Raw genomic sequence first — 57671 nt, forward strand, 5'->3', positions numbered from 1 at the left:
TGTTAGTGGATATAACAAAGATATAAATATTTCATCAAGAAACTTAAGCGTAAAAAACCATGGTGATGACTCTGCAGTTATTAATATATTCGGCGACTCTGGAAATATTGCCATTAAAGGTAATTTTTCACCAATTATTGATAACAGCAAATCTCTTGGTGCACCATCATTTAGATGGGCACAGGTTTATTCTGCGAACGGTTCGATAAACACATCAGATGGTAGAGAAAAAAGTGAACCGATTAGTACAAGTGAGCTCAGCTTGTATATGTCTCGTGGTTATGAAGGTGATGCAATTCTGGATGCATGGGGAGATATCAGGATTGTAGCTTTTCGCTGGCTTGATGCCGTCAGGGAAAAGGGAGATGGTGCCCGCTGGCATTTTGGTGTTATAGCACAACAAGTGAGAGACACTTTCCTCGCGCATGGGATTGATGGAACCAGATTTGGCCTTCTCTGTTACGATGAATGGGATGATAAATACGCGCCAGTGATGGCGGTAAGGATGATCACTAAAGTTGTGGATGGCGTCGAAATTGAGATGGAAGAAGAATACGAAACAGAAGAGCGAACTCTGGTTTGCAAGGCTGGAAATAGGTGGGGTATCCGTACTGACCAGTGTTTATGGCTTGAGTCAGCTTATTTGCGTAGAAGAATCGAAAAAATAGAATCACGTCTTGCAATGCTTGAAAGTAGCTAAATATTGAGGATTAATCTTAGTAGCCGGCTTGCTTATTACGAAGTAAGTTCGGCTTCTTTCTTCTTTAATTGTGACTGAGAGGTACACTAGACCATTTTCTGAACGAAATTTTCATTGCCGTAGAAGGTAGAAATACAGCGTTTTGAGGTAACTATTATCCTTAAATGGTTTATTATGTGTGAATCTTCAATAGTAAGGAGATTGTTATGCGTAATAAACGGTGTTCATTATGTCAGCCCATCTAACTACTGATTCTTTAAATCAATGGCTTAGTGTGAGCTCTCTTGCTGCAGTTATCGTAGGCGTTCCGCCAGAGGTGGCGCTCGGTGCTCTTGCTGGTGCGGTAATTTTTGTTACCTCTGCGGTAGAGTACCCAATTCATCGTCGCGTACTCTTATCGATGCTTAGCTTTCTCTGTGGACTTCTTTTCTACAAACCAGCAGCATCAATTCTTATCGGCATAGCCAGCCTGATCCCTACCATCACGCAGGACTCTTTTGAAAAAGGGATTGTTTTCTCTGCTGGCGCATTCGTGTCAGCAATTGTCGCTGTGCGTATTGGTATATGGCTCTACCACCGTTCAGACAATCCACGCGATTTAATTCCGGGGAGAAAAGACGATGGTAACGCATGAGTTTTTTTTGCTTATCACCAATGCAGTTATTTGTACTGGCATAGCAATTCGCGTTGTCACATTCCGGCGTAACGGCTCTCAACATCGAAGATGGGGAGGGTGGCTTGCTTATTTCCTTATTGTTGCTGCGGCCAGTATTCCTGTTCGTGTCGTCTATTCAATCTGGTTACGCACGCCAATGGCTGTGGATTTATCTGAGGTCATTATCAACGCTGTCATGCTTGCCGCGGTTATTAAAACACGCGGTAACGTTGTTCAGATTTTCAAAATATCGAGGTCTAAACATGGAGATTAAACAATTCCAGCGAGCTGCTGGTATTAGCGAGGCGCTGGCCGCACGCTGGTTCTCGCATATAACTTCTGCGATGAAAGAGTTTGGTATCAGCAAAGCAGAAGATCAGGCAATGTTTATTGCTCAAGTCGGGCATGAGTCTGGGGGCTTCACCAGGTTGCAGGAGAATTTCAACTACAGTGTCAGCGGACTGGCTAACTTCGTTCGGGCTGGGCGTCTCACTCAGGGGCAGGCTAATGCACTGGGTCGCCATGCTGGTGAACCACCATTGCCACTCGAGCGCCAGCGAGCGATTGCCAATCTGGTGTACAGCAAACGCATGGGGAACAATGCCCCCGGCGATGGCTGGAATTACCGTGGCCGCGGACTTATCCAGATTACCGGTTTGAATAACTATCGTGATTGCGGAAACGGCCTGAAAGTGGACCTGCTGGAGAATCCTGAACTGTTGGCGCAGGACGAATACGCGGCTCGTAGCGCGGCGTGGTTCTTCTCCAGCAAAGGTTGCATGAAGTATACCGGCGATATTGCACGTGTAACTCTGATTATCAATGGTGGCAGGAATGGCATCGACGACCGGCGCGCGCGGTACGTCACTGCCAGTAAGGTGCTGGCGGTATGATCTGGGCATTCGTAAAAGCATACTGGAAACAGTTGATTATCGTGGCAGTGCTTGCTGTTCTGGTCATATCAGGAGTTGTTGCCTGGAATGTACACGGTAGCCGTCAGTACGACGCCGGGTATGCGCAGGCGAAAGAAGACTGCAAAGCCGAAGAAGAAAAAGTTCGTCAGTACTACGAACAGGAGAAAGTGACCAATGAACGTGAAGCTCAGCAGAGGATCGACCAGGCGCGCAATGATGCTCTTGATGCTGCCGCTCGCGCTGGCCGGTTGCAGCAACAGCTCGTTGCCATCCGTGAGCAGCTCAGGCACTATAACGCCATTGTCGGCGCTGGGTCGTCAGCCGCAGACACCGGAGTTTTGCTTGCCGACGTGTTCAGCAAATCTCTCGAGAGAAATAGACAACTGGCAGAGTATGCTGACCGGGCAGCCGAAGCCGGAAGAGTCTGCGAAAAACAGTACGACACCCTGACCAGATAGCATGGCATTTTTCATGGTACTGATTTCCGGTGACGGTATATAAAACGGTACGAGAAAAATTCATCTTTGGAAAAATGTTATCACTCAATTGGTTATGGTATCCGTAAATAATTGAGTGGGAATGATTTGACCCTGCACTATGAATGAACAAAACCCTCTGTTACTACAGAGGGTTTTTTATCCTAAAGAATTATAGGTTTGAAGTTACTAACATCGTTTAGTTAAACCAGCTATCTGATTTATTCTCTTCTGCTTTACCCACGCTTTTCATCAGATCGCGACCGCCTTCAGTCATATTTCTGTTTGCGTCAGCTTCAGATTGCACCACATCGGTTTGCGCAGCTTTGTGCTTCAGTTCCTGATCGATAAATTCGTTTTCGCGCTTAACGCGGGCTTCTTCTTTCGCCAGCGCCAGTTTTTGTTTCTGAATCTCTAAGCTACGTAGCTCATCTTCATAACTTTGATCGCGTTTTTTGTCCGCAGTGGCTTCGGCGTCCAGTTTATCCTGACGAGCTTTCTTATTCGCTGCTGCCGTTGCCGCTCTTTTATTAGCCGCGGCCTGGGCGTTTGCGCGACGTTGCTTCTCTTGCTGGATTTCCCTGTTGCGCTCCGCGACCCATTCGTCATGCTGCCTTTGCTCTTCATTTTTACCTTGCTGTTCCGCTTCTGCGACAGCCGAGAGTTGATCCTGCAATGATGAGGCGATAGCCGGATAGCTTAAGGAGGCTAAGATGGCGCAAAGAAAAACTTTCTTCATGACTCCTCCTGATTATTAGCTCTTTTCAGGACATTTGGTATTTGGCTGAATACGCGTTTCGTTATACGTCGTGGTAATAACAACGGCTAAACCTGTCGTAAACTGGCACTCTTTACCCACTTGGGTGGAGGTATACACTTTGGTGCCTTCCTTATATGTTAAAGAAACACCTTCCACTAAGGTTTTATCATTCACCATAGAACCCGCTGCCGCGCCTACAGCTCCGCCGCCAACTGCACCTGCCGTCGTTCCGGAATTGCTGCCAGACCCGACGTTGTGGCCGATAACACCGCCAGCGACAGCGCCAATAAGCGCGCCGAAGGCTTGTGCGTTCCGTTTATTTTGGGCGTTGTCTACGGCAACTTTTGCGGGAAGAATGGAAATAATATTAACGGTTTTAGTTTCTTGTTTGGTATTCAGTTGATCGGTTTGATAAACATCGGCGGCATGATCATCAGCATTTGACTGGCATCCTGCCAGAGTGAATGACGCTAACATTGCCACAGGCAGAAGACATTTTTTAAATTTCATCACTATTCCTTGTTATACACATTACGAAAAATAAGACATTTAAGATCATCAAAAGAGGAAAGTAAATGTATTGCGTATAAAGGAATAGATTAAATTTATTAAAATTCATGTGGGGAATAATTTATAAAAATACATCATCACAACATATGTATTAATGATGTATTTATTTCGCAGCCGAACTGCAGTCAGAACAAAGACGTAAAATTTAAGATGAAAGAATATCTGCCGCTTTGATAATCTCAAAGAGCAAAAGCATCCGACAGCGAGGTGCCGTTATGTTCTGTGAGAGTGGAGAAGGTAACCGCTAACGTTGTACCGGTGATTCGACGGAGAGTGTGGATTGCTGAGCTTCTTTTTTGCTCTGATGGTGCTGCCAGGCACCGACGGACGAGTAGATAAAACGGCCAAAGAAGAAGATAAAGCTGATGAGCAGTACGATACGGGTCATGCGACTGTTAAATCGGTGTCGTTTTCGCATACTGGTTGCCTGACTCACAAAAGGTTCCTTGAAGTATGTCCCACGCCGTGGACGGTACTTACATTAAGGCACAACAGGACAAAATGGTCAATTCTTCGTTATGTAAAGAAGCGTCAGTGAATACATATTTTAATGTTATGGAAGTTAATTTAATTATTTACAATGATGATGTAATAATGATGAGTTAACATGATAAACGTAATAATTCATTAATCAGGGTTATTTTGTTTGATATATATCAATTGGAACTTTCATATGACACTTAGAATCATTGCTCTCTATAGTGATGAATAATCATCATTCGAAGTCAGGTGGGATGCCTGTCTGAATACACCTCCTTCAGGATGTGGGGGATTCTGCTGAGCATCTATGAAACTGAATGCAACTTATATAAAAATACGTGATAAATGGTGGGGGCTTCCGCTGTTCCTGCCTTCTTTAATCTTGCCCATTTTCGCCCACATTAATACTTTCGCGCATATTTCTTCCGGTGAAGTTTTTCTCTTTTATCTGCCACTGGCACTGATGATCAGCATGATGATGTTTTTCAGCTGGGCGGCATTGCCAGGGATCGCCTTAGGGATTTTTGTCCGCAAATATGCAGAGCTGGGTTTTTACGAAACGCTCTCATTAACGGCTAATTTTATTATCATTATCATTCTCTGTTGGGGCGGTTACAGGGTTTTTACCCCCCGGCGTAACAACGTTTCACATGGTGATAGCCGTTTAATTTCCCAGCGACTATTCTGGCAGATTGTGTTTCCTGCAACGCTGTTTCTGATACTTTTCCAGTTTGCTGCGTTTGTAGGGTTACTGGCGAGCAGAGAAAATCTGGTCGGCGTCATGCCCTTTAACCTCGGGACCTTAATCAATTATCAGGCCTTGCTGGTGGGTAATCTGATTGGTGTCCCGCTGTGCTACTTTATCATTCGGGTGGTGCGAAATCCGTTTTATTTACGTAGCTATTATTCGCAATTAAAACAGCAGGTTGATGCCAAAGTTACCAAAAAAGAGTTCGCAATCTGGCTACTGGCATTAGGTGCCTTATTGTTGCTGTTATGCATGCCGTTAAATGAAAAAAGCACGATTTTTAGCACCAATTACACCTTGTCATTATTGCTGCCCCTGATGATGTGGGGAGCGATGCGCTATGGTTATAAGTTGATTTCATTGCTCTGGGCGGTCGTGTTGATGATCAGCATCCATAGCTATCAAAATTACATTCCCATTTATCCTGGCTATACCACGCAGCTGACCATAACCTCCTCCAGTTATCTGGTATTCTCTTTTATTGTCAATTATATGGCTGTACTGGCAACCCGTCAGCGAGCTGTAGTCAGACGCATTCAGCGGCTTGCGTATGTGGACCCGGTGGTTCATCTGCCAAATGTTCGCGCCCTGAATCGCGCGTTGCGTGATGCCCCCTGGTCTGCGCTATGCTATTTACACATCCCTGGCATGGAAATGCTGGTTAAGAACTATGGCATCATGCTGCGGATTCAATACAAGCAAAAACTTTCTCACTGGCTGTCACCATTGCTGGAACCGGGTGAAGATGTTTATCAGCTTTCGGGTAACGATCTCGCGCTGCGGCTGAATACAGAATCGCACCAGGAGCGCATTACCGCACTGGATAGCCATCTCAAGCAATTTCGTTTCTTTTGGGATGGAATGCCGATGCAACCGCAGATTGGCGTCAGTTACTGCTATGTGCGCTCGCCAGTGAATCATATCTACCTGCTGCTGGGAGAGCTAAATACGGTGGCCGAACTTTCCATCGTGACCAACGTCCCGGAAAATATGCAGCGTCGCGGAGCAATGTATTTGCAACGCGAATTGAAAGATAAAGTCGCGATGATGAATCGACTACAGCAGGCGCTGGAACACAACCATTTTTTCCTGATGGCCCAGCCGATTACCGGTATGCGTGGTGATGTTTACCATGAAATTCTTCTGCGCATGAAGGGTGAGAATGATGAGCTGATCAGCCCCGATAGCTTCTTACCGGTCGCGCACGAATTTGGTTTATCGTCGAGTATCGACATGTGGGTCATTGAGCATACGCTGCAATTTATGGCTGAAAACAGAGCGAAGATGCCCGCTCACCGTTTTGCTATTAATCTGTCTCCAACCTCGGTATGTCAGGCTCGTTTTCCTGTTGAAGTCAGTCAGCTGCTGGCTAAATATCAGATTGAAGCGTGGCAACTTATTTTTGAAGTCACCGAAAGTAATGCTCTGACCAATGTTAAGCAGGCGCAAATCACCTTGCAGCATCTTCAGGAATTAGGCTGCCAGATTGCGATTGATGATTTCGGCACCGGCTACGCCAGCTATGCGCGGCTTAAAAATGTGAATGCCGATCTGCTTAAAATTGACGGCAGTTTTATCCGCAATATTGTGTCAAATAGTCTGGATTATCAGATAGTGGCGTCGATTTGCCACCTGGCGCGAATGAAGAAAATGCGGGTAGTGGCAGAGTACGTTGAAAACGAAGAGATCCGCGAGGCGGTGCTCTCTTTGGGGATCGATTATATGCAGGGTTATCTTATTGGTAAGCCGCAACCGTTAATTGATACGCTGAATGAAATCGAACCCATTCGCGAAAGTGCCTGAATAATGCGGGCCGACATTTCTCGTCGGCCCGCAAAGCATTAAGCGGCGATTTCTGGTGTACTTTCTTCTTCAATTTTCAACCGCCAGCCAGCCACGCCTTCCCAGTATTCTTGCTCCTTTTCCAGATCAAGCAGTACCAGCGCATTCTGACTAAACCAGTCATGCGGGAAACGCAGTGTCCAGTGACTGTCATCAGTAATCAGCGTCAATGTTGGCGGTGTGGTGGTTGCCTGACGTTGATTATTGAGTAATACGCCAAGGCGCAATAGCTGAATCAGTGGCAGGAACTGTTTCTTCTTAAACAAGGTAAAGCGCGGCAGATCGTCGAGTTTAATCGCTTTACGGTGATAGCGCACCAGTGTCGCCATCATCAGCTGCTGTTCCTGATTAAAACCCGGCAAGTCGCTGTTTTGCAGAATATAAGCGGAGTGGCGATGCAAACCGCTGTGGTTGATATTCAACCCGACCTCATGCAGCATGGCGGCCCATCGCAGTAGCGCCTCCAGTTGTGGATGCGCCAGCTTCGGTTGCTGTTCCCGCCACTGTTCGTACATTTGCATAGTGGTATCCAGCACCCGTCGGGCCTGTTCGCTGTCGATGTGATACTGGTTGGCGAGGCTGCTGGCAGTGCGACTACGCACATCCTGATGACGGAAACGTCCTTCCATTTCATACAGTACGCCTTCGCGTAACGCCCCGTCAGAAAGGCGCAGTTCACGGATGGCTAAAGCATCAAACACACCGCATAAAATCGCCAGTCCCGGAACGAAGACTGTTTTCCGTTCTTCGGAAAGACCCGGTAAACTCAGCGATGCGAAATTACGGTGACGTAAAACTTCTTTTACCAGTTTTTCCAGACGTTCCGGGGTAATTATCCCGTCTTTCTCGCCCATTTCCATTAACACTTCATGGGCGGCTTTTATGGTACCGGAAGCGCCCATTGCCACGTTCCAGCCCTGAATTCGAAATTGCCAGGTTAACGTTTCCAGTTTTTGTGCTGCCGCCATGCGAGCGCGCTGAAAATTCTCTTTATTGATGACCCCGCCAGGGAAATAAAGCTGGGCAAAGCTGACACAACCCATCCGGCGGCTTTCAACGAGAATCGGTTCGAAATTTTCACCAATCACCAGTTCTGTAGAACCGCCGCCAATATCAATAACCAGTTTGCGACCTTTTTCCGGTTGGGTATGTTCCACGCCCATAAAAATCAGACGGGCTTCTTCATTACCGGAAATAATTTCGATCGGGTAGGGAATGACTTTTTCCGCGCGTTTCAGAAAGTCAGTGGCGTTCAGCGCCTGACGCAGCGTATGGGTACCAACTATACAGACGCTGGCAGGGGAAAACCCTTGTAGCCTTTCGGCAAATAGCGACAGACAGTTCAAACCGCGCGTCATTGCCTCTTCACTCAACATATTATCTGGCCCCAGGCCGTCCGCCAGATGCACCCGCTGTTTCAGGCGGCCAATAATCTGCATGGCACCATCTACCACACGGGCTATGACCATGTGAAAACTGTTTGAACCAAGATCGACCGCAGCAAACTCCTGCGGACGAGGGGATTTATCGTGTATTGGCATAGGGTTATTCAGATTGTTCGAGTGATTTGATGTAGTCGTAAATCGCCAACTGCGCCCGTACTTTGCGGCGATTGCCGCGGGGAACGTAGCGATTACTGAGTTCTTTATCGATATAACGTGCTTTGACCGTATCGCTGAACAATATGTCGATGATGTCCAGCACCCGCTGCTTCAGGCGCGGATCGAGCAGCGGCGTTGCCACTTCAATACGATAATCAATATTGCGCGTCATCCAGTCGGCGGAAGAAAGGTAGACCTTTTTATCGCCGCCATTTTCAAAAATATAAACCCGGTCATGTTCAAGGTAACGGTCAACAATACTGATGGCACGAATGTTGTCGCTAATGCCTTCCAGATTGGGGATCAGAGAACACATTCCGCGCACCAGCAGATTAACCGGTACGCCGGAGCTGGAGGCCGCATACAGACGATCAACCAGACCTTTATCGACAAGGTTATTTAGCTTCAGGGTGATACCACTGGGCAGCCCTTGCTGCGCGTTGGCGATCTCGCGGTCCACCATTTCATACAACAGACGGCGAGAGTTTTGCGGCGACACCATTAAATAATCAAATGTCACCGGACGGTATGGGTTTTCAATAAAGTTGAACACCCGCCGTACTTCGTTAGTGATGCGCGCATCGGCGGTCAGCAACGAATAGTCAGTATAAAGACGCGCGGTTTTTTCGTTAAAGTTCCCGGTCCCGATGTGTGCGTAACGCACCACTTCACCGTTTTCTTTACGTGAAATCAGGAACAGTTTGGCGTGAATTTTCAGCCCCGGCGCAGAGAAGATAACGTGCACGCCTGCTTCGGTCAGGCGCTTCGCCCAGTGAATGTTGGCTTCTTCGTCGAAACGTGCCTGTAACTCAACCACCACGGTGACTTTCTTACCGTTGTGTGCGGCGTGGATCATCGAGTCGATGATGCGTGAATCTTTCGCCACGCGGTAAATGTTAATTTTAATCGCCAGTACGCTCGGGTCGAACGAAGCCTGACGCAGCAGTTCCAGTACATGCTCAAAGGTATGATAAGGATAATAGAGCAGCACATCGCGCTCACGAATGGCATCAAAACCGTTGCGGAACTGGGCTTTATCAAACCAAATGTGGCGTAAACGTGGCAGTGGTTTGTTCACCAGATTGGCTTTGCCGACATTGGGGAAATTAATAAAGTCTTTAAAATTATGATAACGACCGCCGGGGACGATGGAGTCGTAGCGGGAAATAGTCAGTTTTTCGCGTAACACTTCAACCAGCGCATTGGGCATATCGCGCTGATAAACAAAACGCACCGGCTCAGCAGTTAAACGCTGCTTGAGACTGGAAGACATCAACTCCATCAGGCTGGCTTCCATCTCATGCACTAAATCGTATTCGGCATCGCGGGTCATCTTCATTGAATAGGCATTCAGCGCGTCATAATCAAAGAAGCCTTTGAAAATATCATCAAGGCAGTAACGCAGAATGTTATCCAGAAGAATCATCGGCTTGCGTCGACGCGGCGCTTCTGGCGGTAAATTCACAAAGCGCGGCACTTTATCTGATGGGATCTCCAGCAGCGCGTAACGGATGGTATCGCCACGGATAATTTCCACCGCCAGATAGGTGTAATCATCTTTCAGGAACTGCACTAAATCAGTGTCAGGATTGATTAAAATCGGCGTAATGTGCTGACGCAGATACTGCTTAAAATAATGACGCAGCCAGTTTTGTTGATTGACGGAGAGCTGGCGTTCATTAATCAGGAAGATCTGGTTGCGCGCCATCTCTAGCAACAACTCGTTGTAGAGGCCGTCGAATTCCTGATCGGCTTTCAGCACCCGGGACTGAATTTTGCCCAGTAAATGGCGGGAATGAGAGTTGGAACCTTGTTCTTCGCTAATAATGATGCGTCGCTTCAGTTCAGCGAAGCGGACTTTATAGAACTCATCAAGGTTATTGGAATAGATCCCCAGGAAACGCATCCTTTCAATCAGCGGGTTAGATTTGTCCGCCGCTTCCTGAAGCACGCGTTCATTGAACGATAACCAACTGAGCTCTTTTTCGATGTATAGCTTTTCCTGACCCATTACCACTTTTACTCCGTTTTATTCACGGGACACTGCCTGGATATTATGGCGAGCAATATTGGCAGATGTCCAACTATGCCAGAAAAGGGGGAAAAAAACTGCTGGAGCTTGCGATTTACAGGTGAATTGAAAAACGCCAGCGGCAGAGCTGGCGCTTTAACTACGGGGGCATTACTCGTCGGCAGCGTAGCCCTGCGGCGGCAGACGTTGACCATCCAGCCACGCGGCGTTTTCGTGCATTTTCAGACGACCATCGGCAAACCAGCTAATCACCAGTGGATAAATAGCGTGTTCCTGGGTTTGCACGCGGGCGGTGATGTCATCTTCCGTATCACCAGCAAATACCGGGACTTTCGCCTGTAAAATAACCGGGCCACCGTCCAGTTCATCGGTGACGAAATGCACCGATGTACCGTGCTCTTCATCGCCATTTTCCAGCGCCTGACGATGGGTGTGTAATCCGGGATATTTCGGCAGCAGAGAAGGGTGAATGTTCAGCAAACGCCCAGCATAGTGGGAGACAAACGCCGGGCTGAGAATGCGCATAAAACCAGCCAGCACGACCACATCGGGTGCGTACATGTCGATTTCATGAATCAACTCCCGGTCATAGGCTTCACGACTGTCAAACGCGCTGGTGATGAGCGTATGCGTTGCAATACCCGCCTGGCGGGCGCGTTCAAGGCCGAACGCGTCGGCCTTATTGCTGAAAACTGCCCGTACGGTGCCTTTAATTTTGTTGGTTTTGCAGGCGTCAATAATTGCCTGCAAATTACTTCCGTTGCCGGAAATAAGCACCACAATATTCATTATTCGATAACCACGCGTTGTTCGGAATCAGAGGCTTTGATGATACCGATTTTCCACGCGTTTTCACCGTTGGCATTGAGCAGGGCGAGGGCTTTGTCCACTTCCGGAGCAGGCAGGGCAATAATCATACCGACGCCGCAGTTGAAGGTGCGATACATTTCATGGCGCTCAACGTTACCTGCCGTTTGCAGCCAGTTGAACACTTCCGGCCACTGCCAGGAAGATTCATCAATCACTGCCTGGGTATTATCTGGCAATACGCGCGGAATGTTTTCCCAGAAGCCGCCGCCGGTCAGGTGCGCAATGGCATGCACATCGACCTTTTCAATCAATTTCAGCACTGACTTCACGTAAATGCGGGTCGGTGCCAGCAGATGATCGGCTAATGGCTTACCATCAAGTTCGGTGGTTTGCGGATCACAACCGCTGACTTCAAGAATTTTGCGCACCAGCGAATAGCCGTTCGAGTGCGGGCCGCTGGAGCCGAGTGCAATCAGCACATCGCCGTCGCTGACTTTAGATCCGTCGATGATTTCTGATTTTTCTACCACGCCAACGCAGAAACCAGCGACATCGTAATCTTCACCGTGATACATCCCCGGCATTTCCGCCGTTTCGCCACCCACCAGTGAACAGCCCGATTGCAGACAACCTTCCGCAATGCCGCTGATCACCGCTGAAGCGGTATCAACATCCAGTTTTCCGGTTGCGTAATAGTCGAGGAAAAACAGCGGTTCCGCACCTTGCACCACCAGGTCATTAACGCACATGGCGACCAGATCAATACCAATGGTGTCGTGACGTTTTAAGTCCATCGCCAGACGCAGCTTGGTACCTACGCCGTCAGTGCCGGAAACCAGCACAGGTTCACGATATTTTTGCGGCAATGCACACAGCGCACCGAAGCCGCCCAGACCGCCCATCACTTCCGGACGACGCGTTTTCTTCACTACGCCTTTGATTCTTCCAACCAGAGCATTACCCGCGTCAATATCAACACCGGCATCTTTGTAGCTAAGAGAGGTTTTATCGGTCACTGCTTGGGTCCCCACGCGTTACTTGCGGTAGAAAAATAAAATTCGGCGCAATTCTAACAGGGAAAGCAAACGTTTGCGAGACTGCTTTACACAACCTTTTTGCACGTCTTTTCCCCAGGCGCGCGGCGAAAGAATACTTGTACCAGGGCAAAGGATCGTTTTCGGATGGAATAATCTTCTTTCATAACTATTTGAATATAAAATAACTTTATCTCAAACCGTTATCATTTTGACTAAAGTCAACGAAAATAATATTGCCGCCTTGAAGAAAGGAGGTATAATCCGTCGATTTTTTTTGTGGCTGCCCCTCAAAGGAGAAAGAGTATGAAGATCGTGGAAGTCAAACACCCACTCGTCAAACACAAGCTGGGACTGATGCGTGAGCAAGATATCAGCACCAAGCGCTTTCGCGAACTCGCTTCCGAAGTGGGTAGCCTGCTGACTTACGAAGCGACCGCCGACCTCGAAACGGAAAAAGTAACTATCGAAGGCTGGAACGGCCCGGTAGAAATCGACCAGATCAAAGGTAAGAAAATTACCGTTGTGCCAATTCTGCGTGCGGGTCTGGGGATGATGGACGGTGTGCTGGAAAACGTTCCGAGCGCGCGCATCAGCGTCGTCGGTATGTACCGTAATGAAGAAACGCTGGAGCCGGTACCGTACTTCCAGAAACTGGTTTCTAACATCGATGAGCGTATGGCGCTGATCGTTGACCCAATGCTGGCAACCGGTGGTTCCGTTATCGCGACCATCGACCTGCTGAAAAAAGCGGGCTGCAGCAGCATCAAAGTTCTGGTGCTGGTAGCTGCACCAGAAGGTATCGCTGCGCTGGAAAAAGCGCACCCGGACGTCGAACTGTATACTGCATCGATTGACCAGGGACTGAACGAGCACGGATACATTATTCCGGGCCTCGGCGATGCCGGTGACAAAATCTTTGGTACGAAATAAAGAATAAAAATAATTAAAGCCGACTTTAAGAGTCGGCTTTTTTTTGAGTAAAGCGCCTATAACACATAATACAGAGGATAATACTATGACGCGCCGTGCTATCGGGGTGAGTGAAAGACCGCCACTTTTACAGACAATCCCGCTTAGTTTGCAACATTTGTTCGCCATGTTTGGTGCAACCGTCCTGGTGCCCGTCTTATTTCATATTAACCCGGCGACTGTACTGTTATTTAACGGTATAGGAACACTGCTGTATCTCTTCATCTGTAAAGGGAAAATTCCGGCTTATCTTGGTTCCAGCTTTGCCTTTATTTCACCGGTATTGTTACTGTTGCCGTTGGGGTATGAAGTCGCGCTGGGCGGCTTTATTATGTGCGGCGTGCTGTTCTGCCTGGTTTCTTTTATCGTGAAGAAAGCGGGGACCGGCTGGCTGGACGTGCTGTTTCCACCTGCGGCAATGGGCGCAATCGTTGCCGTCATCGGTCTGGAGCTGGCGGGCGTAGCTGCCGGTATGGCGGGTTTACTCCCGGCTGAAGGGCAAACGCCAGACTCCAAAACCATCATCATCTCTATTACCACCCTGGCGGTCACGGTTTTAGGTTCCGTGCTGTTTCGTGGTTTCCTGGCAATTATCCCGATTTTAATTGGCGTGCTGGTGGGGTACGCGCTCTCTTTCGCAATGGGAATTGTCGATACCACGCCGATTATTAATGCTCACTGGTTTGCGCTGCCGACCCTCTATACGCCGCGCTTCGAGTGGTTTGCCATTCTGACTATTCTGCCAGCGGCGTTAGTGGTTATTGCCGAACACGTAGGGCACCTGGTAGTAACGGCTAATATCGTCAAAAAAGATCTGCTGCGCGATCCAGGTCTGCACCGTTCGATGTTTGCTAACGGCTTGTCGACCGTGATCTCCGGCTTCTTTGGCTCCACGCCAAACACCACTTACGGAGAAAACATTGGCGTGATGGCGATCACCCGTGTTTACAGTACCTGGGTTATCGGCGGTGCGGCGATTTTCGCTATCCTGCTTTCCTGCGTCGGTAAACTGGCTGCTGCTATCCAGATGATTCCATTGCCGGTGATGGGCGGCGTTTCGCTGCTGCTTTACGGTGTCATCGGTGCTTCCGGTATTCGTGTGTTGATCGAATCGAAAGTGGATTACAACAAAGCACAGAACCTGATCCTGACTTCCGTGATTTTGATCATCGGCGTCAGTGGCGCGAAGGTAAACATTGGGGCGGCGGAGCTGAAAGGTATGGCGCTGGCGACCATCGTCGGTATCGGCTTAAGTTTGATCTTCAAACTGATTAGTATGCTGCGCCCTGAAGAAGTGGTGCTGGACGCAGAAGACGCGGATATAACAGACAAATAATGTACCGACCGGGCAGTGTTGCTGCCCGGTTCAAACATCATGGGATTCTGTGGTAAACTTCTCGCGATTTTGTGAAATCCTGGTTGAGGTATCTCTGAACACACCGGCACAGCTCTCTTTGCCACTTTATCTTCCTGACGACGAAACCTTTGCAAGTTTCTGGCCGGGGGATAACTCCTCTTTACTGGCCGCGCTGCAAAACGTGCTGCGTCAGGAACATAGCGGTTACATCTATCTCTGGGCACGCGAAGGCGCGGGGCGCAGCCATCTGCTGCACGCGGCTTGCGCGGAATTGTCGCAGCGTGGCGATGCGGTGGGCTATGTCCCGCTGGATAAACGCACCTGGTTTGTTCCGGAAGTGCTCGACGGTATGGAGCATTTGTCGCTGGTCTGTATTGACAACATTGAGTGTATTGCCGGCGATGAGTTGTGGGAGATGGCGATTTTCGATCTCTACAATCGAATTCTGGAATCGGGCAAAACACGGTTGTTGATCACCGGCGATCGTCCACCGCGGCAGTTGAATCTGGGATTACCGGATCTCGCGTCGCGTCTCGACTGGGGGCAGATCTACAAATTGCAGCCACTTTCTGATGAAGATAAGTTGCAGGCGCTACAGTTACGCGCGCGTTTGCGTGGTTTTGAACTGCCGGAAGATGTGGGGCGTTTCTTGCTGAAGCGGCTCGACAGAGAAATGCGCACGTTGTTTATGACGCTGGATCAGCTGGATCGTGCGTCGATTACCGCGCAACGCAAGCTGACCATTCCTTTTGTGAAAGAAATTCTGAAGTTGTAGATAAGGTGTTTATTGTCGGATGCGGCGCGAACGCCTTATCCGACCTACGCGAAGTTAATCCATAGTATTCGTAGGCCGGATAAGACGCGGCAAGCGTCGCATCCGGCAATGTGCTTCAACTAGCGATGGAGCACATCTTAACCCACGATTTCCAGTACCTGCTCCGGTGGACGACCAATCCGTGCTTTGCCATTCGCGACCACAATCGGGCGTTCCATTAGTTTCGGATTATCCACCATCGCCTGAATCAGCGCCTCTTCGCTAAGTGAACTGTCAGCCAGGTTCAGTTCTTTATAAAGATCCTCTTTTTGGCGCATCAATTCACGAGCGCTATTCATCCCCAGCATTTTCAGCAAATCACGCAGCGTTGCCGCATCGGCGGGTGTCTCAAGGTAGAGCACCACTTCTGGCTCCACGCCGTTTTCTTTCAGCAGGTTCAGCGTTTCCCGGCTCTTTGAACAGCGTGGGTTATGGTAGATTTTTACCTGTTTGGTCATTGTTCTTCCTTTAATGCGAATTACATCTTGGTATAAGGCTTAAAGCGTTCCTGCAGCTGGCGCAACTGGTCGATGCGCGCATCGTAACGCGCTTGTTGCAGGCTGCCTAATTTCACCTGCGAACTGGCGCTACTCAACAAGGAAATAGCCTGATCGAGTCGCCCGGCGAGCGCATAACCTTCTGCTCGCGCAGCCAGTTCCTGATCGCGGTTATTTAGTGCGGCTTCCGCCTGTGCCAGTAAATCCCAGCCGTTGCTGTCATCTTTATTGTTAAAAGTGTAGCGATTCAGAATATTGGCCGCTTCCTGTGGTTGCCCCCCTTGCAGATAAGCGTTCGCCAGGTTGAGCTGCAACACCGGATTGGTGCGCAAATCGCGGGCATTTTTCAGGCGATTGATAGCGTCATTGGCTTTGTTTTGCCCAAGATCGATATCGGTAGCCAGATCGAGATACCATGCGTTGCCAGGTTCTGCTGCCAGTAACGGTTGCAGCGTTTTACGCGCTTCGTCGTATTTATTGGCTTCCATCGCCTGTAGAGCACGACCATATTGCGCCGCTCGTTGCTGACGAACGTTTCCTTTCGCCCATTCATCCAGCAAATCACTGGTGAGCTGGTTACGTCCGGAATTATACATCCCCAGTGTGCGCGCTTTCGCCAGATAGAAATCTTCCGACGACTGCACCACCATCGGGCGCATCTGATTAGCACGGTTGCGGGCATCTGCCAGACGACTTTCCGGCAACGGGTGAGTCAATAAAATTTCCGGCGGACGCGAGGAGTAACGCGCCTGATCGAGTAATTTTTCGAGGAAGGTCGGCATCGCCTGCGGATCGAATCCCGAGCGTTGCAGCACCTGAATACCAATGCGGTCCGCTTCCTGTTCATTTTGCTGGGTGAAACTGATCATCCCCTGGCGCGTTCCCGCCAGTGTACCGGTCAGCGCCGCCATCCCCGCCTGCGGACTGGCCATCGCCAGTAAAATAGAACCTAACGCGCCGACCCAGGTCAGCGGCGCGCTGCGCTGCTGATCTTCCATCGCTCGCGCCAGGTGACGTTGGGTGACGTGGGAGATTTCGTGCGCCATAACTGAAGCCAGTTGACTTTCGTTATCGGAATAACGGAACAGGGCAGAGTGCAGCACCACGTTGCCGCCAAAGAAAGCAAAGGCGTTAATTTCGTCGTTGTTGATCAGAAAGAAATGAAACGGTGTCTTAACCGAATTGGCATGCGAAACCAGACGCATTCCTAGCGAATTAATATATTGCGTTAATAGCGGGTCATTAATTAACGGCGCGCTGCCGCGTAACTGGCGGACATAATAGTCGCCCATCTGCATTTCCTGACCAATGGAAAGTGTGCTTCCTGCGGAGGTTCCCATATCCGGCAAGGTGTCTGCGCTGTCGGCAAACGCCGGGGCTACCTGACCAATGGTCATAGCAGCAATGAGGGTTGCAACCAGGTTTTTTTTCAACTGCCTGAACATAACCTCTATCCTGTATTTCTGGAGATAGTCATTTGACCGATACTGTGAAATATCGTTCCCACCGCGCCGCCTTTGAGTGTAACGACGAAGATTAGCCCACTCAAATAACTTTTCAGTTTCCTGAATCCGTCATAAAAAGCGAAGTCTTTTTTGTGACATTTCGATACAATTGCGGATCGCAATCCCGCTCTTGAGGTTCAGGTAAGGTCTGTATGCTCGAAATGTTGATGCAATGGTATCGCCGCCGTTTTAGCGACCCGGAAGCGATTGCCTTGCTGGTTATTTTAGTCGCCGGATTTGGCATTATCTTTTTCTTTAGTGGCCTGCTTGCTCCGTTGCTGGTGGCTATTGTGCTGGCCTATTTGCTGGAGTGGCCAACCGTGCGCCTGCAATCTATTGGCTGTTCCCGCCGCTGGGCGACGTCGATTGTATTGGTGGTTTTCGTCGGTATATTGCTACTGATGGCGTTCGTGGTTCTGCCTATTGCCTGGCAGCAGGGCATCTACTTAATCCGCGATATGCCGGGGATGCTCAATAAGCTTTCTGACTTTGCCGCCACGTTGCCGCGCCGCTATCCGGCGTTAATGGATGCGGGCATTATTGATGCAATGGCCGAAAATATGCGCAGTCGGATGCTGACCATGGGCGATTCGGTGGTGAAAATTTCCCTCGCCTCGTTGGTCGGTTTGCTGACCATTGCCGTCTATCTGGTGCTGGTGCCATTGATGGTCTTCTTCCTGCTGAAAGACAAAGAGCAGATGCTGAACGCCGTTCGCCGGGTGCTGCCGCGCAACCGTGGACTGGCAGGACAGGTGTGGAAGGAGATGAATCAACAAATCACCAACTATATCCGCGGCAAAGTGCTGGAGATGATCGTGGTAGGGATCGCCACCTGGCTGGGGTTCTTGCTCTTTGGGCTGAACTATTCGCTGCTGCTGGCGGTGCTGGTCGGCTTCTCGGTACTTATTCCGTACATTGGCGCATTTGTGGTGACCATTCCGGTGGTTGGCGTGGCGCTATTCCAGTTTGGTGCTGGCACGGAATTCTGGAGCTGCTTCGCGGTGTATCTGATTATTCAGGCGCTGGACGGCAACCTGTTAGTACCGGTGTTGTTCTCCGAAGCGGTTAACCTGCATCCTCTGGTGATTATTTTATCGGTGGTGATCTTCGGTGGTTTGTGGGGATTCTGGGGCGTATTCTTCGCTATTCCATTGGCGACGCTGATCAAAGCCGTGATTCACGCCTGGCCTGATGGGCAAATCGCGCAAGACTGACCTTCAGCGAAAAATTTGAAACGAGTGTTGCAGGGCAGTGAGAAGATTTGAGATGTGCTGGCCGCAAGCGCAGCCAGCACGGAATGGAGCAAAGTAATCAGGCGTGTTCTTTCAGCCAGTTCAGCACAACGTCGTGGTGATTGCTGGTTTTGAAATCGTCAAAGACATGTTCGATTTTGCCATCAGCGTCAATCAGGAAGCTGATGCGATGAATACCATCGTAGGTTTTGCCCATGAAGGACTTTTCACCCCAGACGCCGAATTGTTCGCACACCTGGTGGTCCTCATCAGACAGGAGCGTAAAGTTAAGCAGCTCTTTTTCCGCAAAACGGGAGAGTTTTTCGGGTTTATCGGTGCTGATACCCAGCACATCAACGCCCGCTTTTTTCAACTCATCCATGTTATCGCGTAAGCCGCAGGCCTGTACGGTACAGCCGGGGGTCATGGCTTTCGGGTAGAAATAAACCAGAACACGCTGTCCCTGGAAGTCGGTCAAATTAACTTGTTCTCCGTCTTGATCCGGCAAGCTAAATTTCGGTGCGATATCACCGGCTTTCAGTGGATTCATTACTTAACTCCATCCTGTTCATCATGTTGGGAATAATTGACGACGTTAATACTGCCTTGTGCATTGAGTTCTGTACATAGGGCTTTGAACGCTTGCTCAATATTTGCTGCGTCCGCAGATGCGGGGCTGTGGGCAGTTATCTGAATATGTAACTGCGCAGCCCGTTCATTTTCAGCAGGTTGCGTGCGCGACACCAGCTCCGCAATGTTCATATGATGCGCGTCGAAAAGTGCTGTGAAGCGTTCAATTAAATGCGGGGAGTCTGCCACATCGACCTGAACCCAGACAGATGCTGGCATTGGTGGACGCGGACGCGCCGTCGTGCGCTTCATCACGATTAAAAGATCCAGTTCGGCACCTTTCAACGGTAACGTTGATTCAATCAGGGTGATTGCATTCCATGAACCGGAAAGCAGCATGATAAACGTGAACTCTTCTCCCAGCATCGCCAGGCGACTGTCTTCAATATTACAGCCGCAACTACTGACATGACGGGTGATGGTGTTCACTATTCCAGGGCGATCGGCACCCAACGCAGTGATCACCAGATAATGTTGCGATGACAGTGTCAAACTGGTTATTCCTTCAAGGGGTGAGTTGTTCTTAAGGAAAGCATAAAAAAAACATGCATACAACAATCAGAACGGTTCTGTCTGCTTGCTTTTAATGCCATACCAAACGTACCATTGAGACACTTGTTTGCACAGAGGATGGCCCATGTTCACGGGAAGTATTGTCGCGATTGTTACTCCGATGGATGAAAAAGGTAATGTCTGTCGGGCTAGCTTGAAAAAACTGATTGATTATCATGTCGCCAGCGGTACTTCGGCGATCGTTTCTGTTGGCACCACTGGCGAGTCCGCTACCTTAAATCATGACGAACATGCTGATGTGGTGATGATGACGCTGGAGCTGGCTGACGGGCGCATTCCGGTGATTGCCGGGACCGGTGCTAACGCTACTGCGGAAGCCATTAGCCTGACGCAGCGCTTCAATGACAGCGGTATCGTCGGCTGCCTGACGGTAACCCCTTACTACAATCGTCCGTCGCAAGAAGGTTTGTATCAGCATTTCAAAGCCATCGCTGAACATACTGACCTGCCGCAAATTCTGTATAATGTGCCGTCCCGTACTGGCTGCGATCTGCTCCCGGAAACGGTGGGCCGTCTGGCGAAAGTAAAAAATATTATCGGAATCAAAGAGGCAACAGGGAACTTAACGCGTGTAAACCAGATCAAAGAGCTGGTTTCAGATGATTTTGTTCTGCTGAGCGGCGATGATGCGAGCGCGCTGGACTTCATGCAATTAGGCGGTCATGGGGTTATTTCCGTTACGGCTAACGTCGCAGCGCGTGATATGGCCCAGATGTGCAAACTGGCAGCAGAAGGGCATTTTGCCGAGGCACGCGTTATTAATCAGCGTCTGATGCCATTACACAACAAACTATTTGTCGAACCCAATCCAATCCCGGTGAAATGGGCATGTAAGGAACTGGGTCTTGTGGCGACCGATACGCTGCGCCTGCCAATGACACCAATCACCGACAGTGGTCGTGAGACGGTCAGAGCGGCGCTTAAGCATGCCGGTTTGCTGTAAAGTTTAGGGAGATTTGATGGCTTACTCTGTTCAAAAGTCGCGCCTGGCAAAGGTTGCGGGTGTTTCGCTTGTTTTATTACTCGCTGCCTGTAGTTCTGACTCACGCTATAAGCGTCAGGTCAGTGGTGATGAAGCCTACCTGGAAGCGGCACCGCTTGCGGAGCTTCATGCCCCGGCTGGAATGATTTTGCCGGTGACCTCCGGCGATTATGCAATCCCGGTGACCAACGGTAGTGGTGCTGTCGGTAAGGCGCTGGACATTCGTCCACCAGCCCAGCCGTTGGCACTGGTTTCTGGCGCGCGTACCCAGTTCACGGGCGATACCGCTTCATTGCTGGTGGAAAATGGTCGTGGCAATACTCTGTGGCCGCAGGTGGTTAGCGTGCTGCAGGCGAAAAACTACACCATCACCCAACGTGATGATGCTGGTCAGACACTGACCACCGATTGGGTACAATGGAACCGTCTGGACGAAGACGAGCAGTATCGTGGTCGTTATCAAATCTCTGTTAAGCCGCAGGGTTATCAGCAGGCGGTTACGGTTAAACTGCTGAACCTGGAACAGGCGGGCAAACCGGTTGCAGACGCGGCGTCCATGCAGCGTTACAGCACGGAGATGATGAACGTTATTTCCGCCGGTCTGGATAAATCTGCCACTGACGCCGCGAACGCTGCGCAAAATCGTGCCTCCACCACTATGGACGTACAAAGTGCAGCTGATGACACCGGTTTACCAATGCTGGTCGTACGCGGGCCGTTCAATGTGGTTTGGCAACGTCTGCCAGCTGCGCTGGAAAAAGTGGGCATGAAAGTGACCGACAGCACCCGTTCGCAGGGTAACATGGCCGTAACTTATAAGCCGCTGTCTGACAGCGAATGGCACGAACTGGGCGCGAGCGATCCAGGTCTGGCATCCGGTGACTATAAACTGCAGGTTGGCGATTTAGATAACCGCAGCAGCCTACAGTTCATCGATCCGAAAGGTCATACTCTGACTCAGAGTCAGAACGACGCGCTGGTAGCTGTCTTCCAGGCTGCGTTTAGCAAGTAAAAATACAGGGCTGGAGTCATCCGGCCCTTTTTTCTGATATGATACGCAAACGTGTGCGTCGGCAGAAAAACGCGATTTTAGCGGTAATTCGCACGAAATTTGTTTGTCGGACGTAGGTCGGATAAGGCGTTCACGCCGCATCCGACAAAACATCCGGCACACCAGACAGCAAAAGATTTTAAAACGTTAATTCACACCCAGGAGTGATAAAGATGCAAAAGCAAGCTGAGTTGTATCGTGGTAAAGCGAAAACCGTATACAGCACGGAAAACCCGGACCTGTTGGTGCTCGAATTCCGCAATGATACGTCAGCAGGGGATGGCGCGCGCATTGAGCAGTTTGATCGCAAAGGTATGGTGAACAACAAGTTCAACTACTTCATTATGAGCAAACTGGCTGAAGCGGGTATCCCGACTCAAATGGAGCGTCTGCTCTCCGATACCGAATGTCTGGTGAAAAAGCTGGATATGGTGCCGGTTGAGTGTGTCGTGCGTAACCGTGCTGCTGGCTCTCTGGTGAAACGTCTTGGAATCGAAGAAGGTATTGAGCTGAACCCGCCGCTGTTCGATCTGTTCCTGAAAAACGACGCCATGCACGATCCGATGGTCAACGAATCTTACTGCGAAACCTTTGGCTGGGTGAGCAAAGAGAACCTGGCGCGTATGAAAGAGCTGACCTACAAAGCGAACGACGTGCTGAAAAAACTGTTCGATGATGCTGGTCTGATTCTGGTCGACTTCAAGCTGGAGTTTGGTCTGTACAAAGGCGAAGTGGTTCTGGGCGATGAGTTCTCCCCGGACGGCAGCCGCCTGTGGGACAAAGAAACGCTGGAGAAAATGGACAAAGACCGTTTCCGCCAGAGCCTCGGTGGCCTGATCGAAGCCTATGAAGCCGTCGCCCGCCGCCTGGGTGTACAGCTGGACTGATTTTTCTGTTCATCATCTTGCCGTGCTGCTGGCACGGCAAGACAACCGCTCTCATAAGATGAGTATTGAACGCTCATTCCTCCGCCATTTCATCCCGCTTTCCTGTGGTAATCTTCCTCTGAACCACCTACGATCATTTCTATAATGAATATAATGTTGAGGTATCTATGCGTTGGCAAGGGCGACGTGAAAGTGACAATGTTGAAGACAGGCGCAATAGCTCCGGCGGTCCGTCAATGGGCGGTCCCGGTTTTCGCCTGCCAAGCGGTAAAGGCGGGCTGATTTTACTGATAGTCGTGCTGGTTGCAGGCTACTATGGCGTTGATTTAACCGGGTTGATGACCGGACAGCCGGTTTCCCAACAGCAATCAACGCGGTCAATTAGCCCTAATGAAGACGAAGCCGCAAAATTCACCTCGGTGATTCTGGCAACCACGGAAGACACCTGGGGACAGCAATTCGAGAAGATGGGTAAAACCTATCAGCAACCGAAGCTGGTCATGTACCGTGGAATGACGCGTACCGGCTGCGGGGCGGGCCAGTCCATAATGGGGCCATTCTATTGCCCGGCGGATGGCACAGTTTATATCGATCTCTCCTTCTATGATGACATGAAAGACAAACTTGGCGCGGATGGCGATTTTGCCCAGGGGTACGTTATCGCTCATGAAGTCGGTCATCATGTGCAGAAACTGTTAGGCATCGAGCCGAAAGTTCGTCAACTGCAACAAAACGCGACGCAGGCGGAAGTAAACCGCTTATCTGTGCGTATGGAACTCCAGGCCGACTGTTTTGCCGGTGTCTGGGGGCATAGTATGCAGCAGCAAGGTGTTCTGGAAACCGGCGATCTGGAAGAGGCGCTGAACGCGGCGCAGGCCATCGGCGATGACCGTTTACAACAGCAAAGTCAGGGGCGAGTAGTACCAGACAGTTTCACTCATGGCACTTCTCAGCAACGCTACAGCTGGTTTAAACGTGGTTTCGACAGCGGCGATCCGGCACAATGCAATACTTTTGGTAAAAGCATTTAACTTCCGGGGCAGGGATGGCTGAACTGACTGCGCTTCACACATTAACAGCGCAAATGAAACGTGAAGGGATCCGCCGCTTGCTGGTGTTGAGCGGGGAAGAGCGTTGGTGTTTTGATCATGCGCTTAAGTTGCGTGATGCCTTACCTGGCGACTGGCTGTGGATTTCGCCGCAGCCAGATGCTGAAAACCACTGTTCTCCCTCGGCACTACAAACTTTACTTGGGCGCGAGTTCCGGCATGCGGTATTCGACGCCCGCCACGGCTTTGATGCCGCTGCCTTTGCGGCACTTAGCGGAACGTTGAAAGCGGGAAGCTGGCTGGTGTTGTTACTCCCTGTATGGGATGAGTGGGAAAACCAACCTGATGCCGACTCGCTGCGCTGGAGTGATTGCCCTGACCCTATTGCGACGCCGCATTTTGTCCAGCATTTCAAACGCGTACTTACGGCGAATAACGACGCTATCCTCTGGCGGCAAAACCAGCCGTTCTCGTTGGCGCATTTTACTCCCCGTACTGACTGGCACCCCGCTACCGGCGCACCACAACCAGAACAACAGCAACTCTTACAGCAGCTACTGACCATGCCGCCGGGTGTGGCAGCGGTAACTGCTGCGCGTGGGCGCGGTAAGTCGGCGTTGGCAGGGCAACTCATTTCTCGTATTGCGGGCAGTGCGATTGTCACCGCTCCCGCAAAAGCGGCAACGGATGTACTGGCACAATTTGCGGGCGAGAAGTTTCGCTTTATTGCGCCGGATGCCTTGTTAGCCAGCGATGAGCAAGCCGACTGGCTGGTGGTCGATGAAGCCGCAGCTATACCTGCGCCGTTGTTGTATCAACTGGTATCGCGTTTTCCTCGAACGTTGTTAACTACTACGGTGCAGGGCTACGAAGGCACCGGACGTGGTTTTTTGCTGAAATTTTGCGCTCGCTTTCCGCATTTACACCGTTTTGAACTACAACAGCCGATCCGTTGGGCGCAGGGATGCCCGCTGGAAAAAATGGTTAGTGAGGCACTGGTGTTTGACGATGAAAACTTCACCCATACACCACAAGGCAATATCGTTATTTCCGCATTTGAACAGACGTTATGGCGAAGCGAGCCAGAAACGCCGTTAAAGGTTTATCAGTTATTGTCTGGTGCGCACTACCGGACCTCGCCGCTGGATTTACGCCGCATGATGGATGCACCAGGTCAACATTTTTTACAGGCGGCTGGCGGAAACGAGATTGCCGGAGCGCTGTGGCTGGTGGATGAGGGCGGATTATCTCAAGAACTCAGTCAGGCGGTATGGGCGGGTTTTCGTCGCCCGCGGGGTAATCTGGTGGCCCAGTCGCTGGCGGCGCACGGCAGCAATCCACTGGCGGCGACATTGCGCGGACGGCGGGTTAGCCGGATAGCAGTTCATCCGACTCGTCAGCGGGAAGGCACAGGGCGACAGCTTATTGCTGGTGCTTTGCAATATATTCATGACCTCGACTATCTTTCGGTGAGTTTTGGTTACACCGAGGAGTTATGGCGTTTCTGGCAACGCTGCGGTTTTGTGCTGGTGCGAATGGGTAATCATCGTGAAGCCAGCAGCGGTTGCTATACGGCGATGGCGCTGTTACCGATGAGTGATGCGGGTAAACAGCTGGCTGAACGTGAGCATTACCGTTTACGTCGCGATGCGCAAGCTCTCGCGCAGTGGAATGGCGAAATGCTTCCTGTTGATCCACTAAACGATGCCGTCCTTTCTGACGACGACTGGCTTGAACTGGCCGGTTTTGCTTTCACTCATCGTCCGCTATTAACGTCGTTAGGTTGCTTATTGCGTCTGCTACAAACCAGCGAACTGGCATTACCGGCGCTGCGTGGGCGTTTACAGAAAAACGCCAGTGACGCGCAGTTATGTACCACACTTAAACTTTCAGGCCGTAAGCTGTTACTGGTTCGCCAGCGGGAAGAGGCCGCGCAGGCGCTATTCGCACTTGATGATGTTCGCACTGAGCGTCTGCGCGATCGCATAACGCAATGGCAATTTTTTCACTGACTCCTTCAATTTTCTCCCATGGTCATTGTGAGTCAGCGGCGTAAAATTAATGACATCAGTTAAGGAGTTCGCCATGAAACATGACCATTTTGTTGTTCAAAGCCCGGATAAACCAGCACAACAGTTGTTACTGCTTTTCCACGGTGTCGGGGATAACCCGGTGGCAATGGGGGAAATAGGTAGCTGGTTTGCGCCGCTGTTTCCTGATGCGCTGGTGGTGAGTGTCGGTGGCGCGGAGCCGAGCGGTAATCCGGCGGGGCGTCAGTGGTTTTCGGTGCAGGGTATTACGGAAGATAATCGCCAGGCGCGTGTGAATGCCATCATGCCGACGTTTATTGAGACGGTGCGCTACTGGCAGAAACAAAGCGGAGTAGGGGCTAACGCCACGGCGCTAATCGGTTTCTCACAAGGCGCGATTATGGCGCTGGAGAGCATTAAAGCCGAACCGGGCCTTGCTTCGCGCGTCATTGCCTTCAACGGACGCTACGCGAGCCTGCCGGAAACCGCGTCTACAGCCACAACAATTCACTTGATTCATGGCGGTGAAGATCCGGTTATCGATCTGGCGCATGCGGTTGCGGCGCAGGAAGCGTTAATCAGTGCCGGTGGTGACGTGACGCTGGATATCGTGGAGGATTTAGGCCATGCGATCGACAATCGCAGTATGCAATTTGCCCTGGATCACTTGCGTTATACCATTCCGAAACATTATTTCGACGAAGCGCTAAGCGGCGGTAAGCCTGGCGATGATGATGTGATTGAAATGATGTAATAATAGCCGGGTAGGTCTGATAAGACTGTATCAGGCATCATGGCCGGATGCGGCGTTAACGCCTTATCCGGCCACTTAGCTTACTTCTTCGGTTGATCCTTTTTCGGCCAGTCGTCGTCATCGTCCCACTTATCGTTGAAATCACGATGCGGGGGAAGCTCCGGCTTGTTGGCGAGAAATTTCTTATGGTCGACGCGCTTGAGATCTTTAATCACGTTCAGCAGGACGCCTACCAAAAAGACAATCACCAGAATCCACCAATATTTAGCCAGCCAGTCCATGCTTATTTCCTCTTGCAGAACCACTCATCAGGCGACGAGCTGTTCCATGATACGTTGATACATACGGGCAAGTAGCTGCAGGTCGGCAGCGTTCACACATTCATTGATTTTATGAATCGTGGCATTGACCGGCCCGAGTTCCACCACCTGCGCCCCCATGCGGGCAATAAAGCGCCCGTCGGACGTTCCGCCTGTGGTCAGTAGCTGCGGTTTAATTTCATTATAGTGCTCAACCGCGTTAACGACCGCATCCACCAGTTTACCGCGCGCGGTCAAAAATGGCTGCCCGGAAAGCCACCAATCCACCGTATAGCGCAGTTGATGTTTTTCAAGCAGGGCAAGCACCTGCGCTTTGATCATCTCATCCGTCAGTTCGGTGCTAAAGCGGAAGTTAAACTGCACAAACAGTTCACCTGGAATAACGTTGTTACTGCCCGTTCCCGCCTGAATATTGGCAATCTGCATACTGGTCGCCGGGAAGAAGTCATTACCCTGATCCCACTCAATAGCCACTAATTCATTAATGAAAGGTGCTGCGCGATGTACCGGATTGTCAGCCAGATGTGGGTAGGCAACATGCCCCTGAACGCCATGAATGGTAAGGTTGCAGGTTAACGATCCGCGACGACCATTTTTCACCACATCACCTACCACTTCGATACTCGACGGTTCGCCAACCAGACAGTAATCGAGACGCTCATTACGCGCCATTAACGCTTCGACGACTTTTACCGTACCGTTGTGGGCACTAGCTTCTTCATCAGAGGTGATCAGAAATGCCAGTCGCCCTGTATGGTTGGGATGTTGTGCGACAAAGCGTTCTGCCGCTACCACCATCGCCGCCAGCGAGCCTTTCATATCTGCCGCACCTCGCCCAAATAACATGCCGTCACGAATGGTTGGTTCAAATGGTGGATTGATCCAACGGTCGGCGTCGCCAGGCGGCACCACGTCGGTATGCCCGGCAAAGGCTAACGTTTCACCCTGCCCGCGCCATGCCCAAAAATTCTGCGTATCGGCAAAGTCCATGCGTTCAACGGTAAAACCGATCGCCTGCAAACGTTCAATCAACAAAGCCTGGCATCCTGCGTCATCAGGACTCAGGGAAGGGCGGCGAATAAGCTGTTGTGTCAGCTCAATAACCGGGCACGACATAGACTACACCTCATGGAAAAATTGCTGATAACTGGATTCACTGAAACCCAGCAGCATAGGCTTACCAGGCGCGCAGAGCAATGGACGTTTGATAATTGCAGGCATTTCAGTCATTAATGTCGCCGCAGAGGCCGCATCGGTGATTTTATTGCGGGTGGTTTCGTCCAGTTTACGCCAGGTTGTACCACGGGTGTTGAGTAACGCTTCCCAGCCTAATTCGTTGATAAAACCGTTCAATAATTCGCTGTCCAATCCATCGACGCGGTAATCATGAAAACGATAGTCGATGTTATTGGCTTCCAGCCAACGGCGAGCCTTTTTAATGGTGTCACAATTTTTGATGCCGTAAAGTGTAACCATAATGAATCCTTTTTCGATTTATGAGAATAAATACTCATTTAAGGGTGAAAACATTTTGCCTGCAAATGATTATCAGGAAATATAACATTATCGAAGTATTCAAATTAACAACTATTAAATAACATTAAACATTTTTAACGTAAACATTAAGAATATTCATCTTGTTATCTGTCTGTATTTTAACCAGAATTAAATCAGTATTAGATGCCGTATGAATATCTCGAAATGTTGCGGTGTATCACATACAAATCATCACCGCAGGACCATAGTATTTACATAAGGTTTGTCCCCCGGAGGTAGTCATCGCAGCAATCGAGTAAATTAGCTTCACCACGGTATATTGTTTCCGTAGAATACCCATAATTATAAGAGAGGTTGTTATGATTGAACGTGAACTGGGGAACTGGAAAGACTTTATCGAAGTTATGCTTCGTAAGTAATTCCTGAGACAAAGTACAAACAGCAAGAACCCGCTGAGCAGGTTCTTAATCGGAAAGTTGAAAAGGGCGACACATTGGCATGTCGCCTTTTTTATTGCTTATTCCGGGCGCGGCTTCAGCGGGAAGCGGCGGCGCACCAGCACAAAGAACAGCGGCACGAAGTAAATAGCCAGAATAGTGGCCGAAATCATCCCGCCCATTACGCCAGTACCCACCGCATGCTGACCACCGGAACCGGCACCTGTGCTGGTTGCCATTGGCAATACGCCGAAGATAAATGCCAGCGAGGTCATCAGAATCGGGCGTAAACGCTGACGGCAGGCGTGGAGCGTCGCTTCAAACAGGTCGTGGCCTTTTTGGTTCATCTCGTTAGCAAACTCGACGATCAGGATGGCGTTTTTCGCCGATAAACCAATGACCGTTAACAGGCCCACCTGGAAGTAAACATCGTTTTCCAGCCCGCGCATCCAGGTTGCCAGCAGCGCGCCGATAACCCCCAGCGGCACGACCAGCATTACCGAGAACGGCACCGACCAGCTTTCATACAGCGCAGCCAGACACAGGAATACCACCAGCAAGGAAATGGCGTACAGCGCCGGAGCCTGCGCGCCGGAAAGCCGCTCCTGATACGACATCGCCGTCCACTCCAGACCAAAGCCGTTTGGCAACTGCTTCACTAACGATTCCATAATATCCATCGCCGTACCGGTACTGACCCCCGGTGCGGCTTCCCCAACAATCTCAACCGCAGAATAACCGTTATAGCGTTCCAGACGCGGCGAGCCTGTCTCCCAGCGTGAGGTCGCGAAAGCAGAGAAGGGCACCATGCCGCCATCTTTATTTCGGACATACCAGAGATTGATGTCATCTGGCAGCATGCGATACGGCGCAGCTGCCTGCACATAGACTTTCTTCACGCGACCGCGATCCATAAAGTCATTCACATAGCTCGAACCCCAGGCGGTTTGCAGTGTGTCGTTAATATCGTCGATAGCAACGCCCAGCGCCTGAGCTTTACGCTGGTCGATATCAATCTGCAACTGCGGACTGTCGTCGAGGCCGTTATGGCGCACACGGGTTAGCTCCGGGTTTTCCGCTGCCAGCGCCAGCAACTGGTTTCGTGCTGCCATCAGCGCATCGTGACCCGCTCCAGCGTGGTCCTGCAACTCCATATCAAAACCCGCAGAACTACCAAGACCGCTAATTGCTGGCGGGCTGCTGGCGATAACGCGAGCTTCTTTAATCTTGTTAAACGCCTTCGTTGCACGCTCGATAATGGCAAACGAGGTGCCGGTCTTACTGTCGCGTTCGCTCCAGTCTTTCAGGCGGATAAACATTCGCGCCACGTTTTGCCCGTTCCCCCCAGGGCCAGAACCCACGGTGGCAAACACCGACATGATGTTGTCTTTTTCATGGGTGAAGTAATATTTCTCGATTTGCTCAACGACTTTCAGGGTCTGTTGCTGGGTTGAACCGCTGGGCAACTGTACCGAGGTAGTAAACATGCCACGGTCTTCCAGCGGTAAGAACGACGTCGGCAAACGCAGGAACAGGAACACCATGCCGCCAAGCAGCAGGACATAAATCACAATCCAGCGCAGGCTACGGTGGAGAATTTTCGCCACCCCTTTTTCGTAGCGTTCGGCGTTGCGGTTAAACATCTGGTTAAACCAGGCAAAAAAGCCTTTTTGCCCGTGATGCTCACCTTTTTTCAGTGGCTTAAGTAGTGTGGCACACAGAGCCGGAGTGAGGATCATCGCTACCAGTACTGACAGCACCATCGCCGCAACAATGGTAATAGAGAACTGGCGATAGATGGCACCGGTGGTGCCGCCGAAGAAGGCCATTGGCACAAATACCGCCGAAAGCACCATCGCAATCCCGACCAGTGCCCCCTGGATCTGCCCCATCGATTTACGTGTGGCTTCGCGAGGAGTGAGTCCTTCCTCACTCATAATACGTTCGACGTTTTCCACCACCACGATGGCATCATCCACCAGCAGACCGATCGCCAGCACCATCGCGAACATGGTTAAGGTGTTGACGCTATAGCCGAAGGCATAAAGCACCGAGAAGGTTCCCATCAACACCACCGGCACGGCGATAGTGGGTATCAGCGTGGCGCGGAAGTTTTGCAGGAACAGATACATAACGAGGAAAACCAGGGCGATAGCTTCCAGAAGCGTTTTCACCACGTCTTCAATGGAGGCTTTTACAAAAGAGGTGGTTTCATACGCCACCTTGTATTCCAGTCCGTGTGGAAAATACTGCGCCAGCTCGTCGAGACGATTGAGCACCAGCTCCGCTGTCGCCATTTCGTTCGCGCCGGAGGCCAGTTTTACCCCCAGCCCGGAGGCTGGCTTACCATTGAAGCGGCTAAGATAATCGTATTTCTCCGCCCCCATTTCGACGGTGGCGACATCGCCCAGCCTTACCTCTGAGCCGTCCTGATTCACCCGCAAGGTGATATCGCGGAACTGTTCTGGTGTTTGCAGCAGTGACTGGGCGTTAATGGTGGCGTTGAGCGCCTGCTTATCGACGGAAGGCGTACCACCAAGTTGCCCAACCGCAATCTGCGCGTTCTGTGATTCAATGGCATCGGTGACATCTTTAGCCGTCATCTGGAAACTGTTGAGTTTCGCCGGGTCCAGCCAGATACGCATGGAATATTGCGAACCATAGGCATCGATATCCCCGACGCCATTCACGCGGCTTAACGGGTCCTGAATATTACTGGCAACATAATCGGCAATATCCTGTTTATCCATCGAACCATCGGTAGAGACGAAGGCAATGGTCAGAATGTTGGTATCGCCGGTTTTACGCACCGTCACGCCCTGATTTTGCACCGCCTGCGGTAACTTTCGCATGGCTGATTGCAGCTGGTTTTGTACTTGCTGCACGGCTTCGTCCGGATCGGTGCCTGCTTTAAAACTTAACGTGACAGATGCCTGACCGGTGCCGCTGCTCTGAGATGACATATACATCAGATTATCGAGGCCGGTCATATTTTGCTCGATAACCTGGGTCACGGTGTTTTCCAGCGTCTGGGCCGATGCGCCGGGATAGTTAGCGGTCACTCGCACATTCGGTGGCGCGAGATCGGGGTATTGTTCAACGGGCAATGAAAAAATCGCCAGGGTACCTGTCAGACACAACAGGATTGCCAGCACCCAGGCAAAAATGGGGCGATCAATAAAGAAATTCGCCATTAAAAGAGGACCTCGTGTTTCTGCGTATCGTTGTAGGCTTGGCTTGCTTCACTGTAGCGGCAAGGTACGAGCCAATCGTGGAGAAAAAAAGGAGTTAATGTAAATTATCATGCCCTTTTATACTGAACCTTAAGTGCCACTATTCTTTGGTCAATAAGAGGCATTACATCAGCTGACTTTCCTCACCCTCCGCAGAGCGAAAGCTAATACTCACTAACGTGCCGCCGCCGGAAGGTTGTGAAAAAGTCAGCGTCCCACCCAATCTTTCCGCGCGTTCGCGCATGATATTCAGACCATAATGGCCTTCGGGTTCTTTCGGTTCACCGATGCCAATCCCGTTGTCGCGAATATAGACTGTGTGATTGCCATCCGGCGCGGTGACGCAGCTAACGGCGATTTCGCTGGCGTTGGCGTGCTTCATCGCATTCAGCACCGCTTCGCGAATAATTTGCAACAAATGCACCTGCATTTGCGCATCCAGCGCCAGGGTTGGCAGACGGCAGTCGAGGGTCAGTTTGGCGCTGGTTTGATTTTGTAACGTATCCAGCATTTCCCTCAACGCGGAGGGGAGATCCGCCTGCTGCAGCGTCAGGCGGAAAGTAGTCAACAGCTCGCGTAACTGCCGATAAGCATCATTCAACGCCTGGGAAAAATCGGCCATGATACTTTGTGCGGTGGCGTTATCTTCCGGTATCGAACGCTTCAGTAACGTCAACTGGATACGTAAGTAAGAAAGTACCTGAGCCAGCGAGTCGTGCAATTCGCGGGCGATGGTCGCACGTTCTTCCATCAACAATAACTGCTGAAAATGCTTCTGCGCCTGATTAAAGTACAAACCGCGTCCCAGCATCGACGAAACGCTGTTAAGCAGCGGTTCTGATGATGAAACGTGACTATTTTGCCAGTGCAGTTCTCCGTAAACCGTCTCTTGCATTGTCACCGGTAAAATCTGCATCGGCAATTCCGGGTTTGGCTGCCCTTCGCTAATCCGCCAGTTGTCACCGACATTTAACTCCAGATATTCAGCCGCTTCATTGTCGCGAACAATCTGCAAAATATGGCGGAAACAATGCACATCAATCTGGCTGGTGTTTAGCGCCTGCGAACACTGATACAACACCTCCAGACGACGCTTGGCCTCGTGGAGATCGCGGGTCTTTTCTTCTACTGACGCCTCCAGCGAACGGTACAATTTATGCAGCTCGCTCGACATCTGGTTAAAGGTTTTTGCAAGCAGGCCAAGCTCATTCGGCAGGCTGGTATCCAGCGGCGGCGAGTCGAACTGCCCGTGTTCAATACGCTGACTGGCGGTAACCAGCTGATTCAGCGGGGCAACCACCTGATGGCGTATGCGGCGCAAAGTAAAAAAGACCAGCGTGAAAATACCGATGCCGCCAGCCAGGGAAATTGCCACCACCAGCAGCATTTTGCGTTCAGCGTAGTGCTGTAAAGCCAGCACGAACAGGTCTATCTGATTAACATAATTATTAATATTGGCCTGATACCACGGCAAGTCGCCCTTGCTGAGCCGATTATTCATCTCCAGCCAGTTGGCATTCAGATGCGCATAGCGGGTTTTTACTGCCTCTGGCACATACCAGACGTTGAGATTGGTTAATACCGGTGAATGCAGTGCCTGCTGAAATAACTGGCGATGTGCATTGAGTTGTGGACTGCCACTTTGCAAGTCGTAGCCCAGGCGGTAACTCTGCATACGCAGCGATCCGGCAATATTGATAGCCTCAGCGTCGCGTAAACTGCTCGCCAGCGTTAGCAGAGCGATACCCGTGGAAAGAATCGACAGCAGCACAATGTAAAAAAAGGCCCGGGCCAGACTGGCCGAGACGGGTCGTTTAACAATCACACGCGTCTTCTCCACAAAAAATCATTAATCTTCCAGTTCGCTGAAACGCAATTTAGTCAGTGATGGGATTATTTGATCTGCCACAGTTTATAGCGAAATAGTTACTTATTCTGGGCACATGAACATTGCCGATTCCCCTGTAAGTCGGGTAATAACAACACTCATATAAAGAATAAGGTTTTTACAACCAAAAAAGAAGGTCGTTATGAATCGTTTTATTATGGCCAACAGTCAGCAATGTCTGGGTTGTCATGCTTGTGAAATCGCCTGTGTCATGGCTCACAATGACGAGCAACATGTCCTGAGCCAACACCATTTTCATCCCCGAATTACGGTTATCAAACATCAGCAGCAACGTAGTGCCGTGACCTGTCACCATTGTGAAGATGCGCCCTGCGCCCGTAGCTGCCCTAATGGCGCAATCAGCCACGTTGATGACAGCATTCAGGTCAATCAGCAAAAGTGTATTGGCTGTAAATCCTGCGTGGTGGCCTGTCCATTTGGTACGATGCAAATCGTTCTGACACCCGTTGCGGCAGGAAAAGTAAAAGCCACGGCGCATAAATGCGACCTTTGTGCAGGGCGCGAAAACGGTCCTGCCTGTGTCGAAAATTGCCCGGCGGACGCGCTGCAACTGGTCACTGACGCCGCACTCTCCGGCATGGCGAAATCCCGCCGCTTGCGCACCGCACGTCAGGAACATCAACCGTGGCATGCCAGTACCGCGGCGCAAGAAATGCCGGTAATGAGTAAAGTCGAGCAAATGCAGGCAACGCCCGCGCGTGGCGAGCCAGATAAACTGGCGATTGAAGCGCGCAAAACCGGTTTTGATGAAATTTATCTGCCATTCCGTGCCGATCAGGCACAACGGGAAGCCTCGCGCTGCCTTAAGTGCGGCGAGCACAGCGTTTGTGAATGGACCTGCCCGCTGCATAACCATATACCGCAGTGGATTGAACTGGTGAAAGCCGGAAACATCGACGCCGCCGTCGAGCTTTCTCACCAGACCAACACCCTGCCGGAAATTACCGGACGCGTTTGCCCGCAAGACCGTTTGTGTGAAGGTGCCTGTACTATTCGCGATGAGCACGGCGCAGTAACTATCGGTAACATTGAACGCTACATTTCAGATCAGGCGTTGGCGAAAGGTTGGCGTCCTGACTTAAGCCATGTCACCAAAGTGGACAAGCGGGTGGCGATTATCGGTGCGGGTCCGGCAGGGCTGGCCTGTGCAGATGTTCTGACCCGCAATGGCGTGGCGGTGACGGTGTACGATCGCCATCCAGAAATCGGTGGCTTGCTCACTTTCGGCATTCCTTCTTTCAAACTGGATAAATCCCTGCTGGCACGCCGTCGGGAAATCTTCAGCGCGATGGGGATTCACTTCGAACTCAATTGTGAAGTGGGTAAAGATGTCTCTTTGAATTCGCTTTTGGAACAATACGACGCGGTCTTCGTTGGCGTAGGCACTTACCGTTCCATGAAAGCGGGTTTACCCAATGAAGATGCGCCGGGCGTTTATGACGCGCTGCCGTTCCTCATCGCCAACACTAAACAGGTGATGGGACTCGAAGAGCTACCGGAAGAGCCGTTTATCAATACCGCCGGACTTAACGTCGTGGTACTGGGCGGCGGCGACACCGCGATGGACTGTGTGCGTACCGCGCTGCGCCATGGCGCGAGTAACGTCACCTGCGCTTATCGTCGTGATGAAGCTAACATGCCAGGCTCGAAGAAAGAGGTGAAGAACGCCCGTGAAGAGGGGGCCAACTTCGAATTTAACGTCCAGCCGGTGGCGCTTGAGCTGAATGAACAAGGTCACGTCTGCGGGATTCGTTTCCTGCGCACGCGTCTTGGCGAGCCGGATGCCCAGGGACGTCGGCGTCCAGTGCCGGTGGAAGGCAGTGAATTTGTCATGCCAGCCGATGCGGTGATTATGGCGTTTGGCTTCAATCCGCACGGGATGCCGTGGCTGGAGTCGCACGGTGTAACGGTAGACAAATGGGGCCGCATCATCGCGGATGTGGAAAGCCAGTACCGTTACCAGACCACGAATCCGAAAATCTTCGCCGGTGGTGACGCCGTGCGTGGTGCGGATCTGGTGGTTACCGCAATGGCAGAAGGACGTCATGCGGCACAGGGGATCATTGACTGGCTGGGCGTAAAATCAGTCAAATCTCACTGATAGCCTGCGCAGACAAACCCGACTTCACAGCGTAAGATAATTGTTCATTTCGCGCTGTGGAGTCGGTATGACGCAACAAATCACCCTCGTTAAAGACAAAATTCTCTCCGATAACTATTTCACCCTGCACAACATTACTTACGATCTCACGCGCAAAGATGGCGAAGTTATCCGCCATAAACGTGAAGTTTACGATCGCGGTAATGGTGCGACGATCCTCCTGTACAACGCGAAGAAAAAGACCGTGGTTCTGATTCGCCAGTTCCGCGTCGCTACCTGGGTTAATGGCAATGAAAGCGGGCAACTGATTGAAACCTGCGCCGGGCTGCTGGATAACGACGAACCGGAAGTGTGCATTCGCAAAGAAGCGATTGAAGAGACGGGCTATGAAGTTGGCGAAGTCCGCAAATTATTTGAACTGTATATGTCGCCAGGCGGTGTGACTGAGCTAATCCACTTTTTTATCGCCGAATACAGTGACAGCCAGCGCGCTAACGCCGGTGGTGGTGTCGAAGATGAAGATATTGAAGTGCTTGAGCTGCCGTTCAGCCAGGCGCTGGAGATGATTAAAACCGGCGAGATACGTGACGGTAAGACGGTGTTATTGCTTAACTATTTGCAAATGTCACATTTAATGGACTGAAAAATAACAATAATATTTCGTTGTTTATTATTGGCTCAATCCGACAAATCCGATTGAGCCGCGCTACCTGCGCAACGAAGATACGACTTGTGCTGTTTGTTTGAACTTCTGGGGTCGTACCGTCCATGCGATATCGCATTTTCCTTCTCTTTTTTTTCGCTTTGTTGCCGATGTCTTTGGTGTGGGCGGCACCAGCGCAACGGGCGTTTTCCGACTGGCAGGTCACCTGTAATAATCAAAATTTCTGTGTAGCGCGCAATACGGGCGATCATAATGGACTGGTGATGACCCTGAGCCGCAGCGCCGGGGCGCATACCGATGCCGTTTTACGTATTGAGCGCGGCGGGTTGAAGTCGCCGGATGCGTCAGAAGGGGAGATAGCGCCACGGCTGCTGTTAGATGGTGAGCCGTTGGCGTTAAGTGGTGACAAGTGGCGGATTTCACCATGGTTATTAGTAACCGATGATACGGCAACCATCACCGCGTTTTTGCAGATGATTCAGGAAGGGAGGGCGATCACCTTACGCGACGGCAATCAGACTATTTCTCTGAGTGGCTTAAAAGCGGCGTTGTTGTTTATTGATGCCCAGCAAAAGCGCGTTGGCAGTGAGACCGCGTGGATAAAGAAAGGGGACGAACCGCCGCTCAGCGTACCGCCAGCGCCTGCGCTGAAAGAGGTCGCGGTGGTTAACCCAACGCCGACGCCACTCTCACTCGAAGAACGTAACGATTTGCTGGATTATGGAAACTGGCGGATGAATGGTCTGCGCTGTTCGCTTGATCCGTTACGTCGTGAGGTGAATGTCACTGCGCTGACCGATGATAAAGCGCTGATGATGATTAGCTGTGAGGCAGGGGCCTATAACACCATTGATTTGGCATGGATTGTGTCGCGTAAAAAGCCGCAGGCCTCGCGCCCGGTACGGTTGCGTTTGCCGTTCAACAACGGTCAGGAGACCAATGAACTGGAACTGATGAACGCAACATTCGATGAAAAATCGCGTGAACTGGTGACCTTAGCAAAAGGGCGCGGATTAAGCGATTGTGGCATTCAGGCGCGCTGGCGCTTTGACGGTCAGCGTTTTCGCCTGGTGCGTTACGCCGCAGAACCCACCTGCGATAACTGGCATGGGCCAGACGCCTGGCCCACGTTGTGGATCACCCGTTAAACAAAATGGCGGGGACATGTAGACCGGATAAGACGCACCAGCGTCACATCCGACAATCAGCATCCGGCGATCACCATCAGGCACCTTTCACTCCCAGTACCTTATGCGCTTTTGCCACAATATTCTCGGCGGTAAAGCCAAAGAACGGGAACAGCTTATCCGCCGGAGCTGATTCCCCATAACCTGTCATCCCGACAATTGCCCCTTTCAGGCCAACATATTTGTACCAGTAATCGGCAATACCCGCTTCTACTGCCACGCGGGCAGAAACATTTGAAGGCAGTACCGACTCCCGATATTTCTCATCCTGGGCATCGAAAATATCGGTCGAGGGCAGGGAAACTACGCGAACATTGCGACCTTCTCCCGCTAATTTCTCTGCCGCTTGCAGGGTGATTTCCATCTCTGAACCGGTGGCAATCAGAATAATATCTGGCTTACCGCCGCTGTCTTTCAGCACATAACCGCCACGAGCAATCTCTTTAACCTGATCCGGTGTTCGTTCTACCTGTGCCAGATTCTGCCTGGAGAGGATCAGTGCTGTCGGTCCGTTGTGGCGCTCAACCGCCAGCTTCCAGCCAACCGCCGCTTCCACCTGATCGCACGGTCGCCAGGTGCTGAAATTTGGCGTTAAGCGCAGACTAGCCAGTTGCTCAACAGCCTGGTGCGTCGGACCATCTTCGCCCAGACCAATTGAGTCGTGGGTATAAACCATAATCTGCCGCGCTTTCATCAGTGCCGCCATCCGCGCGGCGTTACGGGCGTATTCAACAAACATCAGGAACGTCGCGGTATACGGCACAAAGCCGCCGTGGTGCGCGATGCCGTTGGCGATAGCGGTCATACCAAATTCACGCACCCCGTAGTGAATGTAGTTGCCCGCCGGATCTTCCTTCAGCGAAACAGAACCTTTCCAGATGGTCAGGTTGCTGGGAGCCAGATCCGCCGAACCGCCGAGCAACTCAGGCAGCATCGGCCCGTAAGCGTTAAGCGTATTTTGCGAAGCCTTACGGGTAGCGATTTTCGCCGGATTCGCCTGCAACTCATTGATATATTTCTGAGTCGTTTTCTCCCAGTCCTTCGGCAAACCGCCGCTCATCCGACGGGTAAACTCTTCTGCCAGTTGCGGATGAGCCTTTTTATAGGCGGCAAACTTCTCATTCCAGCTCTGCTGCGCTTTTTCGCCTTTTTCGCGGGCATCCCAGGCGTGATAAATCTCTTTAGGGATCTCAAATGGCGGATGGTGCCAGCCCAGTTTTTGCCGTGCCAGAGCTACTTCTTCTTCCCCCAGCGGTGCGCCGTGCGCCTCTTCCTTACCTGCTTTATTCGGCGAACCAAAGCCAATCACCGTACGGCAGATAATCAGCGACGGCTTATCTTTCACGCTTTGCGCTTCAAGGATCGCTTCCTTCACCGCCTGCGGATCGTGGCCGTCGATCTCGTGGACCACATGCCAGTGATAGGCTTCAAAACGTTTTGCCGTATCGTCGGTAAACCAGCCTTCGGTTTCACCGTCGATGGAAATACCGTTGTGATCGTAAAAACCAATCAGCTTGCCCAGCCCCAGCGTGCCCGCCAGCGAACAGACTTCGTGAGAGATACCTTCCATCAGGCAGCCGTCGCCCATAAACACATAGGTGAAGTGATCGACAATTTCATGATCCGGCTGATTAAATTGCGCCGCCAGCGTACGCTCTGCTATCGCCAGCCCGACGGCGTTCGCCAAACCTTGTCCAAGAGGACCGGTGGTGGTTTCAACACCTGGCGTATAACCGATTTCCGGGTGACCAGGGGTTTTCGAATGCAACTGACGGAAGTTCTTCAGTTCTTCCAGTGGCAGGTCGTAACCGGTCAGATGCAGCAAACTGTAGAGCAGCATCGACGCGTGACCGTTGGAAAGAATAAAGCGGTCGCGATCATACCAGGTTGGGTCGGTAGGGTTATGTTTAAGAAAATCGTTCCACAGCACTTCGGCAATATCAGCCATGCCCATCGGCGCGCCGGGATGACCAGAATTGGCTTTTTGTACCGCATCCATACTGAGTGCGCGAATCGCATTGGCAAGGTCTTTTCGGGACATATAACACTCCGTGGCTGGTTTATAGTTTGGCGGCAAGAAGATCTTCCAGTTTGCGTTGATCAACGGCGAACAGACGAATGCCTTCAGACAGTTTTTCTACCGCCATCGCATCCTGATTGTGCTCCCAACGGAACTCTGCTTCGCTCATGGGAGCTGGGCGTGGGAACGTCTGAGAAGGTGGGATTAATTTACGTACCACTGGCGAAACTTTTTCCTGTAGCTCCTTCAGCAAATTCGGTGCGATAGTCAGTCGGTCGCAGCCGGTTAAGGCGAGGATTTGTTCGGTGCGACGGAAGCTCGCGCCCATCACAATGGTTTCATAGTGGTGTTGCTTATAGTAGTCGTAGATATTGCGTACTGATTTAACGCCTGGATCTTCTTCCACCACATACGGGTCCATCGGCTTGCGTGCCTGATACCAGTCATAAATACGCCCGACAAATGGCGAAATCAGAAAAACGCCTGCTTCTGCACAGGCCCGCGCCTGTGCAAAAGAAAACAGCAGCGTCAGGTTGCAGTTAATACCTTCTTTTTCCAGCTCTTCTGCCGCGCGAATTCCTTCCCAGGTCGAAGCCAGCTTGATCAGAATGCGCGATTTCTCAACGCCTTGTTGCTGATACAAATCCACCAGATGGCGCGCCTTCTCAATACTCTTTTCTTTATCAAAAGAGAGGCGTGCATCAACTTCTGTTGACACGCGACCGGGTACGATTTTGAGAATTTCAGCACCGAAATTGACCGCCAGTTTGTCACACGCTGCGACCACCTGTTGTTCCTGGGTCTTGCCATTTTTTTTACCCCAGGCGATAGCATCGTCTATTAAATGCTCATATTGTGATAATCCGGCAGCCTTGAGTAACAGCGAAGGATTGGTGGTGGCATCCTGGGGATGATAATGGCGAATGGACTCAATATCGCCGCTGTCTGCCACGACAGTGGTGAACTGTTTGATGCCGTCTAACTCGTTCATAGGAAATACTCCTTGAAAAGTAAAGTGTTAGATGAGTGCGTTAATTCACACTTCTGAGAAATTTCGCTAAACGCATCAAAAAAGCATAGCAGACAGGCATGGTATTGCTGGATTAAGCAGGTAACATCAGTGTTATATGATTATTACCAAAACATTATATTAATGGTGAGAGTTTGGACTTGCTCAAAGTCTGTAGACTCCGGCAGGGTAATAATGTGCGCCACGTTGTGGGCAGGGGCTGTTGCCCACACAATTTATTTGTGAACGTTACGTGAAAGGAACAACCAAATGGATGACCAGTTAAAACAAAGTGCACTTGATTTCCATGAATTTCCAGTTCCAGGGAAAATCCAGGTTTCTCCAACCAAGCCTCTGGCAACGCAGCGCGATCTGGCGCTGGCCTACTCACCAGGCGTTGCCGCACCTTGTCTTGAAATCGAAAAAGACCCGTTAAAAGCCTACAAATATACCGCGCGCGGTAACCTGGTAGCGGTGATCTCTAACGGTACGGCGGTGCTGGGGTTAGGCAACATTGGCGCGCTGGCAGGCAAACCGGTGATGGAAGGCAAGGGCGTTCTGTTTAAGAAATTCGCCGGGATTGATGTATTTGACATTGAAGTTGATGAACTCGACCCGGACAAATTTATTGAAGTCGTCGCTGCGCTCGAACCGACCTTCGGCGGCATCAACCTCGAAGACATTAAAGCGCCAGAATGTTTCTATATTGAACAGAAACTGCGCGAGCGGATGAATATTCCGGTATTCCACGACGATCAGCACGGCACGGCAATTATCAGCACTGCCGCCATCCTCAACGGCTTGCGCGTGGTGGAGAAAAACATCTCCGACGTGCGGATGGTGGTTTCTGGCGCGGGTGCCGCAGCAATCGCCTGTATGAACCTGCTGGTAGCGCTGGGTCTGCAAAAACATAACATCGTGGTTTGCGATTCAAAAGGCGTTATCTATCAGGGCCGTGAGCCAAACATGGCGGAAACCAAAGCCGCATATGCGGTGGTGGATGACGGCAAACGAACCCTCGATGATGTGATTGAAGGCGCGGATATTTTCCTCGGCTGTTCCGGCCCGAAAGTGCTGACCCAGGAAATGGTGAAGAAAATGGCCCGTGCGCCAATGATCCTGGCGCTGGCGAACCCGGAACCGGAAATTCTGCCGCCGCTGGCGAAAGAAGTGCGTCCGGATGCCATCATCTGTACCGGTCGTTCCGACTACCCGAACCAGGTGAACAACGTCCTTTGCTTCCCGTTTATCTTCCGTGGCGCGCTGGACGTTGGCGCAACCGCCATCAACGAAGAGATGAAACTGGCGGCGGTACGCGCGATTGCAGAACTGGCCCATGCGGAACAGAGTGAAGTGGTGGCTTCAGCGTATGGCGATCAGGATCTGAGCTTTGGTCCGGAATACATCATTCCAAAACCGTTTGATCCGCGCTTGATCGTTAAGATCGCTCCTGCGGTGGCGAAAGCGGCGATGGAGTCGGGCGTGGCGACGCGTCCGATTGCTGATTTCGACGTCTACATCGACAAGCTGACGGAGTTCGTTTACAAAACCAACCTGTTTATGAAGCCGATTTTCTCCCAGGCTCGCAAAGCGCCGAAGCGCGTAGTTCTGCCGGAAGGGGAAGAGGCGCGCGTTCTACATGCCACTCAGGAACTGGTAACGCTGGGACTGGCGAAACCGATCCTTATTGGTCGTCCGAACGTGATCGAAATGCGCATTCAGAAACTGGGCTTGCAGATCAAGGCGGGCGTTGATTTTGAGATCGTCAATAACGAATCCGATCCGCGCTTTAAGGAGTACTGGACCGAATACTTCCAGATCATGAAGCGTCGCGGTGTCACTCAGGAGCAGGCGCAGCGTGCGCTGATCAGTAACCCGACAGTGATCGGCGCGATCATGGTTCAGCGTGGCGAAGCCGATGCAATGATTTGCGGTACGGTGGGCGATTATCATGAACACTTTAGCGTGGTGAAAAATGTCTTTGGTTATCGCGATGGCGTTCACACCGCAGGTGCAATGAACGCGCTGCTGTTGCCGAGTGGTAACACCTTTATTGCCGATACCTACGTCAATGATGAGCCTGATGCAGAAGAGCTGGCGGAGATCACCTTGATGGCGGCAGAAACTGTTCGTCGTTTTGGTATTGAGCCGCGTGTGGCTCTGTTGTCGCACTCCAACTTTGGTTCTTCTGACTGCCCGTCGTCGAGCAAAATGCGTCAGGCGCTGGAACTGGTCAGGGAACGTGCGCCAGAACTGATGATTGATGGTGAAATGCACGGCGATGCAGCGCTGGTGGAAGCGATTCGCAACGACCGTATGCCGGACAGCCCTTTGAAAGGTTCCGCTAATATTCTGGTGATGCCGAACATGGAAGCTGCCCGCATTAGTTACAACTTACTGCGTGTTTCCAGCTCGGAAGGTGTGACTGTCGGCCCGGTGCTGATGGGGGTGGCGAAGCCGGTTCACGTGTTAACGCCGATCGCATCGGTACGTCGTATCGTCAACATGGTGGCGCTGGCCGTGGTTGAAGCGCAAACCCAACCGCTGTAATTCTTTTTTAACTCTCACGCTTACCCTGAATATTCAGGGTAAGCGGTTTAGCTGCAATATATTAGTAAAGTTTATTACTGAGTTTGCGAATAATAAAAAAATCAGTATATAAAATATCTCGATATTATTTTATTTATATTCATGCGTTGTATATGAAAATTTATGCACCACAGCAAATATCTCTCCATTCTTAGTGATCTACCTCACCTTTTAAACGCGCTTGCCGAATTTTGTTATTTACTCTGACGAAAAATTGTCACGATACACGAAAGTTTTTCACAGGCGGCGACTCATGGATAAAGAACGCATCATTCAGGAATTTGTGCCCGGTAAACAGGTCACACTGGCGCATCTCATCGCGCATCCCGGCGAGGAACTGGCGAAGAAAATCGGCGTTCCGGATGCGGGCGCAATCGGCATTATGACGCTAACTCCCGGAGAAACGGCGATGATCGCCGGTGATTTAGCGTTGAAAGCCGCCGATGTGCATATCGGTTTTCTCGATCGTTTTAGTGGCGCGCTGGTGATTTATGGCTCGGTGGGCGCAGTAGAAGAAGCGTTATCACAAACCGTCAGTGGTTTAGGACGCTTATTAAATTATACGCTTTGTGAAATGACCAAAAGTTAATACGAGGCATTCATGAAACGAATTGCGTTTGTGGGTACCGTCGGGGCAGGAAAAACAACGTTATTTAATGCGTTGCAGGGGAATTATACCCTCGCAAGAAAAACACAGGCCGTGGAATTTAATGATAATGGCGATATTGATACGCCGGGTGAATATTTTAGCCATCCCCGCTGGTATCACGCCTTAATTACCACGCTACAGGATGTGGATATGCTGATCTATGTCCACGGCGCGAATGACCCGGAAAGTCGGTTGCCTGCCGGGTTGCTGGATATTGGCGTCAGCAAACGGCAAATCGCCGTCATCAGTAAAACGGACATGCCAGATGCTGACGTCGCCGCAACGCGAAAGTTATTGCTTGAGACGGGCTTCGAAGAGCCGATTTTCGAGCTAAACAGCCACGACCCGCAAAGCGTGCAGCAACTGGTGGATTATCTGGCATCTCTCACCAAACAGGAGGAAGCAGGTGAAAAAACTCATCACAGCGAATGATATTCGTGAAGCACACGCGCGCGGCGAACTGGCAATGTCCGTGGTTCTGCGCGCCAGCATTATTACCCCGGAAGCTCGTGAAGTGGCTGATCTGTTGGGTTTTACCATCACCGAATGTGATGAATCGATCCCGGTAACGGCGTCTGTTCCCGCCAGCGCATCAGCCGATAAAACCGAAAGCCAGCGCATCCGTGAAACCATTATCGCCCAACTGCCGGAAGGTCAGTTTACCGAAAGCCTGGTCGCGCAGCTGATGGAAAAAGTGATGAAGGAAAAACAGTCGCTGGAACAGGGTGCACTGCAGCCGAGCTTTAAATCGGTGACCGGCAAAGGCGGCATCAAAGTTATTGATGGCAGCAGCGTCAAGTTTGGTCGTTTCGATGGCGCGGAACCGCACTGCGTAGGCTTGACTGATCTCGTGACCGGAGACGACGGCAGCAGTATGGCCGCTGGTTTCATGCAGTGGGAGAACGCCTTCTTTCCGTGGACCCTGAACTACGACGAAATCGACATGGTGCTGGAAGGGGAGCTGCATGTTCGCCACGAAGGCGAAACTATGATCGCCAAAGCGGGCGATGTGATGTTTATCCCGAAAGGCTCCAGCATCGAATTTGGTACGACATCCAGCGTGAAATTCCTGTATGTCGCCTGGCCGGCTAACTGGCAATCCTTATGAAAGATTTCATCACCGAAGCATGGCTAAGAGCGAACCATACGCTCAGCGAAGGCGCAGAGATCCATCTCCCTGCGGACAGTCGCCTGACGCCCTCTGCCCGGGAGTTACTGGAAAGCCGCCATCTGCGCATCAAGTTTATTGACGAGCAGGGCCGCCTGTTTGTTGACGATGAACAGCAGCAGCCGCAGCCCGTTCACGGGCTGACCAGTAGCGATGAACATCCGCAGGCGTGCTGCGAACTGTGCCGCCAGCCGGTGGCAAAAAAGCCGGATACGCTGACTCACCTGTCGGCGGAAAAAATGGTTGCCAAAAGCGATCCGCGTCTGGGTTTTCGCGCTGTTCTCGACAGCACCATTGCGCTGGCAGTGTGGCTGCAAATTGAACTGGCAGAACCGTGGCAGCCGTGGCTGGCGGACATCCGCTCGCGTCTTGGCAACATTATGCGTGCCGATGCGCTGGGGGAACCGCTGGGCGAGCAAGCGATTGTCGGGCTTTCTGACGAAGATCTGCATCGGCTTTCTCACCAGCCGCTGCGTTATCTCGACCACGATCATCTGGTGCCGGAAGCCAGCCACGGGCGCGATGCGGCGTTGCTCAATCTGCTACGCACCAAAGTGCGGGAAACAGAAACCGTAGCGGCGCAGGTCTTTATCACCCGCAGCTTTGAAGTATTACGCCCGGACATTTTGCAGGCGCTGAACCGCCTTTCCAGCACGGTCTACGTGATGATGATCCTGAGCGTAACGAAGCAGCCGCTAACGGTGAAGCAGATCCAACAACGACTGGGGGAAACGCAATGATTATTAAACGTTGTCGTGAACTGGCGTTGCGAGCGCCCGCCAGAGTAGTTTTTCCGGATGCGTTAGATCAACGTGTGCTGAAAGCTGCGCAATATTTACATCAACAAGGTCTGGCAACGCCCATTCTGGTCGCCAATCCGTTTGAACTTCGTCAGTTTGCGCTCAGTCACGGCGTGGCGATGGACGGGCTACAGGTGATAGATCCGCATGGCAACCTCGCAATGCGGGAAGAATTTGCTCATCGCTGGCTGGCCCGCGCGGGCGAAAAAACGCCGCCGGATGCGCTGGAAAAACTTACCGATCCGCTGATGTTCGCCGCTGCAATGGTCAGCGCCGGTAAAGCGGATGTCTGTATCGCGGGCAACCTCTCTTCCACGGCGAATGTGCTGCGTGCCGGATTACGCATTATCGGCTTGCAGCCAGGCTGTAAAACGCTCTCATCCATTTTCCTGATGCTGCCACAGTACAGCGGTCCGGCGTTGGGTTTTGCCGATTGCAGCGTGGTGCCACAGCCGACGGCGGCACAACTGGCGGATATCGCGCTTGCCAGCGCCGAAACCTGGCGCGCCATCACCGGAGAAGAACCGCGCGTGGCGATGCTGTCGTTTTCCAGCAACGGTAGTGCCCGTCACCCCTGTGTTGCCAACGTCCAGCAGGCGACAGAAATCGTCCGTGAGCGCGCACCAAAGCTGGTTGTCGATGGCGAGTTGCAGTTTGACGCCGCCTTCGTGCCGGAAGTGGCGGCGCAAAAAGCGCCTGCCAGCCCGTTACAGGGCAAAGCTAATGTGATGGTTTTTCCGTCGCTGGAAGCCGGAAATATTGGCTACAAAATCGCACAACGACTTGGCGGATATCGTGCCGTCGGGCCATTGATACAAGGACTTGCCGCGCCGATGCACGATCTCTCTCGTGGTTGTAGCGTGCAGGAAATTATCGAACTGGCGCTGGTGGCAGCTGTGCCGCGTCAGACAGAAGTGAACCGCGAAAGCAGTTTACAAACACTGGTTGAATGAACGGTCCCGTTCTGGACCCTGATAAAGAGGAAAGCACAATGGAAGCATTAGGAATGATCGAAACCCGGGGCCTGGTTGCACTGATTGAGGCTTCTGACGCGATGGTTAAAGCTGCGCGCGTCAAGCTGGTTGGTGTTAAGCAGATTGGCGGCGGCCTGTGTACTGCCATGGTTCGTGGTGATGTTGCAGCCTGTAAAGCCGCGACCGATGCAGGTGCCGCAGCGGCACAGCGTATCGGCGAGCTGGTATCTGTACACGTTATCCCGCGTCCGCACGGCGACCTGGAAGAAGTCTTCCCGATCGGCCTGAAAGGCGATAGCAGCAACCTGTAATCACCCTGTGTGACGTCGATTCGGGCGTCACGCTCTCTCCTTTTTCATTTTACCTTCTGCGGAGGGTAGGGGGAGCTTTTACCTGAAATACGCCACGGAGGCGGGTATGAAACTGGCAGTCGTCACTGGACAAATTGTTTGTACCGTACGCCATCACGGACTGGCGCATGACAAATTGCTGATGGTGGAAATGATTGATCCACAAGGTAATCCTGACGGGCAATGCGCCGTCGCCATCGACAATATTGGCGCGGGAACCGGGGAGTGGGTGTTACTGGTGAGTGGCAGTTCCGCCCGCCAGGCGCATAAAAGCGAAACGTCACCGGTCGATCTGTGCGTGATTGGCATTGTCGATGAGGTGGTGTCTGGCGGTCAGGTCATTTTCCACAAATAAGGCAGAACATCATGAATCAACAGGATATTGAACAGGTGGTGAAAGCGGTACTGCTGAAAATGCAAAGCAGTGACACGCCGCCCGCCGCCGTTCATGAGATGGGCGTTTTCGCGTCCCTGGATGACGCCGTTGCGGCAGCCAAAGTCGCCCAGCAAGGGTTAAAAAGCGTGGCAATGCGCCAGTTAGCCATTGCTGCCATTCGTGAAGCAGGCGAAAAACACGCCAGAGATTTAGCGGAACTTGCCGTCAGTGAAACCGGCATGGGGCGCGTTGAAGATAAATTTGCCAAAAACGTCGCTCAGGCGCGCGGCACACCAGGCGTTGAGTGCCTCTCTCCGCAAGTGCTGACTGGCGACAACGGCCTGACCCTGATTGAAAACGCACCCTGGGGCGTGGTGGCTTCAGTGACGCCTTCCACTAACCCGGCGGCAACCGTAATTAACAACGCCATCAGCCTGATTGCCGCGGGCAACAGCGTCATTTTTGCCCCGCATCCGGCGGCGAAAAAAGTCTCCCAGCGGGCGATTACGCTGCTCAACCTGGCGATTGTTGCCGCAGGCGGGCCGGAAAACTTACTGGTTACCGTAACAAATCCGGATATCGAAACCGCGCAACGCTTGTTCAAGTTTCCGGGCATCGGCCTTTTGGTGGTGACCGGCGGCGAAGCGGTAGTAGAAGCGGCGCGTAAACACACCAATAAACGTCTGATTGCCGCAGGCGCTGGCAACCCGCCGGTAGTGGTGGATGAAACCGCCGACCTCGCCCGTGCTGCTCAGTCCATCGTCAAAGGCGCTTCTTTCGATAACAACATCATTTGTGCCGACGAAAAGGTACTGATTGTTGTTGATAGCGTAGCCGATGAACTGATGCGTCTGATGGAAGGCCAGCATGCGGTGAAACTGACCGCAGAGCAGGCGCAGCAACTGCAATCGGTGTTGCTGAAAAATATCGACGAGCGCGGAAAAGGCACCGTCAGCCGTGACTGGGTTGGTCGCGATGCGGCGAAAATCGCGGCGGCAATCGGCCTTAAAGTTCCGGAACAAACGCGACTGCTGTTTGTAGAAACCACCGCAGAACATCCGTTTGCCGTGACCGAACTGATGATGCCGGTGCTGCCCGTCGTGCGCGTCGCCAACGTGGCGGATGCCATTGCGCTGGCGGTGAAACTGGAAGGCGGTTGCCACCACACGGCGGCAATGCACTCGCGCAATATCGAAAACATGAACCAGATGGCGAACGCCATTGATACCAGCATTTTCGTTAAGAACGGACCGTGTATTGCCGGGCTGGGGCTGGGCGGGGAAGGCTGGACCACGATGACCATCACCACGCCAACCGGTGAAGGGGTAACCAGCGCGCGGACGTTTGTCCGTCTGCGTCGCTGTGTATTAGTCGATGCGTTTCGCATTGTTTAAGGAGTAACCGATGGCGCACGATGAACAATGGCTCACCCCACGTCTGCAAACGGCGGCAACGCTGTGTAACCAGACGCCCGCCGCGACGGAATCTCCGCTGTGGCTGGGGGTGGATCTGGGCACCTGCGATGTGGTGTCGATGGTTGTCGACCGCGACGGTCAGCCGGTGGCGGTATGCCTCGACTGGGCCGATGTGGTCCGCGACGGCATCGTCTGGGATTTCTTCGGTGCGGTCACCATTGTTCGTCGCCATCTCGACACCCTTGAGCAGCAATTCGGTCGCCGTTTTAGCCATGCGGCGACCTCATTTCCTCCTGGTACGGACCCGCGTATTTCCATCAACGTGCTGGAGTCTGCCGGACTGGAAGTGAGCCATGTGCTGGATGAGCCAACCGCAGTTGCGGATCTGCTGCAACTGGACAACGCCGGTGTAGTGGATATCGGCGGCGGCACTACCGGCATTGCCATCGTGAAAAAGGGCAAAGTGACGTACTCGGCGGATGAAGCCACCGGCGGACATCACATCTCTCTGACTCTCGCCGGAAATCGCCGTATTTCGCTGGAAGAGGCAGAGCAGTACAAACGCGGTCACGGTGACGAGATTTGGCCCGCGGTGAAACCGGTGTACGAAAAAATGGCGGACATTGTGGCCCGTCATATTGAAGGGCAGGGCATTACGGATTTATGGCTGGCGGGCGGTTCCTGTATGCAACCGGGCGTAGCGGCGCTGTTTTGCAAACAATTTCCGGCGTTACAGGTGCATTTACCGCAGCACAGTTTGTTTATGACCCCGCTGGCAATCGCCAGTAGTGGGCGAGAGAAAGCGGAGGGGCTATATGCAAAATGAATTGCAGACCGCGCTCTTTCAGGCGTTCGATACCCTGAATCTGCAACGGGTAAAAACATTTAGCGTTCCACCGGTGACGCTTTGCGGTCCGGGCGCGGTGAGCAGTTGTGGGCAGCAAGCGCAAACGCGTGGGTTGAAACATCTGTTCGTGATGGCAGACAGCTTTTTGCATCAGGCAGGGATGACCGCTGGGCTGACGCGTAGCCTGGCCGTTAAAGGTATCGCCATGACGCTCTGGCCATGTCCGGTGGGCGAACCGTGCATCACCGACGTGTGTGCAGCCGTGGCGCAGTTGCGTGAATCAGGTTGTGACGGGGTGATCGCGTTTGGCGGCGGCTCGGTGCTGGATGCGGCGAAAGCCGTGGCGTTGCTGGTGACGAACCCGGATAGCACGCTGGCAGAAATGTCAGAAACCAGCGTTCTGCAACCGCGCCTGCCGTTGATTGCCATTCCAACGACCGCCGGAACCGGCTCTGAAACCACCAACGTGACGGTGATTATCGATGCGGTAAGCGGGCGCAAACAGGTGTTAGCCCATGCCTCGCTGATGCCGGATGTCGCGATTCTCGACGCTGTGCTAACCGAAGGCGTGCCGTCGCATGTCACGGCGATGACTGGCATTGATGCGTTAACCCATGCCATTGAAGCGTACAGCGCGCTGAACGCTACACCGTTTACCGACAGCCTGGCGATTGGCGCCATTGCGATGATTGGTCAATCGCTGCCGAAAGCGGTGGGCTACGGTCACGACCTTGTCGCCCGCGAGAGCATGTTGCTGGCTTCATGTATGGCGGGAATGGCGTTTTCCAGCGCCGGGCTTGGGTTATGCCACGCGATGGCGCATCAGCCAGGGGCGGCGCTGCATATTCCGCACGGTCTGGCGAACGCCATGTTGCTGCCAACGGTGATGGAATTTAACCGGATGGTTTGTCGTGATCGGTTTAGTCAGATTGGTCGGGCGCTGCGAACTAAAAAATCCGACGATCGTGACGCTATTAATGCGGTAAGTGAGCTGATAGCGGAAGTTGGGATCAACAAGCGGCTGGCTGATGTGGGTGCAACAACCGGGCATTACGGTGCATGGGCGCAGGCCGCGCAGGAAGATATTTGTCTGCGCAGTAACCCGCGTACCGCCAGCCTCGAGCAGATTGTCGGCCTGTACGCAGCGGCGCAATAAATGCCGGATGCGACGCTTGCCGCGTCTTATCCGGCCTACGGGATTGCACATGTAGGGCGGATAAGGCGTTCACGCCGCATCCGCCAGTGGCGCGGTGCAATTGCCGGATGCGACGCTTGCCGCGTCTTATCTGGCCTTCGGGATTGCACATGTAGGGCGGATAAGGCGTTCACGCCGCATCCGCCAATAAATAACAACTAACAGGGAGTAAAGGCGATGGGAATTAACGAAATCATCATGTACATCATGATGTTCTTTATGCTGATAGCTGCCGTAGACAGGATCCTGTCGCAGTTCGGCGGTTCTGCTCGTTTCCTCGGTAAGTTCGGTAAAAGTATCGAAGGATCCGGCGGTCAGTTCGAAGAAGGCTTTATGGCAATGGGCGCTCTGGGCCTGGCTATGGTCGGTATGACCGCACTGGCACCGGTACTGGCCCACGTTCTCGGACCGGTGATTATCCCGGTTTACGAAATGCTCGGCGCAAACCCGTCAATGTTCGCCGGAACACTGCTGGCGTGCGATATGGGCGGCTTCTTCCTCGCCAAAGAGCTGGCGGGCGGTGACGTAGCAGCGTGGCTATACTCTGGGTTAATTCTCGGGTCGATGATGGGGCCAACGATTGTGTTTTCCATTCCGGTGGCGCTCGGCATTATCGAACCTTCTGACCGTCGTTATCTGGCGCTCGGCGTGCTGGCGGGCATAGTGACCATTCCGATTGGCTGTATCGCTGGTGGTCTGGTAGCGATGTACTCCGGTGTGCAGATCAACGGCCAGCCTGTTGAATTCACCTTTGCGCTGATCCTGATGAACATGATCCCGGTACTTATCGTTGCGGTGCTGGTGGCGCTGGGGCTGAAATTCATCCCGGAAAAAATGATCAACGGCTTCCAGATCTTCGCCAAATTCCTCGTTGCATTGATCACCCTCGGTCTTGCCGCTGCGGTAGTGAAATTCCTCCTTGGCTGGGAACTGATCCCGGGCCTTGATCCTATCTTTATGGCCCCTGGCGATAAACCCGGTGAAGTGATGCGCGCCATTGAAGTTATCGGCTCGATCTCCTGCGTTCTGTTAGGGGCGTATCCAATGGTACTGCTGCTGACTCGCTGGTTTGAAAAACCGCTGATGAGCGTCGGTAAGGTGCTGAATATGAACAATATCGCGGCAGCCGGCATGGTGGCAACGCTTGCCAACAACATTCCGATGTTTGGCATGATGAAGCAGATGGATACCCGCGGCAAAGTCATCAACTGTGCCTTCGCCGTTTCCGCTGCTTTCGCGCTGGGCGACCATTTAGGCTTCGCCGCTGCCAACATGAACGCCATGATCTTCCCGATGATTGTCGGCAAATTGATCGGCGGCGTAACGGCAATTGGCGTGGCGATGATGCTGGTGCCAAAAGAAGACGCGAGCGCGGCTAAAACCGAAGCGGAGGCGCAATCGTGAACACTCGCCAGCTACTGAGCGTCGGTATCGATATCGGCACCACCACCACCCAGGTGATCTTCTCCCACCTGGAGCTGGTTAACCGTGCGGCGGTGTCGCAGGTGCCGCGCTACGAATTCATCAAACGCGAAATTAGCTGGCAAAGCCCGGTGTTCTTTACCCCTGTCGATAAACAGGGTGGTTTAAAAGAAGCGGAACTGAAAACCTTAATCCTCGAGCAATATCAGGCTGCGGGCATTGCGCCGGAAAGCGTTGATTCTGGTGCCATCATCATCACCGGTGAAAGCGCGAAAACCCGCAACGCTCGCCCGGCGGTGATGGCGCTCTCTCGGTCGCTGGGCGATTTTGTCGTCGCCAGCGCCGGGCCGCATCTCGAATCCGTGATCGCCGGTCACGGTGCCGGGGCGCAAACCCTTTCTGAACAACGGCTGTGTCGGGTACTGAATATCGACATCGGCGGTGGCACCGCGAACTACGCCCTGTTCGATGCCGGAAAAATCAGCGGCACTGCCTGCCTCAACGTCGGCGGTCGCCTGCTGGAAACCGACAGCCAGGGGCGCGTGGTTTACGCTCATAAACCGGGGCAGATGATTGTGGATGAGTGCTTCGGCCCAGGCACTGACGCCCGTTCGCTGACCGGCGCGCAATTGGCGCAGGTTACCCGCCGGATGGCGGAACTGATTGTCGAAGTGATTGACGGAACGCTCTCGCCGCTCGCGCAGGCATTGATGCAAACCGGTTTGCTGCCCGCAGGTGTTACGCCCGAAATCATTACGCTTTCTGGCGGGGTAGGCGAATGTTATCGCCACCAGCCCGCCGACCCGTTCTGTTTTGCCGATATCGGCCCGCTTCTGGCAACGGCGCTGCATGACCATCCGCGTCTGCGTGAGATGAACGTGCAGTTTCCGGCGCAAACCGTGCGCGCCACGGTGATTGGCGCGGGTGCACATACCCTTTCGCTCTCTGGCAGCACAATATGGCTGGAGGGCGTACAACTGCCGCTGCGCAATTTGCCGGTGGCGATCCCGATTGATGAAACGGATCTGGTCAGTGCCTGGCAACAGGCGCTGATTCAACTGGATCTTTGCCCCAAAACTGACGCGTACGTGCTGGCGCTTCCCGCCTCGCTGCCTGTGCGTTACGCCGCGGTACTGACGGTCATCAACGCGCTGGTCGATTTCGTCGCGCGTTTTCCGAATCCGCATCCCCTGCTGGTGGTGGCCGGGCAGGACTTTGGTAAAGCTCTGGGCATGTTGTTGCGCCCACAGCTACAACAACTCCCGTTGGCAGTCATTGACGAAGTGATTGTCCGCGCGGGGGACTATATCGACATTGGTACGCCTCTTTTTGGCGGATCGGTTGTGCCGGTGACGGTGAAATCACTCGCATTTCCTTCCTGAGGGAACGACTTATGAAACTAAAGACCACATTGTTCGGCAATGTATATCAGTTTAAGGATGTAAAAGAGGTGCTGGCTAAAGCCAACGAACTGCGTTCGGGGGATGTGCTGGCGGGCGTTGCTGCGGCAAGCTCACAGGAGCGCGTGGCGGCAAAGCAGGTGTTGTCGGAAATGACTGTAGCGGACATCCGCAATAATCCGGTGATTGCCTATGAAGATGACTGCGTGACGCGGCTGATTCAGGACGACGTTAACGAAACGGCCTACAACCAGATTAAAAACTGGAGCATCAGCGAACTGCGTGAGTATGTGCTGAGCGATGAAACCAGCGTGGATGACATTGCCTTTACCCGCAAAGGGCTGACCTCGGAAGTGGTGGCGGCGGTAGCGAAGATTTGCTCCAACGCGGACCTGATCTACGGCGCGAAGAAAATGCCGGTGATCAAAAAGGCCAATACCACCATCGGTATTCCGGGCACCTTCAGCGCCCGCTTGCAGCCGAACGATACCCGTGACGACGTGCAAAGTATCGCCGCGCAAATCTACGAAGGGCTTTCCTTCGGGGTGGGCGATGCGGTGATCGGCGTTAACCCGGTGACTGACGACGTGGAAAACTTAAGCCGCGTGTTGGATACCATCTATGGCGTGATCGACAAATTCAACATCCCAACTCAGGGCTGCGTACTGGCGCACGTCACTACCCAAATCGAAGCGATTCGTCGCGGCGCACCAGGCGGGCTGATTTTCCAGAGTATCTGCGGCAGCGAAAAAGGGCTGAAAGAGTTTGGCGTAGAGCTGGCGATGCTCGATGAAGCACGCGCAGTGGGCGCGGAGTTCAACCGTATCGCCGGGGAAAACTGCCTCTACTTCGAAACCGGACAAGGTTCGGCGCTGTCTGCTGGCGCGAACTTCGGCGCAGACCAGGTGACGATGGAAGCGCGTAACTATGGGCTGGCGCGTCATTACGATCCGTTTATCGTCAACACTGTGGTCGGCTTTATTGGGCCGGAGTATCTCTACAACGACCGCCAGATTATCCGCGCAGGCTTAGAAGATCACTTTATGGGCAAACTGAGCGGCATCTCTATGGGCTGTGACTGCTGCTACACCAACCACGCTGACGCTGACCAGAACCTCAACGAAAACCTGATGATCCTGCTCGCCACCGCAGGCTGCAACTACATCATGGGGATGCCGCTGGGCGATGACATCATGCTCAACTATCAGACCACCGCATTCCACGACACTGCCACTGTGCGTCAGTTACTGAATCTGCGCCCGTCACCGGAGTTTGAACGCTGGCTGGAAAGCATGGGCATTATGGCAAACGGTCGCCTGACCAAACGGGCGGGCGATCCGTCACTGTTCTTCTGATGACGCGGAGATAACACATCATGGATCAAAAACAGATTGAAGAAATTGTACGCAGCGTGATGGCGTCAATGGGACAAGCGGCCCCCGCGCCGTCAGAAGCAAAGTGCGCCACCACCACCTGTGCGGCACCGGTGACCTCGGAAAGCTGCGCGCTGGATTTAGGTTCTGCGGAAGCAAAAGCGTGGATTGGTGTTGAAAACCCGCATCACGCAGACGTATTAACAGAACTGCGTCGCAGCACCGTGGCCCGCGTTTGTACCGGTCGTGCCGGTCCGCGTCCGCGCACCCAGGCGTTGCTGCGTTTCCTGGCCGATCACTCTCGTTCGAAAGATACCGTTCTGAAAGAAGTACCGGAAGAGTGGGTGAAAGCGCAGGGCTTGCTGGAAGTCCGCTCCGAAATCAGCGACAAAAATCTCTACCTGACTCGCCCGGATATGGGCCGCCGCCTGTGTGCAGAAGCTGTTGAAGCGCTGAAAGCACAGTGTGTTGCTAATCCGGACGTGCAGGTCGTTATTTCTGATGGCCTGTCAACTGATGCGATCACCGTGAACTACGAAGAGATCCTGCCGCCGCTGATGGCGGGCCTGAAGCAAGCCGGGCTGAAAGTCGGTACGCCATTCTTTGTACGTTATGGTCGCGTGAAGATTGAAGATCAGATCGGTGAGATCCTCGGCGCGAAAGTAGTGATCCTGCTGGTGGGCGAACGTCCGGGGTTGGGGCAGTCAGAAAGCCTCTCCTGCTACGCCGTTTACTCGCCGCGTATGGCGACCACCGTTGAGGCTGACCGCACTTGTATCTCTAACATTCACCAGGGCGGCACGCCGCCGGTTGAAGCCGCAGCCGTCATTGTGGATTTGGCGAAACGTATGCTGGAGCAGAAAGCATCCGGCATCAACATGACCCGATAAGGAGGCATCATGCCAGCTTTAGATTTGATTCGACCGTCGGTAACCGCCATGCGGGTGATTGCCTCCGTTAACGCCGAATTTGCACGTGAACTGAAATTGCCGCCGCATATTCGTAGCCTCGGGCTGATTTCTGCTGATTCAGATGACGTCACCTACATTGCGGCTGACGAAGCGACCAAGCAGGCGATGGTCGAAGTGGTATATGGTCGCTCGCTGTATGCGGGCGCTGCACACGGCCCGTCACCGACTGCCGGTGAGGTGCTGATTATGCTTGGTGGACCAAACCCGGCGGAAGTGCGTGCTGGTCTGGATGCGATGGTTGCGAATATTGAAAATGGCGCTGCTTTCCAGTGGGCTAATGACGCAGAAAACACAGCCTTCCTGGCACATGTAGTTTCGCGTACCGGTTCTTATCTCTCATCAACCGCCGGGATCACGCTTGGCGATCCGATGGCGTATCTGGTGGCACCGCCGCTGGAAGCGACCTACGGCATTGATGCAGCGTTGAAATCTGCCGACGTGCAGCTGGTGACCTATGTCCCGCCACCGTCTGAAACCAACTACTCGGCAGCATTTTTAACCGGTAGCCAGGCCGCGTGTAAAGCAGCCTGTAACGCCTTTACCGATGCAGTGCTGGAAATCGCGCGTAATCCAATCCAGCGTGCGTAACGGAGGTTGCCGATGATCAATGCACTGGGATTGCTGGAAGTGGACGGCATGGTCGCCGCGATAGATGCAGCTGATGCCATGCTCAAAGCAGCTAACGTTCGTCTGCTCAGTCACGAAGTGCTTGACCCTGGTCGCCTAACGCTGGTGGTGGAAGGCGATCTGGCGGCGTGTCGTGCGGCGCTGGACGCAGGTTGTGCTGCCGCGATGCGTACCGGGCGTGTC

General features: G+C 52.3%; 56 protein-coding genes (1 of these 56 running past the window's edge). 38 read left to right on the forward strand and 18 right to left on the reverse strand.

All coding sequences use genetic code 11. The annotated features are described in order from the left end of the window. The 5 genes from ACJHX4_RS17655 to ACJHX4_RS17675 all read left to right on the forward strand — a co-directional run. On the forward strand, positions 1–700 hold a 700-nt coding region (locus ACJHX4_RS17655; RefSeq protein WP_410239916.1), incomplete at its 5' end, for a tail fiber domain-containing protein. Between the two features lie 229 nt (positions 701–929). After that, the gene (locus ACJHX4_RS17660; protein ID WP_001531863.1) at positions 930–1334 is read left to right on the forward strand and encodes a putative holin; all 405 of its coding nucleotides are present in this window, start codon (positions 930–932) and stop codon (positions 1332–1334) included. Beyond that, positions 1321–1629, forward strand: a complete 309-nt coding sequence (locus ACJHX4_RS17665; RefSeq protein ID WP_001531862.1) for a phage holin family protein — start codon at positions 1321–1323, stop codon at positions 1627–1629. The genes ACJHX4_RS17660 and ACJHX4_RS17665 overlap by 14 nt, the downstream gene beginning before the upstream one ends. Continuing rightward, on the forward strand, positions 1619–2248 hold the full coding sequence (locus tag ACJHX4_RS17670) for a glycoside hydrolase family 19 protein (protein ID WP_001531861.1): 630 nt from the start codon (positions 1619–1621) through the stop codon (positions 2246–2248). Before ACJHX4_RS17665 ends, ACJHX4_RS17670 begins: the two co-directional genes overlap by 11 nt. Beyond that, positions 2245–2727 (forward strand): DUF2514 domain-containing protein, encoded by a 483-nt coding sequence (locus tag ACJHX4_RS17675; RefSeq protein ID WP_001531860.1) that lies wholly within the window; start codon positions 2245–2247, stop codon positions 2725–2727. The genes ACJHX4_RS17670 and ACJHX4_RS17675 overlap by 4 nt, the downstream gene beginning before the upstream one ends. Positions 2728–2944: 217 nt before the next feature. Here the strand turns inward: ACJHX4_RS17675 and ACJHX4_RS17680 are convergent, their stop codons facing one another. The 3 genes from ACJHX4_RS17680 to ACJHX4_RS17690 all read right to left on the reverse strand — a co-directional run bounded on the left by ACJHX4_RS17680 (position 2945) and on the right by ACJHX4_RS17690 (position 4511). Further along, entirely contained in the window at positions 2945–3484 is a 540-nt protein-coding gene (locus tag ACJHX4_RS17680; RefSeq protein ID WP_000755178.1) for a DUF5384 family protein, read from the reverse strand. Positions 3485–3499: 15 nt separating this feature from the next. Then, the gene (locus ACJHX4_RS17685; protein WP_001311989.1) at positions 3500–4018 is read right to left on the reverse strand and encodes a glycine zipper 2TM domain-containing protein; all 519 of its coding nucleotides are present in this window, start codon (positions 4016–4018) and stop codon (positions 3500–3502) included. A gap of 301 nt (positions 4019–4319) precedes the next feature. Continuing rightward, a complete protein-coding gene (locus ACJHX4_RS17690; RefSeq protein ID WP_000076001.1) occupies positions 4320–4511 on the reverse strand; it encodes a YfgG family protein in 192 nt (63 codons plus the stop codon). Positions 4512–4528: 17 nt separating this feature from the next. On the opposite strand from ACJHX4_RS17690, the gene ACJHX4_RS17695 reads away from it, so the two are divergent. Next, positions 4529–4681 carry a hypothetical protein gene (locus ACJHX4_RS17695; protein WP_000017548.1) on the forward strand — a complete coding sequence of 51 codons (153 nt, stop codon included), beginning with the start codon at positions 4529–4531 and terminating at the stop codon, positions 4679–4681. 181 nt (positions 4682–4862) lie between these two features. Then, the gene (pdeF, locus tag ACJHX4_RS17700; RefSeq protein ID WP_000772711.1) at positions 4863–7106 is read left to right on the forward strand and encodes a cyclic-guanylate-specific phosphodiesterase PdeF; all 2244 of its coding nucleotides are present in this window, start codon (positions 4863–4865) and stop codon (positions 7104–7106) included. Positions 7107–7144: 38 nt separating this feature from the next. On the opposite strand, the gene ppx is transcribed toward pdeF, so the two are convergent. The 4 genes from ppx to purM all read right to left on the reverse strand — a co-directional run bounded on the left by ppx (position 7145) and on the right by purM (position 12604). Continuing rightward, complete coding sequence (gene ppx / locus ACJHX4_RS17705; RefSeq protein WP_001121363.1) at positions 7145–8686, reverse strand: exopolyphosphatase; 1542 nt, start codon at positions 8684–8686, stop codon at positions 7145–7147. 4 nt (positions 8687–8690) lie between these two features. Then, entirely contained in the window at positions 8691–10757 is a 2067-nt protein-coding gene (gene ppk1, locus ACJHX4_RS17710; protein ID WP_001296288.1) for a polyphosphate kinase 1, read from the reverse strand. Positions 10758–10928: 171 nt separating this feature from the next. After that, the gene (gene purN, locus ACJHX4_RS17715; protein ID WP_001028626.1) at positions 10929–11567 is read right to left on the reverse strand and encodes a phosphoribosylglycinamide formyltransferase; all 639 of its coding nucleotides are present in this window, start codon (positions 11565–11567) and stop codon (positions 10929–10931) included. Beyond that, a complete protein-coding gene (gene purM, locus ACJHX4_RS17720) occupies positions 11567–12604 on the reverse strand; it encodes a phosphoribosylformylglycinamidine cyclo-ligase (protein ID WP_001296287.1) in 1038 nt (345 codons plus the stop codon). Before purM ends, purN begins: the two co-directional genes overlap by 1 nt. Before the next feature lie 324 nt (positions 12605–12928). Here purM and upp point away from each other — a divergent pair, with 324 nt between their 5' ends. The 3 genes from upp (at position 12929) to ACJHX4_RS17735 (ending at position 15726) form a co-directional block, all read left to right on the forward strand. Continuing rightward, positions 12929–13555 (forward strand): uracil phosphoribosyltransferase, encoded by a 627-nt coding sequence (gene upp / locus ACJHX4_RS17725; protein ID WP_001295473.1) that lies wholly within the window; start codon positions 12929–12931, stop codon positions 13553–13555. 85 nt (positions 13556–13640) lie between these two features. Beyond that, positions 13641–14930 (forward strand): uracil permease, encoded by a 1290-nt coding sequence (gene uraA / locus ACJHX4_RS17730; protein WP_000198327.1) that lies wholly within the window; start codon positions 13641–13643, stop codon positions 14928–14930. Between the two features lie 94 nt (positions 14931–15024). After that, positions 15025–15726 (forward strand): DnaA inactivator Hda, encoded by a 702-nt coding sequence (locus tag ACJHX4_RS17735; protein WP_001307333.1) that lies wholly within the window; start codon positions 15025–15027, stop codon positions 15724–15726. A 137-nt stretch (positions 15727–15863) separates the two neighbouring features. Here ACJHX4_RS17735 and arsC read toward each other — a convergent pair whose 3' ends face one another. Both arsC and bepA read right to left on the reverse strand, forming a co-directional pair. Then, positions 15864–16223, reverse strand: a complete 360-nt coding sequence (gene arsC / locus ACJHX4_RS17740) for an arsenate reductase (glutaredoxin) (protein WP_000166449.1) — start codon at positions 16221–16223, stop codon at positions 15864–15866. A gap of 20 nt (positions 16224–16243) precedes the next feature. Then, entirely contained in the window at positions 16244–17707 is a 1464-nt protein-coding gene (bepA, locus tag ACJHX4_RS17745; RefSeq protein WP_000489665.1) for a beta-barrel assembly-enhancing protease, read from the reverse strand. A gap of 212 nt (positions 17708–17919) precedes the next feature. Between bepA and ACJHX4_RS17750 the strand changes: the two genes are divergently transcribed. Next, complete coding sequence (locus ACJHX4_RS17750; RefSeq protein ID WP_000892043.1) at positions 17920–18981, forward strand: AI-2E family transporter; 1062 nt, start codon at positions 17920–17922, stop codon at positions 18979–18981. Positions 18982–19078: 97 nt separating this feature from the next. Here ACJHX4_RS17750 and bcp read toward each other — a convergent pair whose 3' ends face one another. After that, a complete protein-coding gene (bcp, locus tag ACJHX4_RS17755) occupies positions 19079–19549 on the reverse strand; it encodes a thioredoxin-dependent thiol peroxidase (protein ID WP_001068682.1) in 471 nt (156 codons plus the stop codon). Then, the gene (locus tag ACJHX4_RS17760) at positions 19549–20121 is read right to left on the reverse strand and encodes a glycine cleavage system transcriptional repressor (protein WP_000176187.1); all 573 of its coding nucleotides are present in this window, start codon (positions 20119–20121) and stop codon (positions 19549–19551) included. The genes bcp and ACJHX4_RS17760 overlap by 1 nt, the downstream gene beginning before the upstream one ends. 145 nt (positions 20122–20266) lie before the next feature. Here ACJHX4_RS17760 and dapA point away from each other — a divergent pair, with 145 nt between their 5' ends. The 6 genes from dapA to ypfH all read left to right on the forward strand — a co-directional run bounded on the left by dapA (position 20267) and on the right by ypfH (position 26955). Next, positions 20267–21145 carry a 4-hydroxy-tetrahydrodipicolinate synthase gene (gene dapA, locus ACJHX4_RS17765; RefSeq protein WP_001295469.1) on the forward strand — a complete coding sequence of 293 codons (879 nt, stop codon included), beginning with the start codon at positions 20267–20269 and terminating at the stop codon, positions 21143–21145. Between the two features lie 16 nt (positions 21146–21161). Next, positions 21162–22196: an outer membrane protein assembly factor BamC gene (bamC, locus tag ACJHX4_RS17770; protein ID WP_001296286.1), complete on the forward strand. Its 1035-nt coding sequence runs from the start codon at positions 21162–21164 to the stop codon at positions 22194–22196. A 212-nt stretch (positions 22197–22408) separates the two neighbouring features. After that, positions 22409–23122, forward strand: coding sequence for a phosphoribosylaminoimidazolesuccinocarboxamide synthase (purC, locus tag ACJHX4_RS17775; protein WP_001295467.1), 714 nt, complete (start codon positions 22409–22411; stop codon positions 23120–23122). A 167-nt stretch (positions 23123–23289) separates the two neighbouring features. Next, positions 23290–24153, forward strand: a complete 864-nt coding sequence (locus ACJHX4_RS17780; RefSeq protein ID WP_001267498.1) for a neutral zinc metallopeptidase — start codon at positions 23290–23292, stop codon at positions 24151–24153. A 14-nt stretch (positions 24154–24167) separates the two neighbouring features. Continuing rightward, a complete protein-coding gene (tmcA, locus tag ACJHX4_RS17785) occupies positions 24168–26183 on the forward strand; it encodes a tRNA cytosine(34) acetyltransferase TmcA (RefSeq protein ID WP_000829367.1) in 2016 nt (671 codons plus the stop codon). A gap of 73 nt (positions 26184–26256) precedes the next feature. Continuing rightward, positions 26257–26955, forward strand: coding sequence for an esterase (gene ypfH / locus ACJHX4_RS17790; protein ID WP_000679830.1), 699 nt, complete (start codon positions 26257–26259; stop codon positions 26953–26955). 80 nt (positions 26956–27035) lie between these two features. Here ypfH and ACJHX4_RS17795 read toward each other — a convergent pair whose 3' ends face one another. Genes ACJHX4_RS17795 through ACJHX4_RS17805 form a run of 3 tightly spaced genes read right to left on the reverse strand, consistent with a single transcriptional unit; the run spans position 27036 to position 28751 of the window. Beyond that, positions 27036–27236: a YpfN family protein gene (locus ACJHX4_RS17795; protein WP_000383836.1), complete on the reverse strand. Its 201-nt coding sequence runs from the start codon at positions 27234–27236 to the stop codon at positions 27036–27038. Positions 27237–27263: 27 nt separating this feature from the next. After that, positions 27264–28391, reverse strand: a complete 1128-nt coding sequence (gene dapE / locus ACJHX4_RS17800) for a succinyl-diaminopimelate desuccinylase (protein ID WP_001277795.1) — start codon at positions 28389–28391, stop codon at positions 27264–27266. Between the two features lie 3 nt (positions 28392–28394). Further along, positions 28395–28751 carry an ArsC family reductase gene (locus tag ACJHX4_RS17805; RefSeq protein ID WP_000258253.1) on the reverse strand — a complete coding sequence of 119 codons (357 nt, stop codon included), beginning with the start codon at positions 28749–28751 and terminating at the stop codon, positions 28395–28397. Positions 28752–29131: 380 nt separating this feature from the next. Here ACJHX4_RS17805 and ypfM point away from each other — a divergent pair, with 380 nt between their 5' ends. Then, on the forward strand, positions 29132–29191 hold the full coding sequence (ypfM, locus tag ACJHX4_RS17810) for a protein YpfM (RefSeq protein WP_001386977.1): 60 nt from the start codon (positions 29132–29134) through the stop codon (positions 29189–29191). Positions 29192–29289: 98 nt separating this feature from the next. Here ypfM and acrD read toward each other — a convergent pair whose 3' ends face one another. After that, entirely contained in the window at positions 29290–32403 is a 3114-nt protein-coding gene (gene acrD, locus ACJHX4_RS17815; RefSeq protein WP_001273136.1) for a multidrug efflux RND transporter permease AcrD, read from the reverse strand. A gap of 163 nt (positions 32404–32566) precedes the next feature. Further along, complete coding sequence (narQ, locus tag ACJHX4_RS17820) at positions 32567–34267, reverse strand: nitrate/nitrite two-component system sensor histidine kinase NarQ (RefSeq protein WP_001296285.1); 1701 nt, start codon at positions 34265–34267, stop codon at positions 32567–32569. Positions 34268–34472: 205 nt separating this feature from the next. Between narQ and aegA the strand changes: the two genes are divergently transcribed. The 3 genes from aegA to ACJHX4_RS17835 all read left to right on the forward strand — a co-directional run bounded on the left by aegA (position 34473) and on the right by ACJHX4_RS17835 (position 38264). Further along, on the forward strand, positions 34473–36452 hold the full coding sequence (gene aegA / locus ACJHX4_RS17825) for a formate-dependent uric acid utilization protein AegA (protein ID WP_001078844.1): 1980 nt from the start codon (positions 34473–34475) through the stop codon (positions 36450–36452). Positions 36453–36519: 67 nt separating this feature from the next. Continuing rightward, a complete protein-coding gene (nudK, locus tag ACJHX4_RS17830; protein ID WP_001296284.1) occupies positions 36520–37095 on the forward strand; it encodes a GDP-mannose pyrophosphatase NudK in 576 nt (191 codons plus the stop codon). 125 nt (positions 37096–37220) lie between these two features. Further along, the gene (locus ACJHX4_RS17835; protein WP_001270494.1) at positions 37221–38264 is read left to right on the forward strand and encodes a DUF1176 domain-containing protein; all 1044 of its coding nucleotides are present in this window, start codon (positions 37221–37223) and stop codon (positions 38262–38264) included. A gap of 76 nt (positions 38265–38340) precedes the next feature. Here ACJHX4_RS17835 and tkt read toward each other — a convergent pair whose 3' ends face one another. Together tkt and tal are read right to left on the reverse strand one after the other, a co-directional pair. Further along, on the reverse strand, positions 38341–40344 hold the full coding sequence (tkt, locus tag ACJHX4_RS17840) for a transketolase (protein WP_000087313.1): 2004 nt from the start codon (positions 40342–40344) through the stop codon (positions 38341–38343). Positions 40345–40363: 19 nt separating this feature from the next. Beyond that, positions 40364–41314 carry a transaldolase gene (gene tal, locus ACJHX4_RS17845; RefSeq protein WP_001003709.1) on the reverse strand — a complete coding sequence of 317 codons (951 nt, stop codon included), beginning with the start codon at positions 41312–41314 and terminating at the stop codon, positions 40364–40366. A 288-nt stretch (positions 41315–41602) separates the two neighbouring features. On the opposite strand from tal, the gene maeB reads away from it, so the two are divergent. The 17 genes from maeB to eutK all read left to right on the forward strand — a co-directional run. Next, positions 41603–43882 carry an NADP-dependent oxaloacetate-decarboxylating malate dehydrogenase gene (gene maeB / locus ACJHX4_RS17850; RefSeq protein ID WP_000342643.1) on the forward strand — a complete coding sequence of 760 codons (2280 nt, stop codon included), beginning with the start codon at positions 41603–41605 and terminating at the stop codon, positions 43880–43882. Positions 43883–44174: 292 nt separating this feature from the next. Then, positions 44175–44510: an ethanolamine utilization microcompartment protein EutS gene (eutS, locus tag ACJHX4_RS17855; protein ID WP_000356956.1), complete on the forward strand. Its 336-nt coding sequence runs from the start codon at positions 44175–44177 to the stop codon at positions 44508–44510. Positions 44511–44522: 12 nt separating this feature from the next. Continuing rightward, positions 44523–45002, forward strand: coding sequence for an ethanolamine utilization acetate kinase EutP (gene eutP / locus ACJHX4_RS17860; RefSeq protein ID WP_000820789.1), 480 nt, complete (start codon positions 44523–44525; stop codon positions 45000–45002). Then, a complete protein-coding gene (gene eutQ / locus ACJHX4_RS17865; protein WP_000733876.1) occupies positions 44977–45678 on the forward strand; it encodes an ethanolamine utilization acetate kinase EutQ in 702 nt (233 codons plus the stop codon). Before eutP ends, eutQ begins: the two co-directional genes overlap by 26 nt. Then, positions 45675–46478 (forward strand): ethanolamine utilization cob(I)yrinic acid a,c-diamide adenosyltransferase EutT, encoded by an 804-nt coding sequence (gene eutT / locus ACJHX4_RS17870; protein WP_000651309.1) that lies wholly within the window; start codon positions 45675–45677, stop codon positions 46476–46478. The genes eutQ and eutT overlap by 4 nt, the downstream gene beginning before the upstream one ends. Then, the gene (pta, locus tag ACJHX4_RS17875) at positions 46475–47491 is read left to right on the forward strand and encodes a phosphate acetyltransferase (protein WP_000584522.1); all 1017 of its coding nucleotides are present in this window, start codon (positions 46475–46477) and stop codon (positions 47489–47491) included. The genes eutT and pta overlap by 4 nt, the downstream gene beginning before the upstream one ends. A gap of 38 nt (positions 47492–47529) precedes the next feature. Next, on the forward strand, positions 47530–47823 hold the full coding sequence (gene eutM, locus ACJHX4_RS17880; RefSeq protein ID WP_000387713.1) for an ethanolamine utilization microcompartment protein EutM: 294 nt from the start codon (positions 47530–47532) through the stop codon (positions 47821–47823). Between the two features lie 106 nt (positions 47824–47929). Next, a complete protein-coding gene (gene eutN, locus ACJHX4_RS17885) occupies positions 47930–48217 on the forward strand; it encodes an ethanolamine utilization microcompartment protein EutN (RefSeq protein WP_000762196.1) in 288 nt (95 codons plus the stop codon). Positions 48218–48228: 11 nt separating this feature from the next. Then, complete coding sequence (locus ACJHX4_RS17890; RefSeq protein ID WP_001075677.1) at positions 48229–49632, forward strand: aldehyde dehydrogenase family protein; 1404 nt, start codon at positions 48229–48231, stop codon at positions 49630–49632. Positions 49633–49642: 10 nt separating this feature from the next. Beyond that, on the forward strand, positions 49643–50479 hold the full coding sequence (eutJ, locus tag ACJHX4_RS17895; RefSeq protein WP_000929721.1) for an ethanolamine utilization protein EutJ: 837 nt from the start codon (positions 49643–49645) through the stop codon (positions 50477–50479). Next, a complete protein-coding gene (gene eutG / locus ACJHX4_RS17900) occupies positions 50469–51656 on the forward strand; it encodes an ethanolamine utilization ethanol dehydrogenase EutG (protein ID WP_001296283.1) in 1188 nt (395 codons plus the stop codon). Before eutJ ends, eutG begins: the two co-directional genes overlap by 11 nt. Before the next feature lie 216 nt (positions 51657–51872). Further along, positions 51873–53099, forward strand: coding sequence for an ethanolamine utilization protein EutH (eutH, locus tag ACJHX4_RS17905; protein ID WP_000512385.1), 1227 nt, complete (start codon positions 51873–51875; stop codon positions 53097–53099). Then, positions 53096–54499, forward strand: a complete 1404-nt coding sequence (eutA, locus tag ACJHX4_RS17910; RefSeq protein WP_001097492.1) for an ethanolamine ammonia-lyase reactivating factor EutA — start codon at positions 53096–53098, stop codon at positions 54497–54499. Before eutH ends, eutA begins: the two co-directional genes overlap by 4 nt. A gap of 11 nt (positions 54500–54510) precedes the next feature. Further along, on the forward strand, positions 54511–55872 hold the full coding sequence (gene eutB / locus ACJHX4_RS17915) for an ethanolamine ammonia-lyase subunit alpha (RefSeq protein ID WP_000769961.1): 1362 nt from the start codon (positions 54511–54513) through the stop codon (positions 55870–55872). 20 nt (positions 55873–55892) lie between these two features. Then, positions 55893–56780: an ethanolamine ammonia-lyase subunit beta gene (gene eutC / locus ACJHX4_RS17920; protein ID WP_000372320.1), complete on the forward strand. Its 888-nt coding sequence runs from the start codon at positions 55893–55895 to the stop codon at positions 56778–56780. A gap of 9 nt (positions 56781–56789) precedes the next feature. Next, positions 56790–57449, forward strand: a complete 660-nt coding sequence (eutL, locus tag ACJHX4_RS17925) for an ethanolamine utilization microcompartment protein EutL (RefSeq protein ID WP_001111047.1) — start codon at positions 56790–56792, stop codon at positions 57447–57449. Between the two features lie 12 nt (positions 57450–57461). Further along, positions 57462–57671: the start of an ethanolamine utilization microcompartment protein EutK gene (gene eutK / locus ACJHX4_RS17930; protein WP_001295463.1), read on the forward strand. It continues 291 nt past the right edge of the window; the window shows 210 of its 501 coding nt (coding positions 1–210); it begins with the start codon at positions 57462–57464; its stop codon lies off the right edge, out of view.

Source organism: Escherichia sp. WS2035, assembly GCF_046487065.1.
In the GTDB taxonomy this organism is placed as follows: domain Bacteria; phylum Pseudomonadota; class Gammaproteobacteria; order Enterobacterales; family Enterobacteriaceae; genus Escherichia; species Escherichia coli.

Coding starts and splice junctions, on each gene's coding strand:
- ACJHX4_RS17660 (WP_001531863.1), top strand. CDS start 930: ATGTCAGCCCATCTAACTACTGATTCTTTAAATCAATGGCTTAGTGTG.
- ACJHX4_RS17665 (WP_001531862.1), top strand. CDS start 1,321: ATGGTAACGCATGAGTTTTTTTTGCTTATCACCAATGCAGTTATTTGT.
- ACJHX4_RS17670 (WP_001531861.1), top strand. CDS start 1,619: ATGGAGATTAAACAATTCCAGCGAGCTGCTGGTATTAGCGAGGCGCTG.
- ACJHX4_RS17675 (WP_001531860.1), top strand. CDS start 2,245: ATGATCTGGGCATTCGTAAAAGCATACTGGAAACAGTTGATTATCGTG.
- ACJHX4_RS17680 (WP_000755178.1), bottom strand. CDS start 3,484: ATGAAGAAAGTTTTTCTTTGCGCCATCTTAGCCTCCTTAAGCTATCCG.
- ACJHX4_RS17695 (WP_000017548.1), top strand. CDS start 4,529: ATGTCCCACGCCGTGGACGGTACTTACATTAAGGCACAACAGGACAAA.
- pdeF (WP_000772711.1), top strand. CDS start 4,863: ATGAAACTGAATGCAACTTATATAAAAATACGTGATAAATGGTGGGGG.
- ppx (WP_001121363.1), bottom strand. CDS start 8,686: ATGCCAATACACGATAAATCCCCTCGTCCGCAGGAGTTTGCTGCGGTC.
- ppk1 (WP_001296288.1), bottom strand. CDS start 10,757: ATGGGTCAGGAAAAGCTATACATCGAAAAAGAGCTCAGTTGGTTATCG.
- purN (WP_001028626.1), bottom strand. CDS start 11,567: ATGAATATTGTGGTGCTTATTTCCGGCAACGGAAGTAATTTGCAGGCA.
- upp (WP_001295473.1), top strand. CDS start 12,929: ATGAAGATCGTGGAAGTCAAACACCCACTCGTCAAACACAAGCTGGGA.
- uraA (WP_000198327.1), top strand. CDS start 13,641: ATGACGCGCCGTGCTATCGGGGTGAGTGAAAGACCGCCACTTTTACAG.
- arsC (WP_000166449.1), bottom strand. CDS start 16,223: ATGACCAAACAGGTAAAAATCTACCATAACCCACGCTGTTCAAAGAGC.
- bepA (WP_000489665.1), bottom strand. CDS start 17,707: ATGTTCAGGCAGTTGAAAAAAAACCTGGTTGCAACCCTCATTGCTGCT.
- ACJHX4_RS17750 (WP_000892043.1), top strand. CDS start 17,920: ATGCTCGAAATGTTGATGCAATGGTATCGCCGCCGTTTTAGCGACCCG.
- bcp (WP_001068682.1), bottom strand. CDS start 19,549: ATGAATCCACTGAAAGCCGGTGATATCGCACCGAAATTTAGCTTGCCG.
- dapA (WP_001295469.1), top strand. CDS start 20,267: ATGTTCACGGGAAGTATTGTCGCGATTGTTACTCCGATGGATGAAAAA.
- bamC (WP_001296286.1), top strand. CDS start 21,162: ATGGCTTACTCTGTTCAAAAGTCGCGCCTGGCAAAGGTTGCGGGTGTT.
- purC (WP_001295467.1), top strand. CDS start 22,409: ATGCAAAAGCAAGCTGAGTTGTATCGTGGTAAAGCGAAAACCGTATAC.
- ACJHX4_RS17780 (WP_001267498.1), top strand. CDS start 23,290: ATGCGTTGGCAAGGGCGACGTGAAAGTGACAATGTTGAAGACAGGCGC.
- tmcA (WP_000829367.1), top strand. CDS start 24,168: ATGGCTGAACTGACTGCGCTTCACACATTAACAGCGCAAATGAAACGT.
- ypfH (WP_000679830.1), top strand. CDS start 26,257: ATGAAACATGACCATTTTGTTGTTCAAAGCCCGGATAAACCAGCACAA.
- ACJHX4_RS17795 (WP_000383836.1), bottom strand. CDS start 27,236: ATGGACTGGCTGGCTAAATATTGGTGGATTCTGGTGATTGTCTTTTTG.
- dapE (WP_001277795.1), bottom strand. CDS start 28,391: ATGTCGTGCCCGGTTATTGAGCTGACACAACAGCTTATTCGCCGCCCT.
- ACJHX4_RS17805 (WP_000258253.1), bottom strand. CDS start 28,751: ATGGTTACACTTTACGGCATCAAAAATTGTGACACCATTAAAAAGGCT.
- acrD (WP_001273136.1), bottom strand. CDS start 32,403: ATGGCGAATTTCTTTATTGATCGCCCCATTTTTGCCTGGGTGCTGGCA.
- aegA (WP_001078844.1), top strand. CDS start 34,473: ATGAATCGTTTTATTATGGCCAACAGTCAGCAATGTCTGGGTTGTCAT.
- nudK (WP_001296284.1), top strand. CDS start 36,520: ATGACGCAACAAATCACCCTCGTTAAAGACAAAATTCTCTCCGATAAC.
- ACJHX4_RS17835 (WP_001270494.1), top strand. CDS start 37,221: ATGCGATATCGCATTTTCCTTCTCTTTTTTTTCGCTTTGTTGCCGATG.
- tkt (WP_000087313.1), bottom strand. CDS start 40,344: ATGTCCCGAAAAGACCTTGCCAATGCGATTCGCGCACTCAGTATGGAT.
- tal (WP_001003709.1), bottom strand. CDS start 41,314: ATGAACGAGTTAGACGGCATCAAACAGTTCACCACTGTCGTGGCAGAC.
- maeB (WP_000342643.1), top strand. CDS start 41,603: ATGGATGACCAGTTAAAACAAAGTGCACTTGATTTCCATGAATTTCCA.
- eutS (WP_000356956.1), top strand. CDS start 44,175: ATGGATAAAGAACGCATCATTCAGGAATTTGTGCCCGGTAAACAGGTC.
- eutP (WP_000820789.1), top strand. CDS start 44,523: ATGAAACGAATTGCGTTTGTGGGTACCGTCGGGGCAGGAAAAACAACG.
- eutT (WP_000651309.1), top strand. CDS start 45,675: ATGAAAGATTTCATCACCGAAGCATGGCTAAGAGCGAACCATACGCTC.
- pta (WP_000584522.1), top strand. CDS start 46,475: ATGATTATTAAACGTTGTCGTGAACTGGCGTTGCGAGCGCCCGCCAGA.
- eutM (WP_000387713.1), top strand. CDS start 47,530: ATGGAAGCATTAGGAATGATCGAAACCCGGGGCCTGGTTGCACTGATT.
- eutN (WP_000762196.1), top strand. CDS start 47,930: ATGAAACTGGCAGTCGTCACTGGACAAATTGTTTGTACCGTACGCCAT.
- ACJHX4_RS17890 (WP_001075677.1), top strand. CDS start 48,229: ATGAATCAACAGGATATTGAACAGGTGGTGAAAGCGGTACTGCTGAAA.
- eutJ (WP_000929721.1), top strand. CDS start 49,643: ATGGCGCACGATGAACAATGGCTCACCCCACGTCTGCAAACGGCGGCA.
- eutG (WP_001296283.1), top strand. CDS start 50,469: ATGCAAAATGAATTGCAGACCGCGCTCTTTCAGGCGTTCGATACCCTG.
- eutH (WP_000512385.1), top strand. CDS start 51,873: ATGGGAATTAACGAAATCATCATGTACATCATGATGTTCTTTATGCTG.
- eutB (WP_000769961.1), top strand. CDS start 54,511: ATGAAACTAAAGACCACATTGTTCGGCAATGTATATCAGTTTAAGGAT.
- eutC (WP_000372320.1), top strand. CDS start 55,893: ATGGATCAAAAACAGATTGAAGAAATTGTACGCAGCGTGATGGCGTCA.
- eutL (WP_001111047.1), top strand. CDS start 56,790: ATGCCAGCTTTAGATTTGATTCGACCGTCGGTAACCGCCATGCGGGTG.